Source organism: Pseudomonas sp. KH_046_2 (assembly GCF_057838985.1).
Genome location: NZ_CM174480.1, coordinates 5,113,072 through 5,170,742 on the forward strand (window position 1 = coordinate 5,113,072; position 57,671 = coordinate 5,170,742).

At 60.7% G+C, this 57,671-nt stretch carries 46 protein-coding genes and 1 pseudogene (2 of these 47 only partly in view); 27 read left to right on the forward strand and 20 right to left on the reverse strand.

Annotated elements, in window-relative coordinates; all coding sequences use genetic code 11:
• Positions 1-979, forward strand: the 3' portion of a protein-coding gene (locus tag AC3IX1_RS23185; protein ID WP_489385960.1) for a DUF1120 domain-containing protein. The gene continues 164 nt to the left of window position 1, outside the view; the window shows 979 of its 1,143 coding nt (coding positions 165-1,143); the start codon falls outside the window, past its left edge; the stop codon is at positions 977-979.
• Between the two features lie 13 nt (positions 980-992).
• Here AC3IX1_RS23185 and AC3IX1_RS23190 read toward each other — a convergent pair whose 3' ends face one another.
• From AC3IX1_RS23190 to AC3IX1_RS23215, 6 genes are all read right to left on the reverse strand, one after another.
• Positions 993-2,297: a CynX/NimT family MFS transporter gene (locus AC3IX1_RS23190; protein WP_489385961.1), complete on the reverse strand. Its 1,305-nt coding sequence runs from the start codon at positions 2,295-2,297 to the stop codon at positions 993-995.
• Entirely contained in the window at positions 2,287-2,946 is a 660-nt protein-coding gene (locus AC3IX1_RS23195; protein WP_489385962.1) for a FadR/GntR family transcriptional regulator, read from the reverse strand. The genes AC3IX1_RS23190 and AC3IX1_RS23195 overlap by 11 nt, the downstream gene beginning before the upstream one ends.
• Before the next feature lie 247 nt (positions 2,947-3,193).
• Complete coding sequence (locus tag AC3IX1_RS23200; protein WP_007989979.1) at positions 3,194-3,958, reverse strand: amino acid ABC transporter ATP-binding protein; 765 nt, start codon at positions 3,956-3,958, stop codon at positions 3,194-3,196.
• Between the two features lie 28 nt (positions 3,959-3,986).
• Positions 3,987-5,084, reverse strand: a complete 1,098-nt coding sequence (locus tag AC3IX1_RS23205) for an amino acid ABC transporter permease (protein ID WP_218494240.1) — start codon at positions 5,082-5,084, stop codon at positions 3,987-3,989.
• 10 nt (positions 5,085-5,094) lie between these two features.
• Complete coding sequence (locus AC3IX1_RS23210; protein ID WP_489385963.1) at positions 5,095-6,276, reverse strand: amino acid ABC transporter permease; 1,182 nt, start codon at positions 6,274-6,276, stop codon at positions 5,095-5,097.
• A gap of 65 nt (positions 6,277-6,341) precedes the next feature.
• On the reverse strand, positions 6,342-7,373 hold the full coding sequence (locus tag AC3IX1_RS23215; protein ID WP_008018591.1) for an amino acid ABC transporter substrate-binding protein: 1,032 nt from the start codon (positions 7,371-7,373) through the stop codon (positions 6,342-6,344).
• A 467-nt stretch (positions 7,374-7,840) separates the two neighbouring features.
• Here AC3IX1_RS23215 and AC3IX1_RS23220 point away from each other — a divergent pair, with 467 nt between their 5' ends.
• From AC3IX1_RS23220 to AC3IX1_RS23240, 5 genes are all read left to right on the forward strand, one after another.
• A complete protein-coding gene (locus tag AC3IX1_RS23220) occupies positions 7,841-8,497 on the forward strand; it encodes an alpha/beta hydrolase (RefSeq protein ID WP_489385964.1) in 657 nt (218 codons plus the stop codon).
• 106 nt (positions 8,498-8,603) lie between these two features.
• Positions 8,604-10,094, forward strand: coding sequence for an ATP-dependent RNA helicase RhlB (gene rhlB, locus AC3IX1_RS23225; RefSeq protein WP_489385965.1), 1,491 nt, complete (start codon positions 8,604-8,606; stop codon positions 10,092-10,094).
• Between the two features lie 123 nt (positions 10,095-10,217).
• Positions 10,218-11,162, forward strand: a complete 945-nt coding sequence (locus tag AC3IX1_RS23230; protein WP_489385966.1) for an ornithine cyclodeaminase family protein — start codon at positions 10,218-10,220, stop codon at positions 11,160-11,162.
• A gap of 146 nt (positions 11,163-11,308) precedes the next feature.
• Complete coding sequence (locus tag AC3IX1_RS23235) at positions 11,309-12,436, forward strand: NAD(P)/FAD-dependent oxidoreductase (protein ID WP_489385967.1); 1,128 nt, start codon at positions 11,309-11,311, stop codon at positions 12,434-12,436.
• Positions 12,437-12,526: 90 nt separating this feature from the next.
• Positions 12,527-13,168 (forward strand): helix-turn-helix transcriptional regulator, encoded by a 642-nt coding sequence (locus AC3IX1_RS23240; protein ID WP_489385968.1) that lies wholly within the window; start codon positions 12,527-12,529, stop codon positions 13,166-13,168.
• A gap of 112 nt (positions 13,169-13,280) precedes the next feature.
• On the opposite strand, the gene AC3IX1_RS23245 is transcribed toward AC3IX1_RS23240, so the two are convergent.
• The 6 genes from AC3IX1_RS23245 to AC3IX1_RS23270 form a co-directional block, all read right to left on the reverse strand.
• A complete protein-coding gene (locus AC3IX1_RS23245; RefSeq protein ID WP_489385969.1) occupies positions 13,281-14,057 on the reverse strand; it encodes an ABC transporter substrate-binding protein in 777 nt (258 codons plus the stop codon).
• Positions 14,058-14,344: 287 nt separating this feature from the next.
• Entirely contained in the window at positions 14,345-14,797 is a 453-nt protein-coding gene (gene moaE, locus AC3IX1_RS23250) for a molybdopterin synthase catalytic subunit MoaE (RefSeq protein WP_489385970.1), read from the reverse strand.
• A gap of 3 nt (positions 14,798-14,800) precedes the next feature.
• Positions 14,801-15,043, reverse strand: coding sequence for a molybdopterin converting factor subunit 1 (gene moaD / locus AC3IX1_RS23255; RefSeq protein WP_075945584.1), 243 nt, complete (start codon positions 15,041-15,043; stop codon positions 14,801-14,803).
• Complete coding sequence (gene moaC / locus AC3IX1_RS23260) at positions 15,040-15,513, reverse strand: cyclic pyranopterin monophosphate synthase MoaC (RefSeq protein ID WP_007972660.1); 474 nt, start codon at positions 15,511-15,513, stop codon at positions 15,040-15,042. Before moaC ends, moaD begins: the two co-directional genes overlap by 4 nt.
• Positions 15,514-15,746: 233 nt before the next feature.
• Positions 15,747-17,141, reverse strand: a complete 1,395-nt coding sequence (locus AC3IX1_RS23265; protein WP_223440979.1) for a PhoH family protein — start codon at positions 17,139-17,141, stop codon at positions 15,747-15,749.
• Between the two features lie 335 nt (positions 17,142-17,476).
• Entirely contained in the window at positions 17,477-18,601 is a 1,125-nt protein-coding gene (locus tag AC3IX1_RS23270) for a polysaccharide deacetylase family protein (protein WP_489385971.1), read from the reverse strand.
• 267 nt (positions 18,602-18,868) lie between these two features.
• Here AC3IX1_RS23270 and yaaA point away from each other — a divergent pair, with 267 nt between their 5' ends.
• The 15 genes from yaaA to AC3IX1_RS23345 all read left to right on the forward strand — a co-directional run bounded on the left by yaaA (position 18,869) and on the right by AC3IX1_RS23345 (position 38,683).
• Entirely contained in the window at positions 18,869-19,648 is a 780-nt protein-coding gene (gene yaaA / locus AC3IX1_RS23275) for a peroxide stress protein YaaA (protein WP_057713390.1), read from the forward strand.
• Positions 19,649-20,472: 824 nt separating this feature from the next.
• Entirely contained in the window at positions 20,473-21,789 is a 1,317-nt protein-coding gene (locus AC3IX1_RS23280; RefSeq protein ID WP_489385972.1) for a nucleotide sugar dehydrogenase, read from the forward strand.
• A gap of 95 nt (positions 21,790-21,884) precedes the next feature.
• Positions 21,885-23,366 carry a mannuronan synthase gene (gene alg8, locus AC3IX1_RS23285; RefSeq protein ID WP_489385973.1) on the forward strand — a complete coding sequence of 494 codons (1,482 nt, stop codon included), beginning with the start codon at positions 21,885-21,887 and terminating at the stop codon, positions 23,364-23,366.
• A 36-nt stretch (positions 23,367-23,402) separates the two neighbouring features.
• Positions 23,403-24,572, forward strand: a complete 1,170-nt coding sequence (locus AC3IX1_RS23290; protein ID WP_489385974.1) for a PilZ domain-containing protein — start codon at positions 23,403-23,405, stop codon at positions 24,570-24,572.
• A 15-nt stretch (positions 24,573-24,587) separates the two neighbouring features.
• Positions 24,588-26,090: an alginate biosynthesis TPR repeat lipoprotein AlgK gene (gene algK / locus AC3IX1_RS23295; protein WP_489385975.1), complete on the forward strand. Its 1,503-nt coding sequence runs from the start codon at positions 24,588-24,590 to the stop codon at positions 26,088-26,090.
• A complete protein-coding gene (locus AC3IX1_RS23300) occupies positions 26,087-27,571 on the forward strand; it encodes an alginate export family protein (protein ID WP_489385976.1) in 1,485 nt (494 codons plus the stop codon). The genes algK and AC3IX1_RS23300 overlap by 4 nt, the downstream gene beginning before the upstream one ends.
• 26 nt (positions 27,572-27,597) lie before the next feature.
• Complete coding sequence (algG, locus tag AC3IX1_RS23305; protein WP_489385977.1) at positions 27,598-29,175, forward strand: mannuronan 5-epimerase AlgG; 1,578 nt, start codon at positions 27,598-27,600, stop codon at positions 29,173-29,175.
• A 10-nt stretch (positions 29,176-29,185) separates the two neighbouring features.
• Positions 29,186-30,637, forward strand: a complete 1,452-nt coding sequence (locus tag AC3IX1_RS23310) for an alginate O-acetyltransferase (RefSeq protein WP_489385978.1) — start codon at positions 29,186-29,188, stop codon at positions 30,635-30,637.
• Between the two features lie 8 nt (positions 30,638-30,645).
• On the forward strand, positions 30,646-31,767 hold the full coding sequence (locus AC3IX1_RS23315; protein WP_489385979.1) for a mannuronate-specific alginate lyase: 1,122 nt from the start codon (positions 30,646-30,648) through the stop codon (positions 31,765-31,767).
• A gap of 213 nt (positions 31,768-31,980) precedes the next feature.
• Complete coding sequence (locus AC3IX1_RS23320; protein WP_489385980.1) at positions 31,981-33,546, forward strand: MBOAT family O-acyltransferase; 1,566 nt, start codon at positions 31,981-31,983, stop codon at positions 33,544-33,546.
• Positions 33,547-33,557: 11 nt separating this feature from the next.
• On the forward strand, positions 33,558-34,733 hold the full coding sequence (locus tag AC3IX1_RS23325; protein ID WP_489385981.1) for an alginate O-acetyltransferase: 1,176 nt from the start codon (positions 33,558-33,560) through the stop codon (positions 34,731-34,733).
• Positions 34,734-34,747: 14 nt separating this feature from the next.
• Positions 34,748-35,404 carry an alginate O-acetyltransferase AlgF gene (locus AC3IX1_RS23330; protein WP_489385982.1) on the forward strand — a complete coding sequence of 219 codons (657 nt, stop codon included), beginning with the start codon at positions 34,748-34,750 and terminating at the stop codon, positions 35,402-35,404.
• Between the two features lie 214 nt (positions 35,405-35,618).
• Positions 35,619-37,070 (forward strand): mannose-1-phosphate guanylyltransferase/mannose-6-phosphate isomerase, encoded by a 1,452-nt coding sequence (locus tag AC3IX1_RS23335; protein WP_223447775.1) that lies wholly within the window; start codon positions 35,619-35,621, stop codon positions 37,068-37,070.
• Between the two features lie 290 nt (positions 37,071-37,360).
• Entirely contained in the window at positions 37,361-37,825 is a 465-nt protein-coding gene (locus AC3IX1_RS23340) for a multidrug transporter (protein ID WP_489385983.1), read from the forward strand.
• 33 nt (positions 37,826-37,858) lie between these two features.
• On the forward strand, positions 37,859-38,683 hold the full coding sequence (locus AC3IX1_RS23345; protein WP_489385984.1) for an SDR family oxidoreductase: 825 nt from the start codon (positions 37,859-37,861) through the stop codon (positions 38,681-38,683).
• A gap of 129 nt (positions 38,684-38,812) precedes the next feature.
• Here AC3IX1_RS23345 and AC3IX1_RS23350 read toward each other — a convergent pair.
• From AC3IX1_RS23350 to AC3IX1_RS23365, 4 genes and pseudogenes are all read right to left on the reverse strand, one after another.
• Positions 38,813-39,675, reverse strand: a pseudogene (locus AC3IX1_RS23350) (efflux RND transporter periplasmic adaptor subunit).
• Positions 39,676-39,714: 39 nt separating this feature from the next.
• Positions 39,715-39,915, reverse strand: a complete 201-nt coding sequence (locus AC3IX1_RS23355) for a DUF1656 domain-containing protein (RefSeq protein WP_007896379.1) — start codon at positions 39,913-39,915, stop codon at positions 39,715-39,717.
• A complete protein-coding gene (locus tag AC3IX1_RS23360; RefSeq protein WP_489385985.1) occupies positions 39,905-42,097 on the reverse strand; it encodes an FUSC family protein in 2,193 nt (730 codons plus the stop codon). Before AC3IX1_RS23360 ends, AC3IX1_RS23355 begins: the two co-directional genes overlap by 11 nt.
• Before the next feature lie 197 nt (positions 42,098-42,294).
• The gene (locus AC3IX1_RS23365) at positions 42,295-43,809 is read right to left on the reverse strand and encodes an efflux transporter outer membrane subunit (RefSeq protein WP_489385986.1); all 1,515 of its coding nucleotides are present in this window, start codon (positions 43,807-43,809) and stop codon (positions 42,295-42,297) included.
• A gap of 191 nt (positions 43,810-44,000) precedes the next feature.
• Here AC3IX1_RS23365 and AC3IX1_RS23370 point away from each other — a divergent pair, with 191 nt between their 5' ends.
• From AC3IX1_RS23370 to AC3IX1_RS23395, 6 genes are all read left to right on the forward strand, one after another.
• Positions 44,001-44,969 (forward strand): LysR family transcriptional regulator, encoded by a 969-nt coding sequence (locus AC3IX1_RS23370; protein WP_008050110.1) that lies wholly within the window; start codon positions 44,001-44,003, stop codon positions 44,967-44,969.
• Between the two features lie 652 nt (positions 44,970-45,621).
• Positions 45,622-46,782: an efflux RND transporter periplasmic adaptor subunit gene (locus AC3IX1_RS23375; RefSeq protein ID WP_489385987.1), complete on the forward strand. Its 1,161-nt coding sequence runs from the start codon at positions 45,622-45,624 to the stop codon at positions 46,780-46,782.
• A complete protein-coding gene (locus tag AC3IX1_RS23380; RefSeq protein WP_489385988.1) occupies positions 46,779-49,880 on the forward strand; it encodes a multidrug efflux RND transporter permease subunit in 3,102 nt (1,033 codons plus the stop codon). Before AC3IX1_RS23375 ends, AC3IX1_RS23380 begins: the two co-directional genes overlap by 4 nt.
• An 8-nt stretch (positions 49,881-49,888) precedes the next feature.
• Entirely contained in the window at positions 49,889-50,566 is a 678-nt protein-coding gene (locus AC3IX1_RS23385; RefSeq protein WP_489385989.1) for a heavy metal response regulator transcription factor, read from the forward strand.
• A complete protein-coding gene (locus tag AC3IX1_RS23390) occupies positions 50,556-51,920 on the forward strand; it encodes a heavy metal sensor histidine kinase (protein WP_489385990.1) in 1,365 nt (454 codons plus the stop codon). Before AC3IX1_RS23385 ends, AC3IX1_RS23390 begins: the two co-directional genes overlap by 11 nt.
• Positions 51,921-52,198: 278 nt before the next feature.
• On the forward strand, positions 52,199-53,701 hold the full coding sequence (locus tag AC3IX1_RS23395; RefSeq protein ID WP_489385991.1) for a diguanylate cyclase: 1,503 nt from the start codon (positions 52,199-52,201) through the stop codon (positions 53,699-53,701).
• Positions 53,702-53,874: 173 nt separating this feature from the next.
• On the opposite strand, the gene lpxC is transcribed toward AC3IX1_RS23395, so the two are convergent.
• The 4 genes from lpxC to AC3IX1_RS23415 form a co-directional block, all read right to left on the reverse strand.
• A complete protein-coding gene (gene lpxC, locus AC3IX1_RS23400; protein ID WP_007916984.1) occupies positions 53,875-54,786 on the reverse strand; it encodes a UDP-3-O-acyl-N-acetylglucosamine deacetylase in 912 nt (303 codons plus the stop codon).
• A 112-nt stretch (positions 54,787-54,898) separates the two neighbouring features.
• Complete coding sequence (gene ftsZ, locus AC3IX1_RS23405; RefSeq protein ID WP_489385992.1) at positions 54,899-56,092, reverse strand: cell division protein FtsZ; 1,194 nt, start codon at positions 56,090-56,092, stop codon at positions 54,899-54,901.
• 73 nt (positions 56,093-56,165) lie between these two features.
• Positions 56,166-57,425 carry a cell division protein FtsA gene (ftsA, locus tag AC3IX1_RS23410; protein ID WP_007989901.1) on the reverse strand — a complete coding sequence of 420 codons (1,260 nt, stop codon included), beginning with the start codon at positions 57,423-57,425 and terminating at the stop codon, positions 56,166-56,168.
• Positions 57,426-57,440: 15 nt separating this feature from the next.
• On the reverse strand, positions 57,441-57,671 hold the 3' end of the coding sequence (locus AC3IX1_RS23415) for a cell division protein FtsQ/DivIB (RefSeq protein ID WP_489385993.1). Its footprint extends 639 nt past the window's final position; 231 of the gene's 870 nt are visible here — the last part of the coding sequence; its start codon lies beyond the right edge, outside the window; its stop codon occupies positions 57,441-57,443.

Here is a 57,671-nt window from a genome sequence, read left to right on the forward strand (position 1 = left end):
GCGAACCCTGGGTGAGCGTCGCGTGAGCTTGAACCTGAACTGCCCGCAACCCACCGACATGGGTGTGTTCTTTCGCGCCATGGCCGCGACCGAAGAGCGTTTTCGGTTGACCGACCACGGCAGCTACACCTTGCACATCAGTGATGCCGTACTTGATGGACAATCGGTGGACCTGGGTTTGATTTCCGCCGTCGGCCAGGCACCGCAGGCCACAGCCTCAGGCCTGCCTTGGCGACCTGGGCAGGCCATCGTTCCAGTGCGCAGTGGTGCCGCCGTGCGAGGGAAAAACCTGTCAGCTCAACTTCAACTGACAGCCTGGACACAGGCGCAGATGTCGCAGCTTCGCGACGCCGCTGTCTGGGAAACCTCCGGGCTGTTCGAGCCGGTCGCCGCGGGGCGCTCCGCAGAGATAACCCTGCGTGCGAGTTTTGCGCCCGCCGCGTGTCACGTGGAGCTGTCCAATGGCGGTCGGGTGGATTTCGGTCGGATGTCGCAAAACGATCTTGACCGCGACAACAGCACTCGCCTGCCACCCAAGAGCTTGACCCTACAGATTGGCTGCGATGCCCCGACACCCTTTGCCCTGCTCATGCACGACAACCGCGCAGGCTCGGCCACCGTCAACAGCGAGATTTACTACGGCCTCGGCCTGGACAACAGCAGCAATAAAATCGGTCTGTATTCGCTGAGCGTCGACCCCACCGACGCCAGCGCCGACAGCATCCCCCGCCTGTACCGAACCGATTCCACCACCGGCGGCGTGGCCTGGAGCCGCGCCAGTTCGAACCCGATACCGATGGGGCAGAGAAGCTTCCTGGGGTTTACCCATAACGCAGGCAGCCTCTCAGGCCCGGTGCCGATCCAGAAGCTCACCACCAGGGTAACGGTCGAGGCCGTCATCGCCCCCACCTCGACCCTGGACCTCACCGACAAGGTGATCCTCGATGGTTCGGCGACGCTGGAAGTCCTGTATTTGTAGCGTTTGACCGCGTTTAAATTTTCTCGCTGACTACCTGCACGTACAGCGCTCGACCGGCACCGAGCCCAGCGATGATCGCACTGAGGCCAATGACGCCGAAGATCCAGCCCACGGCCGTCCAGCCGCCGGTCCAGTCATGCACGATACCGACCGCGAACGGCCCCATGGACGCCAGGGTGTAACCGAAGCCCTGGGCCATGCTCGACAGGTTCGCTGCAACGTGGGAGTCCCGCGAGCGCAGTACGATCAGCGTTAATGCCAGGCTGAACGTGGCGCCCTGCCCCAGCCCCAGCACAATCGCCCAGCCCCACAGACCTTCAATCGGGGCATAAAGGCAGCCGAACAGTCCGCCGAGGGTCAGGGCCATCACGATCACAATCGCCAGGCGCTGATCCTTGCCGCGTGTCGCCAGCCATGGCGCGGCGAGGGAGCTGACCAGTTGAACGATCACCGAACCCGACAGCACCAGTCCGGCCTGGGTCGGGGTCAGGCCGCGGCCGATCAGGATCGACGGCAACCAGCCGAACACGATATAGGCCAGGGACGATTGCAGGCCCATGTACAGGGTCACTTGCCAGGCCAGCGGATCACGCAGCAGGCCGCGAACCCGGTAGGCCACGTTGTGCGCGCCGTATTTCTGGCCGACTTGCGGCAACCAGAACAGCGCGGCCGCCAATGCCGGAATGACCCAGAAACCGAGGCCCAGCGCCCAGTTCTTGTCGAAGTGTTCACTCAACGGTACGGTCGCACCCGCCGCCATCGCCGCCCCCAGGCACAGGGCCATGGTGTAGACACCGGTCATGGTCCCGGCCTGTTTCGGGAAATCGCGCTTGACGATGCCCGGCAGCAACACGCCGATCACGCCGATGCTGGCACCGGCCAGCACACTGCCGGCAAACAGGCCGATCTCACCGAACGAACTGCGCAGGATGATCCCGCCTGCCAGGGTCAGAAGAATGCCCAGCACCACCCGCTCCGCACCAAATCGCCGCGCCAGCACGGGTGCCAACGGCGCAAACAGGCCCAGGCAAAGCACCGGTAACGTGGTCAGTAATCCCGCCGCGGACGCCGACAAGCCAAGGGACTTCGAGACCTCGCTGAGCATCGGCGCCATGCTCGACAGCGCCGGGCGCAGGTTCAGCGCCACCAGAATCAGGCCCAGCAACAACAACCACGGCCTGAGCAGAACCGGGTGGGCGTGCTGGACCTGTTCGTCATCGGCCTCGGCATCGATCAGCAGTTCTTCCAGCTCGGCCGAACGTTTGAGGGCTGTGGATAACTCACTGCGGTGCATGGACTTCTCGGTTTCAAGGTTCATTGATCAACTGCCTCGACAGGGCTTTGGCCCGTTCCGGGTCGCGTTGCTCGACGGCATCGAGCAACTCGATGTGCAGATCGAACACTTCCTGACGGCGCGGGACGATGCTCAGGGTCTGGCGCAATTGCGCACCGACGATGCTGGAGAAATAGCGATACAACTCGCTGAGGGTCGGGTTGTGCGCGGCGTCCACCAGACGGCGGTGGAACACCAGATCGCAGGCGATGTAGGTGTCGAGATCGCCGTGATAGTGGCTGCCGCTGACACCCAGGGCCTCGCGCAATGCCACCAGGTCCTCATCGGTACGGCGCACTGCCGCCAGGCCAATGGCCTCGACTTCGAGGATGTGCCGGGTTTCCCTGGCCTGCTCAGGGGAGCAACGGGACAGCGCCTTCAAGGTATCGAGCGGATCGACCACCGCCCGCAGGTAACTGCCGTCGCCCTGACGGATTTCGATCAACCCGGAAAACGCCAACACCCGCATGGCTTCGCGCACGGTATTACGGCTGATGCCCAGCTCGGCGGACAGCTCAGGCTCGGTGGGCAAACGCTGGCCCACGACCCAGGTGCCCTGGTTGATGCGCAGGCGCAACTGATCCAGGGCCTGATCGACCAGGGATCGTTTCACCAATGGAGAAATTTCTGACATGGAATTCGCCCTCTCATCCAATCATAGGATGAATTTTCTGACATGTTAGTCAGCTTCATCAGAGAGAGCAAGACGATCCCTGTAGGAGCGAGCCTGCTCGCGATGGTCGTGAACGATGACGCGTTCTATCTGGACACTGCGTTGCTGTCACATTCATCGCGAGCAGGCTCGCTCCTACAGGGTCCCAAATTCCAGGCAAAAATAAACCCGGAACTCGGTCCGGGTTTATTTCAGTGCCTGGGGTCGATCAATGCAGGATCTGGCTCAGGAACAGCTTGGTCCGTTCATTCTGCGGCTTGTCGAAGAAGTCGTTCGGCGCGGCCTGTTCGACGATTTCACCCTTGTCCATGAAGATCACGCGGTTGGCCACGGTGCGGGCGAAGCCCATTTCGTGGGTCACGCAGAGCATGGTCATGCCGTCTTCGGCCAGGCCGATCATGGTGTCCAGTACCTCTTTCACCATCTCCGGGTCGAGTGCCGAAGTCGGTTCGTCGAACAGCATGATTTTCGGTTTCATGCACAGCGCGCGGGCGATCGCCACACGCTGTTGCTGACCGCCGGACAACTGCCCCGGGTACTTGTGCGCCTGCTCCGGAATGCGTACGCGTTCCAGGTAGTGCATGGCGATTTCCTCGGCCTTGCGCTTGGGCATCTTGCGCACCCACATCGGCGCCAGGGTGCAGTTCTGCAAGATGGTCAGGTGCGGGAACAGGTTGAAGTGCTGGAACACCATGCCGACTTCACGGCGGATCGCTTCGATCTGCTTGAGGTCGTTGGTCAGTTCCACGCCATCGACCACGATGCGGCCCTGCTGGTGCTCTTCCAGGCGGTTGAGGCAGCGGATGGTGGTGGACTTGCCGGAACCCGACGGGCCGCACAGGACGATACGCTCGCCTTGCTTGACGTTGAGATTGATGTCCTTGAGTACGTGAAACTGACCGTACCACTTGTTCACGCCCTGCATCTGAATAATGCCTTCAGGGCTCACAGGCTGTTTGATTGCTTCGCTCATCACAAAACTTCCTAAATTAGGTAGCGACTTAGCGCTTGTGGCCAGTGTCGAGCTTGCGTTCCAGATGCATGGAATAGCGCGACATACCAAAACAGAAAATCCAGAACACCAGGGCGGCGAACACATAGCCTTCGGTGGCCATGCCTAGCCATTTCGGGTCGGCGGCGGCTTGCTTGACGCTGTTGAGCAGGTCGAACAGGCCGATGATGATCACCAGGCTGGTGTCCTTGAACAGCGCAATGAAGGTGTTGACGATGCCGGGGATCACCAGCTTCAGGGCTTGCGGCAGAATCACCAGGCCCATGCTGCGCCAGTAACCCAGGCCCATCGCCGCCGCTGCTTCGTACTGACCTTTGGGAATCGCTTGCAGACCGCCACGCACCACTTCAGCCACGTAGGCCGACTGGAACAGGATCACGCCGATCAGCGCCCGCAGCAGCTTGTCGAAGTTCATGCCTTCAGGCAGGAACAACGGCAGCATCACCGAGGACATGAACAGCACCGTGATCAACGGCACGCCGCGCCAGAATTCGATGAAGGTCACGCAGACCACACGAATCGCCGGCATGTTCGAACGACGGCCCAGCGCCAGGACGATCCCCAGCGGCAACGCACCGGCGATGCCGACGGTGGCGATCACCAGGGTCAGCATCAGGCCGCCCCACTGGCTGGTCGCCACGGCGTCCAGACCCAATACGCCGCCATGCAGCAGGCACCAGGCAATGATCGGGTACAGCACCAGGAAGCTCAGCCCGTACACCGCCTTATGGTGAAAGCGCGAGATGAACAACGGCGCCACGCCGACAATTGCCAGCCACACCGTCAGGTCCACGCGCCAGCGCAGTACCGGCGGGTAGTAGCCGTACATGAATTGGCCGAAGCGTTGCTGGATGAACACCCAGCAGGCGCCTTCCTTGGTGCAGTCGGCCTGGCTGGTGCCGACCCAGTTGGCGTCAAGGATGGCCCACTGCAGGATCGGCGGTACCACCAGGTAGATGAGATAGAACGCAAACAGGGTCAGCAGGGTGTTGAGCCAGCTGGAGAACATGTTCGCGCGCATCCACGCCACCGCACCGATGCTGCGGCTCGGTGGAGGCATGTCAGGTTTGAAAGTATGAGTACTCATGCGCTTTTCCTTACCGCTCGATCAGCGCAATGCGCTTGTTGTACCAGTTCATCAGCAGGGAAATGCTGATACTGATCGCCAGGTACACGCTCATGGTGATGGCAATCACCTCGATCGCCTGGCCGGTCTGGTTGAGCACGGTCCCGGCAAACAGCGAGACCATTTCCGGATAACCGATACCGGCCGCCAGCGAGGAGTTCTTCGCCAGGTTCAGGTATTGGCTGGTCAGCGGTGGAATGATCACGCGCAGGGCTTGCGGGATGATCACCTTGCGCAGGGTCGGACCGTTGCGCAGGCCGAGGGAATGCGCCGCTTCGGTCTGGCCATGGCTGACCGACTTGATGCCCGAACGCACGATCTCGGCGATGAACGCCGCGGTGTACACCGTCAGGGCCAGGGTCAGCGCCAGCAGTTCCGGGATCAACACCCAGCCACCGACGAAGTTGAAGCCTTGCAGCTTCGGCATTTCCCAGTGCACCGGTGCGCCGAAAATCAGCGCGCACAGCGCAGGGATTACCAGGAAAATTGCCAGGCCAACCCAGAACTTGTGGAACGGCACACCGGTGGCTTCGAAGCGCTTGGTCGCCCAGCGGCTCATCAGCACGATGGCGACGATGGCGACTACAACGCCGATCACAAACGGCCAGAAACCGTCCGCCATCAACGCCGCCGGCATGTTCAGGCCACGGCTGCTGACGAAGAAGGTGTCGCCGAAGTTATGACTGTTGCGCGGCCCCGGCATGGTCAGGAACACCGCGAAGTACCAGAACAGGATCTGCAGCAGCGGCGGAATGTTGCGGAAGACTTCCACATACACCGTCGCCACCTTGGCGATGATCCAGTTCTTCGACAGCCGCGCCACACCGACGATGAAACCCAGGATCGTCGCCAGGATCACGCCGATGAAGGTCACCAGCAAGGTGTTGAGCAGGCCGATGACAAACACCCGGGCGTATGTGTCTGCCTCGGTGTAGTCGATCAGGTGTTGAGCGATGCCGAAACCGGCACTGCGCTCCAGAAAGTCGAAACCGGAGGTAATGCCCCGGTGTTGCAGGTTGGTCTGGGTGTTATCGAACAGATACCAGCCCAGCGAGACCACCGCGATAATCGTGATGATCTGGAATACCCAAGCACGCACGCGTGGATCGCTGAGGCTGAGCCTCTGCTTTGGTGCGCCGATTGAATTTTGCATGAAGTGCCCCGGAAATAATGGAACAGAACATCACCCGGTGGTTGGCCCACCGGGTGATAGAACCATCAGCGCACTGGTGGTGCGTATTGAATGCCGCCAGCGTTCCACAGAGCGTTCAGCCCGCGGTCGATTTCCAGCGGAGTGCTCTTGCCGAGGTTTTTCTCGAACACTTCGCCGTAGTTGCCGACTTGCTTGATGATCTGCACGACCCAGTCTTTCTTCACTTTCAGGTCTTTGCCGTATTCACCGTCGGTACCCAGCAGACGGGCAACGTCAGGGTTCTTGGTGCCCTTGGCTTCGGCTTCGACGTTCTTCGAAGTGATGCCGGCTTCTTCAGCGTTGAGCATGGCGTAGCCAGTCCAGCGCACGATGGCCAGCCACTCGTCGTCGCCATTACGCACGACCGGGCCCAGAGGTTCCTTGGAAATGGTTTCCGGCAGAACCACGTAGTCTTTCGGCGAAGCCAGCTTACTGCGCTGGGCGAACAGCTGGGATTTGTCCGAGGTCAGTACGTCGCAACGACCGGATTCCAGCGACTTGGCGCTTTCGTCGGAGGTGTCGAAGGTGATCGGGGTGTATTTCAGGCCGTTGCCGCGGAAGTAGTCGGAAACGTTCAGTTCGGTGGTGGTACCGGCCTGGATGCAGATGGTTGCACCGTCCAGTTCCTTGGCGCTCTTGACGCCCAGCTTGTTGTTTACCAGGAAGCCGATGCCGTCGTAGTAGGTAATGAAGCCCGGGAATTTCAGGCCCATGCCCGCGTCACGGGAGCTGGTCATGGTGGTGTTGCGCGACAGAATGTCGATTTCGCCGGATTGCAGCGCGGTGAAGCGCTCCTTGGCGTTCAACTGGCTGAACTTGACCTTGGTCGCGTCGCCGAAGACAGCAGCCGCCACTGCACGGCAGTAGTCAGCATCGATACCGACGATCTTGCCGGTGGAATCCGGAACCGAGAAGCCTGGCAGGCCATCGCTGACGCCACACTGCACGAAACCTTTCTTCATCACTGCATCCAGGGTTGCGCCCGCCTGGGCAAACCCGCTGACACCGAGTACCGCGGCTGCAGTCACGATAGCCAGGGTGGATTTCAACATCTTCATTCAAACCTCCAGTTTTGCTCTTGTTGTGTCGGAGCGTGAGTCCTGTCGCACCCTTTTGAGGCGTAGTCGACCCGTGTTGGCTTGTTTTGGGGTCAACCGACGTAAGACGTTAGCTATGAGTCTAGTAGGAGAAAATCCACGTCATGGAAAACTCACTCTCACCAGTCGGCCGAACGGGCTGTAGCCCTTTCACGTTCGCGAAGCCCCGTAGCGGCCTTTGGCGAACATCCATCACCGGATTCATTGCTATCCCACAGTCGGCAGTACACTGATAGTGTTACCGCCGGGCGCGAGATGTGTTGCACCGTTTCTCCATAGCAAAGCCCGTACCACACCGCTCGCCGAAGCGGTTCAGCTGCAGGTCAATAGCAAAACTTGTAACCTTGCGACATCTTCGTAACAGATCAACTAGACGCGCACTCAGCCCTCGCACTCAATGAGAGCGCACGCACATTTTTGGAGCAGCCATGACCAATCCCTTGATTCTTCAACCCGTCAAGACCGCAGATGCCTGCGTTATCTGGCTGCACGGCCTGGGTGCCGATCGCTACGACTTTCTGCCAGTGGCCGAAGCCCTGCAGGAAACCCTGTTGAGCACCCGCTTTGTTTTGCCCCAGGCACCGAGCCGCGCCGTGACCATCAACGGCGGTTACGAGATGCCGAGCTGGTACGACATATTGGCCATGAGCCCGGCGCGCGCGATCAATCGCGAGCAACTGGAAGAGTCGACCAACTGGATCATCGAACTGATCGAAACGCAGAAGGCCAGCGGAATAGACGCCTCGCGGATCTTCCTGGCAGGTTTTTCCCAGGGCGGTGCCGTGGTTTTCCACACCGCGTTTCTGAAATGGCAGGGACCGCTGGGTGGCGTAGTTGCCCTTTCTACTTATGCACCGAGCTTCAGCGACGAACTGCAACTGTCCGCCAGCCAGCAGCGCATTCCGGTGCTGTCGATGCACGGCCAGTACGACGATGTAGTGCAAAACTCGATGGGGCGCAGCGCCTACGAGCATTTGAAGCTGCGTGGTGTCACCGTGACATGGCAGGAGTACCCAATGGGTCACGAAGTGTTACCCGAAGAAATTCGCGACATCGGCGTCTGGCTCGCCGAGCGCTTGCGTTAAGCAATCCTGTTTACCTGTTTAAAAACGCCCTTTGATCCATCCCACTACGCCGCGCCCGATTCTTGCATTACACTGCCCGGCGTACATTCCTTAATCAATTGATGAGATGACCGTGCTCAAAGCACTCAAGAAAATGTTCGGTAAAAGCGAGACTGAGCAACTCGCGCCAGTTCCCAGCCCTGCGTCTCACGCTCCCGGCCACCGCACCGACGGTAATCAGTCTGAACGAGCCGCCACCACCGCGGCACCCAAGCATGAGCCGAAGACCGCAATAGCTGCCCAGCCTGCGGCGATAACAGCCCCGGAGCAGCCGCTCAGCGAAACGCCGAAACCCGCCAGACCGCGCCGCGAACCCAAGCCCAAGGCACCGGTCATCCCATGGAAACTCGAAGACTTCGTCGTCGAGCCCCAGGAAGGCAAGACCCGCTTCCACGATTTCAAACTCGCCCCGGAACTGATGCACGCCATCCAGGACCTGGGCTTCCCGTATTGCACGCCGATCCAGGCACAGGTGCTGGGCTTCACCCTCGCGGGCAAAGACGCCATCGGCCGCGCCCAGACCGGTACCGGCAAGACCGCTGCGTTTCTGGTCTCGATCATCACCCAGTTGCTGCAGACCCCGCCGCCGAAAGAGCGCTACATGGGTGAGCCACGGGCACTGATCATCGCGCCGACCCGCGAACTGGTGGTGCAGATCGCCAAGGACGCCGCCGACCTGACCAAGTACACCGGCCTCAACGTCATGACGTTCGTCGGCGGCATGGACTTCGACAAGCAGCTCAAACACCTCGAAGCCCGTCACTGCGACATCCTCGTGGCCACACCGGGCCGCCTGCTGGACTTCAACCAGCGCGGCGACGTGCACCTGGACATGGTCGAAGTGATGGTGCTGGACGAAGCCGACCGCATGCTCGACATGGGTTTCATCCCGCAAGTGCGCCAGATCATTCGCCAGACGCCGCCGAAGTCCGAGCGTCAGACGCTGCTGTTCTCCGCGACCTTCACCGAAGACGTGATGAACCTGGCCAAGCAATGGACCACCGACCCGTCGATCGTCGAGATCGAGTCGCAGAACGTGGCCAACGAAAACGTCGAGCAGCACATCTACGCGGTGGCCGCTGCCGACAAGTACAAACTGCTCTACAACCTGGTCAACGACAACGGTTGGGAGCGGGTGATCGTATTCGCCAACCGCAAGGATGAAGTGCGACGCATCGAAGAGCGCCTGGTGCGCGACGGCATCAATGCCGCGCAACTGTCCGGCGACGTGCCGCAGCACAAGCGCATCAAGACCCTCGAAGGCTTCCGCGAAGGCAAGATCCGCGTGCTGGTCGCCACCGATGTGGCCGGTCGCGGCATCCACATCGACGGCATCAGCCACGTGATCAACTTCACCCTGCCGGAAGTGCCGGACGACTACGTGCACCGCATCGGTCGTACCGGTCGCGCTGGCGCCGACGGTGTGTCCATCAGCTTTGCCGGTGAAGACGACTCCTACCAGCTACCGTCCATCGAGGAAAAGCTGGGGCGCAAGATCAGCTGTGAAACGCCACCGACGCATCTGTTGCGGGCCGTTGAACGCAAGCGTCCTCATTAAGCGACGCTGAAAAGACAGGCGCAGCCGGAAACGGACTGCGCTTTTTTTTCGCCCGGATATTGCTGTAGATATCTAAAAGTCCATAATAGACAAATTAGTTTACTTCAAACTCCGGAGCCGACCATGTCCAGTACGCCCCAAGTGATCACCCAAGCCCAGGCTCGCGAGCTACTGGCGCAGGTCGATGTGCCACAGATCCTGCGCAAACTGTTCCGCGACCTGGCCGCCGGGCAAGCCGTACAACCGGCGCAGCAACTGGTGGAGTTTCCACAGGGCGCCGGCGATTTCATCAACTATCTGGGCGTGCTGGCCGAAGACGGTGTGTACGGGATCAAGACGTCGCCATACATCGTCCGTGAACAAGGGCCGCTGGTGACGGCGTGGACGCTTTTGATGTCGATGCAGACCGGCCAGCCGCTGCTGCTGTGCGATGCAGGCGAACTGACCACGGCACGCACCGCTGCGACCACCGCCGTAGCAGTCGACGCCCTCGCGCCGCTCACAGCCAATCGTCTGGCCATCATCGGCAGCGGCAAAGTGGCCCAGGCGCACCTGCATTACGTGAAAGGCCTGCGCGACTGGCAGAGCATCAGCCTGTACTCGCCGAGCTTGAGCGAAGACGCCGAAACCGTGCGCCTGCTGAAAAACATCGAGCCTCGCCTGAACATCGTCGACAGTCGAGAAACCGCCGTTCAGGACGCCGACGTGATCATGCTCTGCACCTCGTCCGCCGGTCCGGTGATCGATCCATCGAGCTTGCGCAAACCGGCGCTGATCACCTCCATCAGCACCAATGCGCCCCGTGCCCATGAAGTGCCGCCGCAGAGCCTCAACGACATGCAGGTGTTCTGCGACTATCGTCTGACCACCCCGGGCTCGGCCGGTGAAATGCTGATCGCCGCCGAACGGCACGGCTGGGACAAGGGCGCGATTGTCGGCGACCTGCCCGACCTGCTCAGCGGAAAAGTCCTGCGCCCTGATTACGATCGCCATGTGTTTTTCCGCTCCATCGGCCTGGGCCTGGAAGACATTGCGCTGGCCAATGCGATCTACCGGCTGAATCACTAACACCGCGAAACCTGTGGGAGCGGGCTTGCTCGCGAATAGGGTCCGACATTCACCTGCGATGTCGACTGTCACACCGCTTTCGCGAGCAAGCCCGCTCCCACAGGGGATCATTACAATTCCGGCATTGTGCTTCACAGGAGACGTTCATGAGCCAGGCAGACTTCATCATCATCGGCGGCGGGATTGCCGGTGCTTCCACGGGTTTCTGGCTGTCGCAGCACGGGCGCGTGATCGTGCTCGAACGCGAATCCCATCCGGCCTATCACTCCACCGGCCGTTCGGCGGCGCTGTACACCGCGGCCTACGGCACCCCGCAAGTTCGGGCGTTGACCCTGGCCAGTCGGAACTTTTTCGACAACCCGCCCAGCGGTTTCTGCGAACACCCGCTGCTGACCCCGCGGGGCGAAATGACCGTAGATTTCACCGGTGACCCGGACGAACTGAACAGGCAATACCAGAGCGCAAAAACCATGGTGCCGGAGATGCAATTGCTCGACGCCGACGCGGCCTGCGCGTTGGTGCCGGTCCTGCGCCGGGAAAAGATCCACGGCGCCATCTACGACCCGACCGCCAGCGACATCGACACCGACGCCCTGCACCAGGGCTATTTGCGCGGTATCCGCCGCAACCAGGGTGAAGTGCATACCGACAGCGAAGTCGTCAGCCTGAGCCGCGACGGCCAAGGTACATGGCACGTCCAGACCGGCAACCAGACGTTCAGCGCGCCGATCATCATCAACGCCGCCGGCGCCTGGGCCGACAAAATCGGCGAACTGGCTGGCGCCAAGCCGCTGGGCCTGCAACCCAAGCGCCGTGCCGCGTTCATCTTCGCCGGCCCCGAAGGCGTGGACATCCATCATTGGCCGATGCTGGTCAGTCTCGACGAATCCTTCTACATGAAGCCCGACGCCGGGATGTTCCTCGGCTCGCCGGCCAACGCTGACCCGGTCGAACCCCACGACGTACAGCCCGAAGAGCTGGACATCGCCATGGGCATCTACCAGATCGAAGAAGCCACGACCCTGACCATCCGCCGCCCGACACGCACTTGGGCCGGCCTGCGCAGCTTCGTCAGCGATGGCGACCTGCTTTCCGGGTTCGATCCACAGGTACCGGGCCTGTTCTGGGTCGCGGCGCAAGGCGGTTACGGCATCCAGACCTCGCCGGCCATGGGCCAGGCCAGCGCGGCACTGGTGCGCGGCGCCGCGTTGCCCGAGTCGCTCAGCCATTTCGGCCTGAATGCCGAAATGCTCTCCCCTGCCCGCCTCGGCTGATCCTGATCCTCAGGTGACGTGCCCACACGATTACGGCACACTTTCAGCGCCCCTTTGATGGGGCGCTGACGCTGCCTGGAGTTCCACTGAATGAACGCCCCCGAAAAAGACTCGGCCCCGAACACTGCGTCGCTGGATAACTTCCGGGCGATCGCCGATGCCATCGCCACACTGTTCTTTCCCCACGCCGAAGTGGTGCTGCACGACCTGCGCACGCAAAAGGTCGACTACATCGCCAACAACCTGTCCAAACGGGAAATCGGCGACGACTCGGCGCTGGAAGACATGCTCAGCGACGATGTCAGCGAACGAAACATCGGGCCGTACGAAAAGCTCAACTGGGACGGTCAGAAGATTCGCAGCCTCAGCACGGTGCTACGGGACAGCGAAGATCATCCGCTGGCGATGTTGTGCATCAACCTGAATATTTCGTTGTTCGAAAATGCCAAGGCGGCTTTGGACCTGTTCCTGTCACCGACAAAGCTGATCCCGCAACCGGATGCACTGTTCCGTGATGACTGGCAGGAAAGGATCAACACCTTCCTCCACGCCTGGCTGCGCGAGCGCCAGTTGAGCCTGAATCTGCTGACTCGCGACCACAAGCGTGAACTGGTGCTGGCGTTGCACGCCGAAGGCGCGTTCAAGGGCAAAAGCGCCTCGAACTACGTGGCCAATGTGCTGAACATGGGCCGGGCGACGGTGTACAAGCATTTGAAGGAATTGAAGGGCTGAGCCCTGAGATTTGAGTTGTTTGATCCGACGCCATCGCGAGCAGGCTCGCTCCTACAATGGATCGGTGTACACCGTACCCTGTAGGAGCGAGCCTGCTCGCGATGGCGGACTATCAGTCGCCGTAAATGTCGGACTTGAAATACTTGTCCGAAATCTTCTGGTACTCACCACTGGCACGAATGCCATCAATGGCCGTGTTCAGCTCGCTGACCAACTCGATGTTGCCCTTGCGCACGGCAATCCCGGCACCCTCGCCCACATATTTCGGATCTTTCAGTTCCGGCCCGGCAAAGGCGTAACCCTTGCCACGGGGCATCGACAGGAAATCATTGAGTGGAATGGTGTCGGCAAAAATCGCGTCGAGGCGGCCAGCTGCCAGGTCCATGTAGATTTCTTCGTTGTTGCTGTAGCGCTTGACGTTGATGCCCTTGGGCTCGAACACCTCGGTGGCGTAACGGTCGGTGGTGGTGGCGCGCTGCACGCCGACGGTCTTGCCCTTGAGGCTGGCGTACTGGTCATCCACCACCGCACCATCCTTCATCACCAGGCGCGACGAGGTGAAATAGTACTTATGGGTGAAATCCACCGACTTCTTGCGGTCTTCATTGATGGTCATGGATGACAGCGCCATGTCGATTTTCTTCACTTTCAGGGAAGGAATCAGACCGTCGAACTCGCCCTCGACCCACACACACTTGGCCTTCATCTGCGCGCACAGGGCATTGCCGATGTCATAGTCGAAACCGACGATTTCGCCTTTTTCGGTTTTCGAGGCGAACGGTGGATACGCCGCTTCGATGCCGATGCGCAAGGTTTTCTCGGCGGCGAACACAGAGCTGCACGCCAACAGGCTCAGGGCCAGACCGGTGATGAGGGGGAACTTCTTCATGTTCGTTTTCTCGCGGTTGTTGTTGGTTTGGCAAGACAGAAGAAAAAGCTGAAACGGGTGAAAACCTTTTTTGTACTTATAATTCCATACTGGACTTTTATGTATAAATCGTCAATGAGGCAAATGCAGCCCGTGCCGGCCGATGGTCGGGTGGTGAGTCATCAAGATTTTTGTTGGTGCAGATGACGCCATCGCGAGCAGGCTCGCTCCTACAGTGGTTCTGCGAACACAGATCTACTGTAGGAGCGAGCCTGCTCGCGATGGCTTAATCAGAGACGCCGCAGAAATTACTGCTTCCAGCGATCCGCCGCCGCATGATCACTGTCACGCCCCTCGACCCAACGCGGCCCGTCACTGGTGATTTCTTTCTTCCAGAACGGTGCACGGGTTTTCAGGTAGTCCATGACAAAGGCGCAGGCGTCGAATGCCGCCTGACGATGGGCGCTGGCCGCGCCGACGAAGACAATCGGCTCGCCCGGTTCCAGGGCGCCGATGCGGTGCAGCACTTCCAGCTTGAGCAGCGGCCAGCGCTGCCCGGCCTCGATGGCGATCTTGCCGAGGGCCTTTTCGGTCATGCCGGGATAGTGTTCGAGGAACATCCCGGCGACATCGAGGCCGTCATTGAAGTCGCGCACGTAGCCGACAAAACTCACCACTGCCCCCACGCCAACATTGGCATCGTGCATGGCATTGACTTCGGCACCCGGGTCGAACGCGGTGGACTGCACGCGGATCGCCATGGCTCAGCCTCCGGTCACAGTCGGAAAGAACGCCACTTCATCGCCCTCGCTGACCGGCTCGTCGAGCTGGCACAGGTCTTCATTGCGGGCGCACATCAGGTTTTGCTCGCTCAACACCTCGGCACCGTCACGTTGGGCCAACAGCGCGCGGACGTCGTCGACGGTGGCGAAGTTGCCTTCTACTTTCACCGAGTCCAGACCCAATGCTTCACGATAACGGGCGAAAAACTTCACGGTAACGTTCATGGCTGCTCCGCCTGGAAATGACCGCTCTTGCCGCCGACCTTCTCCAGCAGACGCACGCTCTCGATGGTCATGCCGCGGTCCACGGCCTTGCACATGTCGTAGATCGTCAGCGCGGCAACGCTGGCAGCGGTCAGGGCCTCCATCTCGACGCCGGTCTGCCCGGACAGCTTGCAGCGCGCCACGATGCGCACCGAATCGTCGCCTTCGGCACTGAGCTCGACCTTGACGCCGGTCAGCATCAGCGGATGGCACAAGGGAATCAGATCGCTGGTTTTCTTCGCCGCCTGGATGCCGGCAATGCGCGCCACGGCAAACACATCACCCTTGGGGTGGCCGCCGCTGACGATCATCTGCAGGGTTTCGGGCAGCATGCGCACCAGCGCTTGGGCGGTCGCCTCACGGAACGTCACGGCTTTTTCAGTGACGTCGACCATATTGGCGCGACCTTGGGAATCGAGATGAGTCAGCACGGGATTACTCCTGATCAGGAGCGTCGATTGTAAACCTGCGGGTCAGATTTCCGCACGCACGATTGTCCGATCACATCGATTCCTGTGGGAGCGTGGCTTGCCCGCGATGGTATCAACGCGGTGTAACCATTAAACCGCGGTGCCTGCATCGCGGGCAAGCCACGCTCCCACAGGATTTGTGTCGGACATAAAAAACCGGGCGGCTGCGAGGCCGCCCGGTTTCGATGAAGCGATTACAAATGCGTTTCGGCGTATTCGGCCAGGATCGAACGTGGCACCCCTTGCAGGGTGATGTGCACCCCGTTCGGGAAGTCCTTGAAGCGTTCAGTGAGGTAGGTCAGCCCGGAGCTGGTCGCGGACAGGTAAGGGGTATCGATCTGTGCCAGGTTGCCCAGGCACACCACTTTGGAACCGGCGCCGGCACGGGTGATGATGGTTTTCATCTGGTGCGGCGTGAGGTTCTGGCATTCGTCGATCAGGATCAGGCTCTGCTGGAAGCTGCGGCCCCGGATGTAGTTGAGGGATTTGAACTGCAACGGCACTTTGCTGAGGATGTAGTCGACGCTGCCATGGGTACTTTCGTCATCCATGTGCAAGGCTTCGAGGTTGTCGGTGATGGCGCCCAGCCACGGCTCCATTTTTTCTGCTTCGGTGCCGGGCAGGAAGCCGATTTCCTGGTCCAGGCCCTGCACGCTGCGGGTGGCGATGATGCGGCGATAACGTTTGCTGACCATGGTCTGCTCGATGGCAGCGGCCAGCGCCAGGATGGTTTTACCCGAACCCGCGGCACCCGACAGGTTGACCAGGTGGATGTCCGGATCGAGCAAGGCGTACAGCGCCAGGCTCTGATAGATATCACGCGGTTTGAGGCCCCAGGCTTCCTGGTGCAGCAGCGGTTCCTGGTGCAGGTCGAGGATCAGCAAGCGGTCTTCTTCGATCTCCTTGATCCAGCCGACAAAGCCCTGTTCATCAATGATGAATTCGTTGATGTGCACCGCCGGCAGGTTGTCGATCAATTGCACCTGATGCCAGGTGCGGCCGTGGTCCTGACGGGTTTCGACCTTGCTCACGCGGTCCCAGAAAGAGCCGGTCATGTTGTGGTAGCCGTTGGGCAGCAAGGACACGTCATCGACCAGTTGGTCGGTGCTGTAGTCCTCGGCCGCGATCCCGCAGGCGCGCGCCTTGAGGCGCATGTTGATGTCTTTGGTGACCAGCACCACGGGCTTCTTCGGGTCGCGCGCGTGCAGGTCGATCAGTTGATTGATGATTTTGTTGTCGTTCAGGTGCTCGGGCAGAATCAGGTTCGGCTCGGCATGCTTGCTCATCAGAATTGACAGCAAACCCTTGGGTCCGCTTTTGCCACGCTGGATCGGCACACCCTGCTCGACATCCTCAGGTGAGGCATCGCCCAGAGTCTTGTCGATCAGGCGGATGGCCTGGCGGCATTCGGCGGCTACGCTGTGATGCCCGCTCTTGAGCTTGTCGAGCTCTTCAAGCACGGTCATCGGGATCGCGACGTGGTGTTCTTCGAAGTTAAGCAGCGCGTTTGGATCGTGAATCAATACGTTGGTATCGAGTACATAAAGGATTGGCTGGTTGGAAGAAGAGCTACGTCCGTGATCATCCATACTCGGTCACCTTTGTGGGAGCCAGTCGACGCAATACCTTGACGGTTCTGCGCCTCGAAGTGACTGCCGAATCTCACCTGTCGAGACTCAAGTGACTGCAAACAAACGGGTCTTGGAAGACGCCACCTGTGTTGCAGGTTTCGGCGGTCTGTCTTCGTAATACTCCAAAACGTGTGACAGAAAAAAGTACTTTGACGCTTTTTTGAAGTTTATTTTTCAGAGTGACCAATAACACTTGGCGGACTGCCATCACCCGTTTACAGTCGGAAGTCCACCTGCAACGAATCCCTCTCAAAAACCACCAAAAACCCAATGTTTACGGGGTTTTGTCGTTTTCAGCGAAACGCATCCTGGCAGTCCTCCCAGCCGATCCCGACAGGTGCCGTTTGCGTGACCAGCCACGGCAACGCCGTTTTCACTGCATCCTGTTTCACATTGAAATTGATCACCCCGTGCCGCCACAGCAGCATCAGGGTCAGCACCCGTTGCGCACTCGGGTTGCCCTTGAGTTTGCCGGCGCCGTCCTGGGCGTCGATGTCCCACAACGCTACCTGCAACCCCTGAGTCTTGAAGAAGCCTTCGGCATCGGCACGGCGCTGACCGTCGGGCGGACGGAACAGGGGCACGTAGTTTTCCGGCAGTTTGCTTTTGACCAGTTCGGCGCTGCGGCGCACCGAGTCCTGCCAGTCCTGCCAGTGACTGTGGGAACGGAACTCCCAGCCTTGTACGCCAATGCACTGGCTCGAGTAAGTCGCTTGCAGGTTACTCACCGAATGCTCGGCCAAGCGGGCCTGGATGTCCTTGCCAAGGACGAAGAACGTCCCGCTCAGGTTCGACTTGCGCAGGTACTCGGTGACCCAGGCGGTGTTATCCGGCGCGGCGTTGGCGGCGCTGTCGAAGGTCAGCAGAAACAGCCGGTCATGCATCCCGTCGCCGCTGCGCTCATAGTCGCCAAAATGATCGACTTCGCTGCTGGTTTGCGGGAACAAGGCGGCCTTGCGCAGCTGCTCGTCCAGGTACTGGGTGTGGAACACACGGCTCGGTTCGGCCCACTTGATGTAGTAGCTGTCTGCGCCGACCTGGAACTTGGCGGCCTGTTCGCGCAGGGTGGGCAGGTCTTCGACCAGAAAACAGAAGGAGGCATCCTGGTCGCAACTCTGTTGGGCGAGGTTGTAGTTGGCCAGCAGCCGTTGCCACATGCGCTGGCGAACCCGGTTGACCGACTCCAGATTGATCGTGCGCAGGCCCAGGCGCTGGGCCAGGGCGGGTTCATCCAGCGACTCGCTGGCCAACAGCACACTGGAAAACATGAGGATCTCGGCCCTCGACGCCACGTCGAACAGCGTCGGGTTACCGAGTTTTTCCGGCCAGGTGCTGCGATCGAGCGTCGCCACATCGCCCGGGGCCGCGATGGCGCCGAAGCTCAGTAGCCAGATCGAGATGAGAAAAGCGATGCGCAATGGGATGTCTCCATAACAAAACCCGCGCGGCACTATAGCTGATCCAGACACACCTCCTGCAGCAACACAGCCCCCTTGTAGGAGCGAGCCTGCTCGCGATAGCAATATTTCAGGCACCGCCTTTGGTGAATGTCATACCGCAATCGCGAGCAGGCTCGCTCCTACAGGTTTGGTGCAAGGCCACCGGCCATCACCTATGGACGCCATAGCTGGAGTCAACACGAACAACCCCCTAGAATCGCCGCCACGATTAAAGGAGACGACTTCATGCTGATGGTGATTTCACCCGCCAAGACCCTCGACTATGAAACACCGCCGGCGACCCAGCGCTTCACCCAGCCGCAGTACCTCGACCACTCCCAGGAGTTGATCCTGCAATTGCGCGAGCTGACGCCCGCGCAAATCAGCGAATTGATGCACGTCTCCGACAAGATCGGCGGGCTCAACGCCGCGCGATTCGGTAGCTGGACCCCTGCGTTCACCCCGGAAAACGCCAAGCAGGCGCTGCTGGCGTTCAAGGGCGATGTGTACACCGGCATGAATGCGCAAACCCTCAGCGAAGCCGATTTCGATTACGCCCAAAAACACCTGCGCATGCTCTCGGGCCTCTATGGCCTGCTGCGCCCGCTGGACCTGATGCAACCCTATCGCCTGGAAATGGGCACCAAGCTGGCCAACGCCCGGGGCAAGGATCTGTATGCCTTCTGGGGCACACGCATCAGCGAATGGCTGAACGAAGCCCTGGTCGATCAAGGCGATGACGTGCTGCTCAACCTGGCGTCCAACGAGTATTTCTCGGCGGTCAAACGCAACGCCTTGAACGCGCGCATCATCAACACCGAATTCAAGGACCTGAAGAACGGCCAGTACAAGATCATCAGCTTCTACGCGAAAAAAGCCCGCGGCTTGATGAGCCGATTCGTCATCGAAGAGCGCATCAACGACCCGGCCACCCTCAAACAGTTCGACGTTCAAGGCTATCGCTACAGCGCCGAACAGTCCAAGCCGGACAATCTGGTGTTTCTGCGCGATCACGCACCAGAGTGATGCATCCGGTAGGCGCACGACCTCCACAAACCCTCGTGCGCCGACCCTTGACTCACTTCAGCCTTTCCCGCCTTTTCGCCATTTTTATGGCGCCAGAAAAATACCTACCGTTTTTCTAACTTTAGTTTCACTCGACTTCAGTCATTTTTTTGCGTAGTGGCACTGACTTTTTTAACAGTAGTGGCAAAAAAATATCCCCTCCGATGAGCCGCCTATATATAAAGGGCGAAACGGCAAGTGCTATCAATTTGAGAGCAGTGCCATCTTTCTCAATATTTCAAGAAATTTCAAATTTCGCGATGAGCGGACTGGAACTATGTCCAAACGCGCCGCTCATACCACCGGTAACGATTCTCGCCGAGCGTGTACGAGATAACTTACGCAGATAAGCGATTCATGTAGCGAAGTTGTAATACTAACTTGAGCTGACTAATCACTGATTTGGACAACAGCAAGCGGAGAGGAGATAACGCGGTATGACTATCCCCTACAAGGCCACGGCAGCGCCCCTATAAACGTGCTCACCCGAGCACCCAACCGCTTGATCCACGGGCTTTCGGCCTGAAATCAAGCGTGCAACACCTTTGCACCTGCATCTTCTGAAAAAGAGGATCGGCTGCATAACAGGGCAAATCACAACAACAAGGCCTAGTTGCGCACACCTTGAGTGCATTTATTTAGACACTCGTAACTTATATGCCAGCACGCGGCATCATTGTGCCTGTAAGGCGCACTTGCGAGTGCACTATCACCGCTGAACACCATTAACTCCGGCCATCTAATGGCTTGATGAATACAGGCTTGATAACAGAGAGGTAATTGCGATGCGCATCAGCATTTTTGGTTTGGGTTATGTCGGCGCAGTATGTGCCGGTTGCCTGTCTGCACGGGGCCATGACGTCGTTGGCGTCGATGTGGCCAAAGACAAGATCGACATGATCAATGCCGGCAAATCGCCGATCGTTGAACCGGGCCTGGGTGAGCTTCTGGCCCAGGGCATCCAGACAGGTCGTCTGCGTGGCACCACCAACTTCGCCGAGGCGATTCGCGACACCGACCTGTCGATGATCTGCGTGGGCACGCCGAGCAAGAAGAACGGCGACCTGGAGCTGAACTACATCGAGGCAGTATGCCGCGAAATCGGTTTTGTCCTGCGTGACAAGGCCACCCGCCACACCATCGTCGTACGCAGCACCGTGCTGCCGGGCACCGTGGCCAACGTGGTCATCCCGATTCTCGAAGACTGCTCCGGCAAGAAGGCCGGCGTTGATTTCGGCGTGGCCGTGAACCCTGAGTTCCTGCGCGAAAGCACCGCCATCGCCGACTACGACCAGCCGCCAATGACCGTCATCGGCGAATTCGACAAGGCGTCCGGCGACGTTCTGCAATCACTGTACGAAGAGCTCGACGCACCGATCATCCGCAAGGACATCGCCGTCGCCGAGATGATCAAGTACACCTGCAACGTGTGGCACGCCACCAAGGTCACCTTCGCCAACGAAATCGGCAACATCGCCAAGGCGGTCGGCGTCGACGGTCGCGAAGTGATGGACGTGGTCTGCCAGGACAAGACCCTCAACCTGTCCCAGTACTACATGCGCCCGGGCTTCGCCTTCGGCGGCTCGTGCCTGCCAAAAGACGTGCGCGCCCTGACCTACCGCGCCGGTTCCCTGGACGTGGAAGCGCCGTTGCTCAACTCGCTGATGCGCAGCAACGAATCCCAGGTGCAGAACGCTTTCGACATCGTTTCCAGCCACGACAAACGCAAAGTCGCCCTGCTGGGCCTGAGCTTCAAGGCCGGCACCGACGACCTGCGCGAAAGCCCGCTGGTAGACCTTGCGGAAATGCTGATCGGCAAGGGCTACGACCTGAGCATCTACGACAGCAACGTCGAGTACGCCCGCGTTCACGGTGCGAACAAGGACTACATCGAGTCGAAGATCCCTCACGTCTCCTCCTTGCTGAACTCCGATTTCGACGCGGTGATCAACAACTCCGACGTGATCATCCTCGGCAACCGTGACGAGAAATTCCGCGCCCTGGTGCAGGACGTTCCACACGGCAAGCAGGTGATCGACCTGGTCGGTTTCATGTCCAAGGCCACCAGCACCAATAGCCGGGCCGAAGGCATCTGCTGGTAAAGCAGCCGCAAGCTTCAAGCTCCAAGCCGCAAGTTCAAAGCTCCTCGCTTGGGGCTTGAAGCTTGGGGCTTGCAACTGACTTTAGGATTCCGATTATGCACAGGCTAAAACACGGCCTACTCCAGGCCGCCGGTTGGCTGTTCTACCTGAGTTTACTGATGGGCCTCGCCATGGCGTTGCCCGTGTCCACGTTCGACTCCGAGTCGAAGGACTTCATTTTCCTGATTGGCGCCGTGGGTATCTGGCGCTACTCGATGGGTGCCACCCACTTTGTGCGCGGCATGATTTTTCTGTACATCGTCTACCCGCACCTGCGGCGCAAAGTGCGCAAGCTGGGCAAAGCGGCTGACCCGTCCCACGTGTTCCTGATGGTCACCAGTTTCCGCATCGATGCCCTGACCACCGCGCAGGTCTACAGCTCGGTGATCCGCGAAGCCATCGACTGCGGCCTGCCGACCACCGTGGTCTGCTCCATCGTGGAAATGTCCGATGAGCTGCTGGTCAAAAGCCTGTGGAACCGGATGAACCCGCCGTCCCGGGTCAAGCTCGACTTCGTGCGCATTCCCGGCACCGGTAAACGCGATGGCCTGGCCTACGGCTTCCGCGCCATCTCCCGGCACCTGCCGGATGACCGCGCCGTGGTCGCCGTGATCGATGGCGACACCGTGCTCGGCGAAGGCACGGTGCGCAAGACCGTGCCGTGGTTCCAGCTGTTCGGCAACGTCGGCGGCCTGACCACCAACGAGTTCTGCGAAGTGCGCGGCGGCTACATCATGAGCGAATGGCACAAGCTGCGTTTCGCCCAGCGTCACATCAACATGTGCTCGATGGCCCTGTCCAAGCGCGTGTTGACCATGACCGGGCGCATGTCGGTGTTCCGTGCCACCGTGGTCACCAACCCGGAATTCATCGCCGACGTGGAAAGCGACTCGCTGCAACACTGGCGCCTGGGTCGTTTCAAGTTCCTCACCGGCGACGACAAGTCGAGCTGGTTCAGCCTGATGCGCCTGGGCTACGACACCTTCTACGTGCCCGACGCCGCGATCAACACCGTCGAGCATCCGCCGGAAAAGAGCTTCATCAAGGCCAGTCGCAAGCTGATGTTCCGCTGGTACGGCAACAACCTGCGGCAGAACTCCCGGGCCCTCGGCCTTGGGGTGAAACGCCTCGGTGCGTTCACCTCGGTGGTGCTGTTCGATCAGCGCGTGTCGATGTGGACCTCCCTGCTCGGCCTGACCGTGGCGTTGATCGCCAGCTTCAAGTACGGCACCGCGTTCATCCTGGTGTACCTGCTGTGGATCGGCATCACCCGGTTCATCCTGACCTTGTTGCTGTCGTGCTCCGGACACCGGATCGGCCCGGCCTACCCGGCGATTCTCTATTACAACCAGATCGTCGGCGCGCTGGTGAAGATCTACGTGTTCTTCCGCCTCGACCAACAGTCCTGGACCCGCCAACCCACTTCTCTGACCCGTGATCTCGCCAGCTTTCAACGTTGGTTCAACACCTGGTCGTCTCGGACCATGACCTTCTCTGCCGGCAGCATTTTTGTCGCCGTGCTGCTGTTGATGGTCTGACCGAACTCGCCTGAATTAACTAGGAAAACGCCCCCTATGAATACCGCCGTCAACGCCAACGTAGTGCACGAATCCGAAGCCCAGCGCCAACACGCCCGAGTGAAAATCCCGGCGAAGTTGCGTTTCTTCGGCCCTGACCGGACGCCGGTCGAAGCCCGGGTGATCGACCTGTCCGCCGGTGGCCTGGCGTTCAACGCCGGTCAGTTGCCGCTGAAGATGGGTGACGTGTACAAGGCCCGCCTGCAATTCGTCATCGACAACCTCGGCCTGGCCATGGACGTCGAGTTGCAGGTCCGCTCCTTCGACCGCGAGACCGGACGCGCCGGCTGCCAGTTCCAGAACCTGGAACCACGGGACATCTCGACTCTGCGCCACCTGATCACTTCGCACCTGGCGGGCGACATCGTCAGCGTGGGTGAAATGCTGGCGACCCTGCAGCGCGACAACTTCACCAAGGCACGCAAGACGAAGGACGGCGGCCACGGCATGTCCGCTTTCGGCCGCCTGAAAGCCGTGACCTTCAGCCTGGGGATCTTCGTTGTCGGCGTGGCTGCATTCGGCTTTGTCTTCAAATCGGTGTACGGCATGTACTTCGTCAGCCATGCCCAGGCCGGTCTGGTCAGCGTGCCGGGCGTGAACATCACCATGCCCCGCGACGGCACCGTGCAGAGCCTGGTGAAAGCCGACGGCGTGGCCGCCAAGGGCGCACCACTGGCGACCTTCAGCACCAGCATGCTCGACGTGCTCAAGGGCCATCTGGACGAAGACCAACTGCAACCGGCCAAGGTTGCAGAACTGTTCGGCAAGCAGATGACCGGCACCCTGACCTCGCCTTGCGACTGCACCGTGGCCCAGCAAATGGTCGCCAACGGTCAGTACGCCAGCAAGGGCGACGTGATCTTCCAACTGGTCCCGCGGGGCGGCGAAGCCAATGTTGAAGCGCGCTTCTCCTATCGCCAGTTCGGCGACGTGCGCCCGGGTACTTCGGTGCGCTTCCAGATCGCCGGCGAGGACAAGAGCCGCACCGGCAAGATCGTCAGCAGCACCAGCCTGAAAAGCGCCGATCTGTCTTCGGACATCCGCGTGCTGATCCAGCCGGACGAAACCCTGGACAGCTCCCTCGCCGGCCGCCCGGTGGAAGTGAACAGCGACCGTGGCCCGAACCTGAACTGGCTGATCGACAAAGCCATGGCTGTCGGTCTTTAAGTCGAGGACATGCCTGTGACTACTCCAACCCTCAACGCGCCGCCGACCCTGTGGGAGCGAGCTTGCTCGCGATGGGATCGACGCGGTTTGTCTGATGCACCGAGTCGCCTGCTTCGCGAGCAGGCTCGCTCCCACACTGGATTGATGGTGTGCTCGCTAGCATTGGCGGTGAGCCTGGCCGGTTGCGCCGGCCTGCCCGACCAGCGCCTGGCCAACGAAGCGCTCAAACGTGGCGATACCGCCACCGCAGCGCAGAATTACCGGCAACTGGCAGACCTGGGCTACAGCGAAGCGCAGGTCGGCCTGGCCGATATCCAGGTCGACAGCCGTGACCCGGCGCAGATGAAACAGGCCGAGGCGACTTACCGCGCCGCGGCCAGCGTTTCGCCCCGCGCCCAGGCACGCCTCGGTCGCCTGCTGGTGGCCAAACCCGGTTCCACCGAAGCGGAACAACACGAAGCCGAAACCCTGTTGAAAAAAGCCGCTACGGCAGGCGAAGGCAACACGCTGATCCCGTTGGCGATGCTGTACCTGCAATACCCGCACAGCTTCCCCAACGTGAATGCCCAGCAGCAGATCAGCCAATGGCGTGCCGAGAACAAACCGGAAGCGGGTCTGGCGCAGGTGCTGCTCTATCGCACCCAGGGGACCTATGACCAGCATCTGGATGACGTGGAAAAAATCTGCAAGGCCGCGCTCAACACCAGCGATATCTGCTACGTCGAACTGGCCACGGTCTATCAGAAACAGGCCAAGCCAGAGCAACAGGCGGAGCTGATCAAGCAGATGCAAGCGGCGCACGCCCAACGCACCGTTTCGGCGCAGCGCGTCGACAGCGTCGCCCGCGTCCTCGCCGATGCCTCCCTGGGCAAGACCGACGAGAAAACCGCGCAGTCGCTGCTCGAACCGATCGCACCGGGTTACCCGGCGTCGTGGGTCACCCTCGCGCAATTGCTCTACGACTTCCCGGAACTCGGCGACGTCGACCAGATGATGAAGTACCTGGACAACGGTCGCGCCGCCGACCAGCCCCGCGCCGATCTGTTGCTGGGCAAGCTCTACTTCGAAGGCAAACTGGTGCCGGCCGACGCCAAGGTCGCCGAAGCGCATTTTCAGAAAGCCGTCGGCCGTGAAGTCGCTGCCGATTACTACCTCGGCCAGATCTATCGCCGTGGCTACCTGGGCAAGGTCTATCCGCAGAAGGCCCTCGACCATCTGTTGACCGCTGCGCGAAACGGCCAGAACAGCGCCGACTTCGCCATTGCCCAACTGTTTTCCCAAGGCAAGGGCACCAAGCCTGATCCGCTGAACGCCTATGTCTTCAGCCAACTGGCCCTGGCCCAGAACACTCCGCAAGCCACCGAGCTTGCGCAAACAATCCAAACGCAATTGCCGCCCGACCGGTTGGCCGAAGCCCAACGCCTGTTGAAACAAGAACAGGCCGTGCGCGGTGCCCTGAGCCCGAACACGCCGGAACTGCATGCCCTGCAAGAAGAAGTTGGCGAGGAATCCCAATGAAGTTGAATCCATTCATGAAGGCCGGCATCGGCCTGACATTCGCGCTGATCTGGTCTTGCCCGACGCTTGCTGCGATGACTGAAGAAACCAAGAACTTCGGCCTGGACGTGAAAATCACCGGCCAGTCCGAAGACGACCGTGACCTCGGCACCGCCGACGGCGGCGACGTCAACGGCGTCGGCCTCGACCTGCGTCCGTGGGTCTACGGCGAAAGCGGCGCGTGGAGCGCCTACGCCATGGGTCAGGCGGTGACGTCCACCGACATCATCGAGACCGACACCCTGCAACAATCCGATGGCGCCGAGAACACCGACAACGGTGATCGCGAGACCAAGAAGAACTACCTGGCCATGCGTGAGTTCTGGGTCGGCTACAGCGGCTTCACGCCCTACCCCGGCGAGATCCTGAAGTTCGGTCGCCAGCGCCTGCGCAACGACGACGGCCAGTGGCGCGACACCAACATCGAAGCCCTGAACTGGACCTTCGACACCACCCTGCTGCGCGCCAACGTCGGTATCGCCGAACGCTTCAGTGAGTACCGCACCGACCTCAAGGAACTCGCGCCAGAGGACAAGGATCGCCTGCACGCTTACGCCGATGCGGCGTACCAGTGGACACCGGGCAACTGGGTCGGCATCCGCGGCCACCACACCCACGACGACGGCAAACTCGACTACCCACAACCGGGCGTGCCGAGCGATTCGCTGGACAAGAAACAGAACGGTGACATCAGCTGGCTCGGCCTGACCGCCGACAGCGACGCCTACAACTGGCGCAACACCAACACCATCAATTACTGGGGCAGCATCACCGGCATGAGCGGCGACCGCGACACGGTCAACCCGCTGAACGCCGATGGCACCGCTCCGGCACAAGCCAAGCGCAGCGGCGATGTCGATGGCTGGGCCACCGACCTGGGTGTTCGCCTGCGCCTCGATCCGCAATGGCAAGTCGGTGCGGCCTACGCCCGTGCCAGCGAAGACTATGAACAGAACGGTCTGGAAAGTAACCGCTCGAACTACACCGGTACCCGCTCGCGCGTGCACCGTTTCGGCGAGGCCTTCCGTGGCGAAATGAACAACATGCAGAGCGCCACCCTGTTCGGTTCGTGGATGCTCAACGACGAATACGACGCCAGCCTGATCTACCACAAATTCTGGCGCGTCGACGGCAACAAGCCGGTCGGCAGCAACGGCATCGACGCCGTGCAGAACAACACCGACGACGTGACCGGCGCGATCCTCTCCAGTACTTCCCTGCCGCTGAACGATGGCGAGAAAGACCTGGGTCAGGAGATGGACCTGGTGGTCACCAAGTACTTCAAGCAAGGCTTGTTGCCGGCGTCGATGAGTCAGGCGATCGATGAGCCGTCGGCCCTGGTGCGCTTGCGTGGCGGTGTGTTCAAGCCAGGCGATGCGTACGGCAAGGAAGTCGATTCGTACATGCACCGCGCGTTCATCGACGTGATCTGGCGCTTCTGATGCACATTGCGAAGGGAGTCTCCCAGATGAATCATCAAGCCATAAAGGGCTCGATCAGCCTGCTGGCCGGCGCGATGCTGCTGGCCAGTGCGACTGCCTTCGCCAATGTGGAGCCAGTTGCAAAGCCGGCGACCGTGGCCAAGGAACTGCAACAGGCCAAGACCTATACCGTCAGCAGCGCACCGACCGCGCCGCTGGAACTGGCCACGCCGAAACTGCCGGACGTTTCCGGCTACACAGCCGAAGCCATCGCGGCAAAAATCGTGCGCAGCAAACCGGGCAAGATCAGCGTGCGCCGGATGATGCAGGAAGACGCCCTGAAGGACTTCATCGGTGGCGACAACAAGATGGCCGAGTGGGTGGTGCGTCAGCACGGCATCCCCCAGGCGATTTTCGTCGACGATGGCTACATGAACCTCAAGGACCTGGCGAAGAAGCTGCCCAAGCAGTACTTCAGCGAAACCTCGCCGGGTGTGTTCCTCTCCCGGCTGCCGATCGTTGTCGGTCGTCACGGCATCCTGGAAATCGACAAGCAGACCCAGGAACTGCGCCTGTCCCAGGAGGCCGGTGCGTTCCTGGTCAACGACGGCCAGCTGTTCGTACGCGATACCAAAATCACTGGCTGGCGCGAGAAGGACAACGGCCCGGCGACGTTCAACTCGCCGAAGGAGTTCCGTCCGTTCCTGCTGTCCTGGGGTGGTACCGAGACCTACATCGCCAACAGCAAGATCGCCAGTTTCGGCTATGCCAACAGTAAGTCCTACGGCGTAAGTATTTCCCAGTACACGCCGAACATGGCCAAGGTACTCAAGCGCCCTGAGCCGACCGGCTGGATCGTCGGCTCCGAGTTCTCGGACATGTGGTACGGCTTCTACTGCTATGAAACCCGCGACTTCGTGGTCAAGGGCAACACCTACAAAGACAACATCGTCTACGGCATCGACCCGCACGACCGTTCCCACGGTCTGATCATTGCCGACAACACGGTGTACGGGACCAGGAAGAAGCACGGGATCATTATTTCCCGTGAGGTCAACGACAGCTTCATCTTCAACAACCGCAGCTACGACAACAAGTTGTCGGGCCTGGTGATCGACCGTAACAGCGTCAACAACCTGATCGCTCACAACGAGATCTACCAGAACCACACTGACGGCATCACCCTCTACGAGAGTGCCGACAACCTGCTGTGGGGCAACAAAGTCGTCAGCAACCGCCGCCACGGCATCCGCATTCGTAACAGCGTGAACATTCGCCTGTACGAAAACGTCGCCATGGCCAACGGCCTGACCGGTGTCTACGGGCACATCAAGGACCTGAGCAACACCGACCGTGACATCAAGCTCGACCCGTTCGACGCCCAGGTGTCGCTGATCGTGGTCGGCGGTGAGCTGGCGGCCAACGGCAGCGGGCCGCTGTCCATCGACTCGCCGTTGAGTGTCGAGTTGTATCGCGTGTCCATGCTCGCCCCGACCAAATCCAGCGGTATCAGCTTCACCGGCATTCTTGGCGAGCGCCAGGATGAAATTCTCGACCTGCTGGTGCGCCAGCAGAAAGCCGTGCTGATCGACCCCGTCGAACGCCAGACCGAAATGCGGGACTGAGGATAATCTTATGCACCCACACTTGATCAAATTACTCAGCCTGTCGGCCCTGACCGCCGGCATTCTCGCGGCCAGTGGCGGCGCGCGTGCCGATGAAGTTCAAGCACCAAAGTTCACTGCCGAACCGTGCTGCAGCCTGTGCCCGGCCGCCCACGACGCGAAGAACTACACCACCCGTTATCAGCAGAACTTCACCACGCTGGTACAGGCCCAGGGCGACTGGCTGTTCCGTACGCAAGAAGACTTGCGCACCGAATTCGACACCACGCCCGCTGGCTACAAACGCATGAAACAACTGCACGATGCGTTCAAGAGCAAAGGCGTGGAACTGGTCGTCGTGTACCAGCCGAGCCGTGGCCTGGTGAACCGCAACAAGCTCAACCCGGCGGAGAAGGCCAGCTTCGACTTCGACAAGGCGCTGAGGAACTACAAGTCCATGCTCGGTCGTTTCGCGCAGATGGGCTACGTCGTTCCGGACCTGTCGCCGCTGACCAACGAGTCGTTGCCCGACACCCTGCCCGCCCACGACTTCTACTTCCGTGGCGACCAGCACTGGACCCCGTACGGCGCCCAGCGCACGGCGAAAATCGTCGCCGAGAAGGTCAAGCAATTGCCTGAGTTCGCCGACATTCCCAAGCGCGAATTCGAGACCAAAAAGTCGGGTCGCATGGGCAAGACCGGCACCTTGCACAACATGGCCGGCCAACTCTGCGGCACCAGCTACGCGATCCAGTACATGGATCAATTCACCACAGAGCCGAAGGGCGAAGCGGGCGATGGCGACTTGTTCGGCGACTCCGGCAACCCGCAAATCACCCTCGTGGGTACCTCCCACAGCGGCAAGAACTACAACTTCGCCGGCTTCCTCGAAGAGGCCATCGGCGCCGACATTCTCAACGTGGCGTTCCCCGGCGGCGGCCTGGAAGGTTCGATGCTGCAGTACCTAGGCAGTGACGAGTTCCAGAAGAACCCGCCGAAGATTCTCATCTGGGAATTCTCGCCGCTGTACCGCCTCGACCAGGAAACCATCTACCGCCAGATGATGGCGCTGCTGGACAACGGTTGCGAAGGCAAGGATGCACAGATGTCCGGCAGCGCCACGCTCAAGCCGGGCAAAAACGAGTTGATGGTCAACAGCAAGAACATGGACCTGCGCAACGCTAGCCATCAGGTCGATATCCGCTTCGCCGACACTTCGGTGAAAACCCTGCAAGCCACCCTCTGGTACATGAACGGTCGCCACGAGGACATCAAGATCGACAAACCGGAAACTTCCGATACTGACGGGCGTTTCGCTTTCGAGTTGCGCACGGACGAAGACTGGGCCTCGCAGAACCTGCTGGCCGTTGAAGTCCAGGGCCCGGAGCAAGCGGGTGCCGCGCCACAGAAAGTCGAAGCGAAAATCTGCAAACGCAACGTATTCCCGGGCGCCGAACAGCGTACTGCTTCGGTCGGGCAATGAGGTCTGCTATGCGCTATCCGAAATTTTCAACACTGTTGGCACCGACGCTCTTGAGCCTGGCGATGTTCGCCGGGGCCACGCAAGCGGCTGCGCCACTGCGTCCACCCCAGGGCTATTTTGCGCCTGTGGATAAATTCAAGACGGGCGACAAGAGCGACGGCTGCGATGCAATGCCGACGCCGTACACCGGCTCGTTGCAATTTCGCAGCAAGTACGAAGGTTCGGACAAGGCCCGCGCGACCCTGAACGTGCAGTCGGAAAAAGCCTTCCACGAGAGCACCGCCGACATCACCAAGATCGAGCGCGGCACCAGCAAGCGCGTGATGCAGTTCATGCGTGACGGCAACCCTGCACAACTGGAATGCACACTGAACTGGCTGGCTACTTGGGCTCGGGCGGATGCATTGATGTCCAAGGACTTCAACCACACCGGCAAGTCGATGCGCAAATGGGCGCTGGGCAGCATGGCGTCGGCGTATATCCGCCTGAAGTTTTCCGACTCCCACCCGCTGGCCACCCATCAACAGCAAGCGCAGTTGATCGAAGCCTGGTTCAGCAAGATGGCCGACCAGGTGGTCAGCGATTGGGACAACCTGCCGCTCGACCAGACCAACAACCACTCGTACTGGGCGGCGTGGTCGGTGATGGCCACTTCCGTCGCCACCAACCGCCGCGACCTGTTCGACTGGGCGGTGAAGGAATACAAGGTCGGCGCCAACCAGGTCGACGCCGACGGCTACCTGCCCAATGAACTCAAGCGTCAGCAACGGGCCCTGGCCTACCACAACTACGCCCTGCCGCCGCTGGCGATGATCGCCAGTTTCGCCCAGGTCAACGGCGTGGACTTGCGTCAGGAAAACAATGGCGCACTCAAACGCCTGGGTGACCGGGTACTCGCCGGGGTGAAGGATCCGGATGAGTTCGAGGAAAAGAACGGCAAGGAACAGGACATGACTGACCTGAAGGAGGACATGAAATTCGCCTGGCTCGAACCGTTCTGCTCGCTCTACACCTGCTCGCCCGAGGTGCTGGCGAAGAAGCACAAGATGCAACCGTTCAAGAACTTCCGCCTCGGCGGTGACCTGACCAAGGTCTACGACCCGGCCAATGAAAAAGGCAAGGGTTCCTGAAGCCAAACACAGATCCCCTGTAGGAGCGAGCCTGCTCGCGAAGCGGTGTGTCAGTCGATATCAACGGTGAATGTCAGACCGTTATCGCGAGCAGGCTCACTCCTACAGGTTCAGTGTCGAGTTTGAGATTTGTGAGTTAGCCCCCCGGTTTTTCTTGGGGGGTTTGGGGGGGCCGTTGGCCCTTGATTGTTGGTTAAACATGGAGAGATCGGGATGGTATTTTCATCCAACGTGTTCCTGTTTCTGTTCTTGCCGATCTTCCTCGGCTTGTACTACCTGAGCGGGCAACGCTATCGCAATCTGCTGCTGCTGATTGCCAGTTACGTGTTCTACGCCTGGTGGCGTGTGGACTTCCTCGCACTGTTCGCCGGCGTCACGCTGTGGAACTACTGGATCGGCCTGAAAGTCGGCGCCGCCGGGGTCAGGACCAAACCGGCGCAGCGCTGGCTGCTGCTCGGCGTGGCCGTCGACCTGTGCATCCTCGGCTACTTCAAGTACGCCAACTTCGGCGTCGACAGCATCAACGCAATGATGACGTCGGTGGGCCTTGAGCCCTTCATCCTGACCCACGTGCTGCTGCCGATCGGGATCTCGTTCTACGTCTTCGAGTCCATCAGCTACATCATCGACGTCTACCGTGGCGACACCCCGGCGACCCGCAATCTGATCGACTTCGCGGCGTTCGTGGCGATCTTCCCGCACTTGATCGCCGGCCCTGTGTTGCGTTTCCGCGACCTGGCCGACCAGTTCAACAACCGCACCCACACCCTCGACAAGTTCTCCGAGGGTTGCACGCGGTTCATGCAGGGTTTCATCAAGAAAGTCTTCATCGCCGACACCCTGGCGGTGGTGGCCGACCACTGCTTCGCCCTGCAAAACCCGACCACGGGCGATGCCTGGCTCGGCGCGCTGGCGTACACCGCGCAGCTGTATTTCGACTTCTCCGGTTACAGCGACATGGCCATCGGCCTGGGCTTGATGATGGGTTTCCGCTTCATGGAAAACTTCAAGCAGCCGTACATCAGCCAGTCGATCACCGAGTTCTGGCGGCGCTGGCACATCAGCCTGTCGACCTGGCTACGTGACTATCTGTACATCACCCTCGGCGGTAACCGTAAGGGCACGCTGATGACCTATCGCAACCTGTTCCTGACCATGCTGCTCGGTGGTCTGTGGCACGGCGCGAACATCACCTACATCGTCTGGGGTGCGTGGCACGGCATGTGGCTGGCGATTGAAAAAGCCATCGGCCTGAACACCTCGCCACGCAGCATCAACCCGATCCGCTGGGCACTGACCTTCCTGCTGGTGGTGATGGGCTGGGTGATCTTCCGCGCGGAAAACCTGCACGTTGCCGGGCGCATGTACGGCGCGATGTTCAGCTTCGGCGACTGGTCGCTGTCGGAACTCAACCAGGCCAGCCTCACCGGCCTGCAAGTGGCGACCCTGATCGTGGCCTACGTGACCCTGGCGTTCTTCGGCCTGCGGGATTTCTACACCAATCAGCCTCCGGTCAAGACCAAGCCTGCCGTGAACGTCGACACCGACGGCCCGGCCGCTGCGACACCGGGAACGATCAAGGCCGTGCCTGGGGATAACCCGGCAAGCATCCACCAGCCTGGCTACACCGTCGGCGTCGAAGCCCAGGTGCAACCGGCCTACTGGACCGCTGACTGGTCGCGCTACGTGTTGCGTGCGCTGGTGCTGCTGCTGTTCATCGCCTCGATTCTCAAACTCTCGGCGCAAAGCTTCTCGCCGTTCCTTTACTTCCAGTTCTGAGGGATCTGACCATGACCCGCTCATTACGCATCTTCTACATCGCGCTGTTCCTGGTGACCCTGCTGGTGCTCGGTCTGTGGTCGGTGCGCAGCTTCTTCGGCTTCAGCACCAACGCCGATGCGACGGTGCTCAACGGTCGCTGGACCAAGGCCGTGGAAACCCACTACGACGACGAGTTCCCGATCAAGCGCCTGGGCACCAACCTCTGGGCCGCGCTGGATTTCAAACTGTTCAACGAAGGTCGTCCGGGCGTGGTGCTCGGTCGCGACCAGTGGTTGTACAGCGATGAAGAATTCCACCCGGTGGTCAACGAAGAGCTGAACCTGCAAGGCAACTACGCGCTGGTCGAAGGCGTGCGCCAGACCTTGAAGGAAAAAGGCGTGCAACTGGTGATGGCAGTGGTGCCGGCCAAGGCGCGCCTGTACCCGGAACACCTCGGTGAAGTGAAACCGGCGAGCATCCACGCCAACCTCTACAAGGACTTCCACCAGCGCCTGGCCGCCGACCGGATTCCGGCGCCTGACCTGCTCGGCCCGCTGCAACAGGCCAAGCAGAATGGCCAGCAAGTGTTCCTGCGCACCGACACCCACTGGACCCCGCAAGGCGCCGAGATCGCCGCCAACCGTCTGGCCAGGACCATTGCCGACAATTACCCGCTGAGCGGCGAGCCGCAGCGCTTCGTCACCGAACCTGCCGAAACCGTCACCCACAAGGGCGACCTGCGTCTGTTCCTGCCACTGGACCCGCTGTTCGAAAACCTGATGCCTAAACAGGAGCAATTGCAGAAGCGCAATACGGTCGCGGCCGAAGATCAGCCCGCCGGCGACGACGCGCTGTTCGCCAACACCGAAGTGCCGGTGGCCCTGATCGGCACCAGCTACAGCGCCAACCCCAGCTGGAACTTCGTCGGTGCGCTCAAGCAAGCGCTGAACAGCGACGTGGTCAATTACGCCGAAGACGGCCACGGCCCGATTCTGCCAATGCTCAGCTACCTCAAGAGCGATGCCTTCAAGAACAGCCCGCCACAGGTGCTGATCTGGGAGTTCCCTGAACGATATCTGCCTGTGAACAACGAAATCGGCGATGCCGACCCGCAGTGGGTCGCAGAGCTTAAACAAGCCGGCGCGCGCCAACAAAACGTAGCCATCAACAACAAATCCGAGACGCCCGACCGGGCGCAAAACTGAAAGAGAGGTACACCATGACTTTCACTACAACTCCTCGTCGTCTCGCTAAAAGCTTTGCCCTGGTTGCCGGCCTCAGCGTGCTGTCGGTACAGGCATTCGCCGCAGGCGACGCCGCCCTGTACGGCCCGACCGCGCCGAAAGGCTCGACCTTCGTGCGCATCTACAACGCGAGCAACTCCGAAGTCAGCGCCACCGTTGGCAGCACCAACCTGAGCGATGTCGCGCCACTGGCGAGCAGTGATTTCAGCTTCATGCCGGGCGGCGACTACAGCGCCAAGGTCGGCAGCCAGAGCCTGCCGGTGAAACTGGCCGGCGACCACTATTACACCCTGGTCAACAACGCCAGCGGCGCACCGCAACTGATCGAAGAGCCGCCGTTCAAGAACAAGCAGAAGTCCCTGGTACGCGTGCAAAACCTCAGCGACAAGGCGCTGACCCTGAAGACCGCCGATGGCAAGACCGACGTGGTCCCGAGCGTTGCGCCCAAGGGTCGTGGCGAGCGTGAAATCAACCCGGTGAAGGTCAGCCTGGCCTTGTACGACGGCACCACCAAAGTCGGCGACGTGAAACCGGTCGCCCTGGAACGCGGTGAAGCCGCGGTGCTGTACGTCACCGGCAGCGGCAGCAGCCTGTCGCCGGTCTGGGTAAAACGCCCGGTGTCGACGCGCTAACAAATTTTCCGGACTGACACATGTCCCCTGTAGGAGCGAGCTTGCTCGCGATGAATTCAAGGGCACCGCGTTTCTTCTGGTGCCCAACATCATCGTTAGCCTCCATCGCGAGCAAGCTCGCTCCTACAAAGGCCAGCCCGGACACGGAACAAAAACAAGAGTGAAACGACAGAACGCAGTAGCTCTAACCAATCGATATTCAAGGAGTAACAACATGATTCCGGTGATCTTGTCAGGTGGTAGCGGCTCACGTCTTTGGCCGCTTTCCCGCAAACAATTCCCTAAGCAGTTCCTGGCCCTGACCGGCGAACACACCCTGTTCCAGCAAACCCTGGAACGCCTGGTGTTCGAAGGCATGGACTCGCCAATCGTGGTCTGCAACAAGGACCACCGCTTCATCGTCAACGAGCAGTTGGCCGCCCGCAAGCTGGAGTCCCAGCGCATCCTGATGGAGCCGTTCGGTCGCAACACCGCGCCGGCCGTGGCCCTGACTGCGATGATGCTGGTCAGTGAAGGTCGCGACGAGCTGATGCTGGTGCTGCCGGCCGACCACGTGCTGGAAGACCAGAAAGCCCTGCAACGCGCCCTGGCCCTGGCCACTGTCGCCGCCGAAAACGGTGAAATGGTGCTGTTCGGCGTGCCGGCCACCAAGCCGGAAACCGGTTATGGCTACATCAAGTCGACCAACGACTCGCTGCTGCCTGAAGGCGTCAGCCGTGTCTCGCACTTCGTCGAAAAACCCGACGTGAAGCGCGCTACCGAGTTCGTCCAGTCCGGCGGTTACTTCTGGAACAGCGGCATGTTCCTGTTCCGCGCCAGCCGCTTCCTCGAAGAGCTGAAGAAGCACGATCCGGACATCTACGACACCTGCCTGCTGACCCTGGAACGCAGCCATCAGGATGCCGACACCATCACCTTCGACGAAGCCACCTTCGCCTGCTGCCCGGACAATTCCATCGACTACTCGGTGATGGAAAAAACCCAACGCGCCTGCGTCGTGCCGCTGACCGCGGGCTGGAGCGATGTCGGTTGCTGGTCGTCGCTGTGGGAAGTCAATGCAAAGGACGCCAACGGCAACGTCACCAAAGGCGACGTGGTGATCCAGGACAGCAAAAACTGCATGATCCACGGCAACGGCAAGCTGGTGTCGGTGATCGGCCTGGAAAACATCGTCGTGGTCGAAACCAAGGACGCCATGATGATCGCCCACAAGGACAAGGTCCAAGGCGTGAAGCAGATGGTCAACACCCTCAACGAACAGGGTCGCACTGAAACCCAGAACCACTGCGAGGTCTATCGTCCGTGGGGCTCCTACGACTCGGTGGACATGGGCGGCCGCTTCCAGGTCAAGCACATTTCGGTCAAACCGGGCGCCTGCCTGTCTCTGCAGATGCACCACCACCGCGCCGAGCACTGGATCGTGGTCAGCGGCACCGCCGAGGTGACCTGTGACGAAAACGTGTTCCTGCTGACCGAGAACCAGTCGACCTACATTCCGATCGCTTCGGTTCACCGTTTGCGCAACCCGGGGAAGATTCCGTTGGAGATCATCGAAGTTCAATCGGGCAGCTACCTGGGCGAAGACGATATCGAGCGGTTTGAAGATATCTACGGGCGCTCGACGCCGGTTGAGCGTGGCGTGGCGGTGAAAACCATCGCGCAGTAACGCTCAGTAAAACAAGAAGCCCTCGTCCAGCCTGCTGCGTTCCCTATCCGCAGCAGGTTGGGCGGGGGCTTTTTTTGCACTGGGTTTTTGCAGTGCCTCGACTGGCCTCTTCGCGGGCAAGCCCGCTCCCACAGTGGACTGAGTCGGGCACAAAATCTGTGATCAACCCAATACCCTGTGGGAGCGGGCTTGCCCGCGAAGGGGCCAGTCAGCACACCATCGAATCGCCCATCGCCAACCCCACCTGCGCTTAGGTAGGATGACCCTCTCTATTCCCGAGATTTCACGTCATGTTCATCGGCGTCCTGCTGGTCATCACTTGGGTGATCCTGTTACTGCGCTATCCGGCCAAGGCCTTGCCCGTATCCCTGGCGGCTGCCGCGGGGCTGGGCATTGTCGCGACCTGGGTCATCTGGATGGACCACCACGAGCTCAAGCAACTGCAACGCCTGGAGTTGCGCATCACTTACGCACCACAACAATGCCCCGCCGACCGCCCATTGCAATTGACCCTGAACAACGGCAATGACGTGCCGCTGACTGAGTTGCGCTGGCGGGTCACGGCTTATGCACCCGGCGATGCGGTGAACCTGGCCGACAATCAATACACCGCCCCGCGCTATCGTGGTCCCGGCGAGCTGCAGGCCGGTGGCAACTGGGAAGATTGCTTGCCGCTGCCGCCATTGCGCCCTGGCTACCGTCCGGAAACCCTGGAGTTTCGCGCCGAGCGATTGCAGGGTAGTTTTTCCGACTGATCCCTCCCCCCTTTTTTGCACAAGGAATGCGCCATGCCCGTTGCGTTGATTACCGGTTGCTCCAGCGGCATTGGCCGCGCCCTTGCCGATGCGTTCAAAGTTGCCGGCTACGAAGTCTGGGCCAGTGCGCGCAGGGCCGAAGATGTCGCTGCACTCACCGCCGCGGGTTTCACGGCCGTGCAACTGGATGTCAACGACGGCCCGGCACTCGAAGCCTTGAGCGAGCGAATCAACCAACAGACCGGCGGCCTCGATGTACTGATCAACAACGCCGGTTATGGCGCCATGGGACCGCTGCTCGATGGCGGCGTACCGGCCATGCAGCGCCAGTTCGAAACCAATGTGTTCGCTGTCGTTGGCGTCACTCGCGCGATGTTTCCCGTGCTGCGCCGGACCAAAGGTCTGGTCGTGAATATCGGTAGCGTTTCGGGTGTGTTGGTCACGCCATTCGCTGGCGCCTACTGCGCCTCGAAAGCCGCCGTGCATGCCTTGAGCGATGCCTTGCGCATGGAACTGGCGCCGTTCGGCGTACGGGTCATGGAAGTCCAGCCGGGGGCCATCGCTTCCAGTTTCGCCAAGAATGCCGGGCACGAAGCCGAGCAACTGATCAGTGAGCAATCGCCATGGTTCCCGCTGCGCGAAGGCATACGCGCACGGGCTAGGGCTTCCCAGGACAAGCCGACCCCGGCCAGTGAGTTCGCTGCCGGATTGCTCAAGGCTGTGCAGCAGGACAAGCCGCCAAGGCTGATTCGCTTGGGCAATGGCAGCCGCGCGTTGCCGCTGCTCGCCGGGTTGTTGCCCAAGGGTTTGCTCGAATCGGGGCTGATGAAGCGGTTCGGATTGCGTGGGCAGCTCTGAGACCGCGTCATCGTTCTTCGCGGGCAAGCCCGCTCCCACAGGGATCTTCGTTGTGAATGCTATCTATGTCATCCAGCAGAACCTTGTGGGAGCGGGCTTGCCCGCGATGGGGGCCATTCGGTCTACAAGTCATGCACCATCACCTTGCTTGACCACCACCGTACAAGTAATCCCAGCCGCCAACAGCACACCCTCCGGCACTTCATCGATGTGAATGCGCACCGGCACCCGCTGCGCCAGCCGCACCCAGTTGAAGGTCGGGTTAACGTCGGCAATCAACTCGCGGCTCTCCGGGTTGTCGCGATCGTAGATACCACGCGAGATGCTTTCCACGTGGCCCTTGAGCACTTCGCCGCTCATCAGTTGCATGTCGGCCTTATCACCCACGCGCACGTGGGGCAGCTTGGTTTCTTCGAAGAAGCCATAGACCCAGAACGAGTTCATGTCGACCACGGCCATTTTCGCCTCGCCGATGCGCGCGTAGTCGCCGCGATGCACGTGAGGTTGGTGACGTAGCCATCCACCGCCGCACGCACTTCAGTGCGCTTGAGGTTGAGTTCGGCGGCTTCCAGTTGCGCTTGGGCCTGCTGGTAATCGGCCAGGGCCGAGTCGGCGAGGTTACTGGCATCGTCACGGTTTTCCCGGGAAATCACCAGATTGTCCATATCGGCGCGACGATGGGCGTTGACCTTGCGCATCTCCCAGGTCGCCTTGCGCGATGCCACCAGACTTTGTGCCTGCTTGACCGCCAGACGGTAGTGCTCGGGGTCGATCTGCATCAGCAAATCGCCCTTCTTCACCAGTTGGTTGTCGCGCACCGGCACGTCCATCACTTCACCGGTGACGTCGGCGGCGACGTTGATGATGTCGGCGCGCACGCGGCCGTCACGGGTCCACGGCGTGTTCATGTAGTGCTCCCACAAGGAGCGGCCGATCCACAGCGCGAGGGCCAGCACCAGCAAGGTCGCGAGCAGGCTGAAAAACTTTTTCATCGGGGCATTCTTCAGAGATAGAGAGTCAGTGATAGAGAGTCAACGGTAGACAGTCAGCGCCAACGCGCCGAACAGACAGGTAAACAGGCTCAGGCGCAGCAACGCCGGATGCCAGAAAAAACGGTACAGGTCGAACCCGGACAGGAACCGGTCCAGCGCCCAGGCCAGCGCCGCTGCGATGAAAAACATCAGGGTCATGGTCGGCATGTACACGCCGTGGAAGGCGATTTCACGAGGCATGTTCAAGTCCTTGGGGCTGGCTGCTTGCGAAGGCGGCGAGCGGTGATTGCGGATCGAGCAGCGAGGTGCGGATGAAGTGCAGGTAGCTCTTCACCCGGCGCAACGCCGAGGTATCGAAGTGCGGGGCGAAGGGTTCGTCGGTGGACTGCACACGGCTGATCGCGTGATCGACGGCGACCAACGCGCGTTCCAGATTGCTGTTGTTCGGTTGCAGGAACAGCCGCACCAACGCACGCCCCATTACCCGGATCGCCTGGCGCCACGGCTGGGATTCGGCATAGGCCGGATGCACCGGCAGAATCGCCTGTTCCTTGCGCAACTCGATGATCGCGTGACCGACTTCCAGCACCACGAACATCCAGCGCAGCAAGTCCCGCTGCACTTGCGGTTGGCCCGCCGCGAAGCCGTAGGCCTGATGCACCAGATCGCGGGTGCGGCTTTCGAAACTCGACGCCAGCCCCTTGAGCTTGCCGCTGATGGCGTACACCACCTGACCGCGCAGATCCTGCTCCAGGCGACGCCACAGCCAGCGGCTGTTGGGCGGCAGAATGATCGCCCCGGCCGCTGCGCACACCAGCATGCCGAGCACCATGGCGATGTAGTCATTGATGAAGGTGTAGGGGTTGTAGACCGTGAGGTTGTCCGGCACCGAACCGGTACTGAAGAAGATCAGCAAGCCCAGGCCGACGCCGACGTATCGCGGCCGCGAGGTCAGGAACGAGCCGAGTACGATCACCGGTGCGAGCATCACGCACAGCAACGGAAATCCGTCGATCCAAGGGAAAATGAAAAACATCTCGACGAAGCCGATCAGCGCCCCGAGCAACGTCCCGCACGCCATCTGAAAGGCCATGCGCTTGGGGTTCGGGGTGGCGGCGGACAGGCCCACGGTCGCGGCCGCAATCAGGGTCATGGTCGCGCCGCTCGGCCAGGCGGTTGCCACCCAGTAGCTGCCCAAAACCACAAGGATGAACGCCGCGCGAATCCCCGATGCAGCCGTTGCCATCCAGTTGGTTTGCGGAGTGAACGGCTCGTCCCAGCGCTCCCGTTCGTGACTGTGATCGGCCAGGGAGGCGTGGGTCTGTGCATAACTGTGCAGGTCGTCGACGAAGCGATAGAGCAGTTCGTACGCCGTGTGGAAGTCCAGCAGCTCGTCGTCGCTCGGTTCGCTCTCCTGAAAGATCGCCCGCAGGCTGCGCACACGCGCCGGCAACCCTGCCTTGTAGGCGCTCAGCACCGTAACCAGACGCGCCGCATCGGCGCTGGTCAGGGCACGACCGCTGAAGCCGTCGAGCAATTCGGCAAGATCTTGCAAGCCCGGTTTTATCGCCGCCACGGCATGGTCCGTATTGTTGCTGCGCAAGCGTTCGAGCAACTGATGCAGGGCATTGAAGCGCGTGGTGATGCCCATGAACTCACTGTTCAGGCGGCTGAGTCGTCCATTGCGCCGACGCATGTGCGGGTCTTCGAACACGGTGACGCTGCGCAAGCCTTCCAGGCCCACGGCTTCGGCGATGAAACGCACGTTGCCGGCCTCGAACGCCTCGCGCCGACTGCGACCACGCAAGCCGTCGGTGACGAACAGGGCAAACACACCGAAGCGCTGATACAGGGCGTTGCGCATGGCGGCACTGGCGGTTTGCGGCAGGATGGCTGCACTGATCAGTGTCGAACAGAGAATGCCCAACGAGATTTCAAGTACCCGCCAGACCGCCGCCATGAACGCACTCTCCGGATGGGCCAGTGCGGGCAAGCCGACCATCGCCGCGGTATATCCGGCGAGTACGAAACCGTAGGCGCGGAAGTTGCGGCAGCGGGCGGCGCCGGCCGTGCAGATACCGACCCAGATCGCCAGCGAACCGAGGAACAGCTCAGTGTTCTGCGCAAACAGGGCGATCAGCGCGACCATCACCGCCGACCCGGCCAGAGTGCCGAGAAAACGATAGAAACTCTTGGCGAACACCTGGCCGCTTTGCGGCTGCATGACGATGAACACGGTGATCATCGCCGTACGCGGTTGCGGCAGTTCCAGGCGCATGGCCAGCCACAGCGTGAGGAACGCCGCGATCAGCACCTTGAAGATGTAGACCCAGGTCACGCCGTCGCTGCGTGCCCAGTCGAAGAAACCCCGACGCCATTCCAGGGAGTACAGCCAGCGCAAGGGTGCGGGCAAGGGAGTCATCAAATCCTGCTCAGTGATTGAGGGCTTGGAGAAAGGTTGAAGCTAGCGAGCACATTGTGGCGAGGGGGCTTGCCCCCGTTCGGCTGCGCAGCAGTCGCCAAACCGGTAAATGCGGTGTGCCTGAAAAATGCTTTGGCAGGATTTAGGGCCGCTTCGCGACCCAACGGGGGCAAGCCCCCTCGCCACAGAGTCCCCATTCACTTCAAAATCCCATTGGTGAGCAGTGCCGGGGTTTTCGGCGCCTGGGTCTGGCTATCTTTCGGCACATCGTTGCCCGCGCCCAAACCTCCGCCGAGTGCCGTCACCAATTGCGCATGGGCACTCAAGCGCGCCGCCTGAACCTGCTGCTGCACTTGCTGCTGTTTGAACAGCAGGGTCTGGGCATTGAGCACATTGAGGTAGTCGGTCAGCCCACGCTGGTAGGCAATCATCGCGATGTCGTAGGTCTTCTGCGCAGTGGCCACCGACTCGGCGGCGAAAGCCTGTTGCTTGTCCATGGACTCGCGGCGGATCAACTGGTCGGAAATGTTTTTCAGCGCGGTGACCAGGGTCTGGTTGTACTTGGCCACGGCGATGTCATAGCCGGCCGAGGCTTCACCCAACTCCGAGCGCAAGCGCCCGCCATCGAAGATCGGCAACGAAATCGCCGGACCCACGCTGTAGTTGAGTTTCTTGCCGGTCAAGAACTCCAGGGCTCCACCGCCGGTTGCCATGTAGCCGAGGCTGCCGACCAGATCGACGTTCGGATAAAAACCGGCATGGGCGACATCGATGCCCCGCGCCTGCGCCGCCACTTGCCAGCGGCTGGCGACCACGTCCGGGCGTTGGCCGAGCAATTGCGCCGGCAGCGACGACGGTAGTTTCAGCGGTGTCCCCAGCGACAGCGTTGGCCGCTGCAACTGCGCGCCCTCCCCCGGGCCCTTGCCAGCGAGGGCGGCGAGCTGGTTGCGGGTCAAGGCGATTTCTTCGTCGAGGGCGTCGATCTGGCGATGGGTTTCCGGCAGCGGCGTCTCCGCCTGGCTGACCTCGAAATGAGTGCCGATACCCCCGTCCAGGCGTTTTTGCGCCAGCTCAAAAATCTGCTGTTGCTGCTTCAAGGTCGCTTCGACGATGTCCCGCTGAGCGTAATGCAACGACAACTTGATGTAGACCCGTACGATGTTGTCCTGCAATTCGAGCTGGGCCTGGCGCGCTTCGGCGACGGTCATGTGCGCCATGTCCACGGCACGCTCGGTGGCATTGCTTTCGCGGCCCCAGAGGTCGAGGGCATAGCTGAAACCCAGCGCTGCGTTGTTGTCCCAGGTGGTGCTGTTGGCCAACTCGCCGGGGCCATAGAACTGGTCGGTAGGCCAGTTGTGACGCTTGAGGGTGGATTCGCCACTGATCTGCAGCGACTCGGCCGCTTCGGCCACGCCTGCCATGGACTTGGCCTGGCGTACCCGGGCGGCGGCCATGGCCAGGCTCGGGCTGCCTTGCAGAGCGAGGTCGATCCAGCGATTCAGTTGCGGGTCGCCATAGGCTTGCCACCATTGCGCGGTGGGCCAATGCGCATCTTGCGCGGCGCTCTGGATCGCTTCGTCGGTGGCCAGTGAATTGGCCTCCAGCGCCTTGCCCTGTGGGGCAATACCTCCGGTTCCGATGCAGCCGCTGATTGCCAGGGTTAAAGCCAAAACACTGAGCGGCTGAAGCGCTCTGCTGATGCGACGCGGCACTGCTGCGATTTCCTGAGGTGGGGTGTTCTTGAGGTGAGCGCAATTCTATGGGGCGGCCTGAATGGCGATAAGCTGGGATTCCTGTGAATCTTTGTTACCGTTAACGAGATAATCCGTAGGTAGATCTTTAGTCGCCTGTAAATAAACAGAAACTTCGTGTCACAATTTGTCATTCGACGAGAGAGCACCCCATGGACACCTTGCAAAACATGCGCGCCTTCAGTTACGTGGCCGAAGCCGGCAGCTTCACCGCCGCCGCCGTGCAACTGGACACCACCACGGCCAACGTCTCGCGCGCGGTCTCCAACCTGGAAGCCCACCTGCAAACCCGCCTGCTCAACCGAACGACCCGCCGCATCGCCCTGACCGAAGCCGGCAAGCGCTACCTGTTGCGCTGCGAACAGATCCTGGCCTACGTCGAAGAAGCCGAAGCCGAGGCCAGCGACGCCCACGCCCGCCCGGCCGGGCAACTGAAAGTGCACACCATGACCGGCATCGGCCAGCACTTCGTGATCGACGCCATCGCCCGCTACCGCAAGACCCACCCGGACGTGACCTTCGACCTGACCATGGCCAACCGCGTGCCGGACCTGCTCGACGAGGGTTACGACGTGTCCATCGTCCTCGCCAGCGAACTGCCGGATTCGGGTTTCGTCTCCCAGCGCCTGGGCATCACCTACAGCATCGTTTGCGCCTCGCCGGCCTACGTTAAAACCAACGGCTGCGCACAAAAACCCAGCGACCTGCTCAACCACGCCTGCCTGCGCCTGGTCAGCCCGGTGATTCCGCTGGAGAAATGGGCCTTCGACGGCCCTGATGGCCAGGAAATGGTCACCATCAACAGCTCACCCTTCCTGGTGAACTCCGCCGACGCGATGAAATCCGCGATCATCAGCGGCATGGGCGTTGGCGTCCTGCCGCTGTACGCCGCGATAGAAGGCCTGCGCAACGGCACACTGGTGCGCGTAATGCCCAACTACCGCTCGCAGGAACTGAACCTGTATGCGATCTACCCGTCGCGCCAGTACCTGGATGCGAAGATCAAGACCTGGGTCGAGTATTTGCGTGGATCGTTGCCGGAATTGCTGGCGGCGCATCAGGCGGAATTGGCGGCGTATGAATTGAGCGGGAGTCTGGGTGGGGTTCGCGTGGCGAATTAACGCGCATCCTATGGGAGCCAGCCTGCTCGCGAAAAACCTGAGAACGCCGAGGTGAATCAGGTCTCCCGCGTTATCGTTGTCGTCCATCGCGAGCAAGCTCGCTCCCACAGAAAAGCAAAAGCAAAAGCAAAAGCAAAAGCAAAAGCGGCGTACACCTTCGCTCTTCACCACTCATCAGGCCGAGCGTTAGCTCGCCTGCAGCTTTTGATCTTGATCCACCCGCCCCCTCGGGAGGCTGAGCGGAGGCGTTCATCCGGGGATTGGCGCGCAGCGCCGTTCGACGCAGTCGAACTCATTGCATGTAGGTCGAAGCGAAGCCGACCGGAGGGCAATGCCCCCGGATGAATGCCGGAGCGAAGGAACGCCGAGCCCCAGCGAGGTGCCGGACGTTCGGGGCGAGCGCTTTTTTTGCTTACTTTTTTTGAGGCGCTTGTTAAAAAAAGTGAGTCGCCGTCAGGGCGAAACCATAAGCCGCCGTTACCAAAGAAACGGATATGTACACGGCCAACCAACAACATGGTCGGCCCAGAGGCCGCCAAGCCCCAGCCAAACTGACAGCGCCGTCAGTTAGCAGTCACCCTCCTGACCACCAAACAGGTTTATAAAGGAAACTACCCTTCGACCAAAAACCCAGCCCCGGCGCCCCACTCGCATGCGAATCCAGAAAAAGCCCGCCCTGCTCGTCGCCCTTCTGATCGTCCTGGCAGCGCTGAGCCTGTGGTACGCCAACAAACCGGCCAAGGCCAAACTCGCCACCCCCACCGCCATCCCGGTGCGCGTAGTCGCCGTCGCCGAAAAAGACGTGCCGCGCTACGTCAGCGGCATCGGTTCGGTGCTGTCCCTGCACAGCGTCGTGGTCCGCCCGCAAATCGACGGCATTCTCACCAAAATCATGGTCAAGGAAGGCCAACTGGTGAAAAAAGACGACCTGCTGGCCACCATCGACGACCGCTCGATCCGTGCCAGCCTCGACCAGGCCCGGGCACAACTCGGCGAAAGCCAGGCGCAGCTGCAAGTGGCGCTGGTCAACCTTAAACGCTACAAACTGCTGAGCGTTGACGACGGCGTTTCCAAGCAGACCTACGACCAGCAACAGGCGCTGGTGAACCAACTCAAAGCCACCGCCCAAGGCAATCAGGCTTCAATCGACGCAGCTCAGGTACAACTTTCCTACACACAGATTCGTTCCCCAGTGACCGGTCGCGTCGGCATTCGCACCGTGGATGAAGGCAACTTCCTGCGCATGACCGACACCCAAGGCCTGTTCACGGTGACCCAGATCGACCCGATCGCTGTGGAATTCTCCCTGCCGCAGCAAATGCTGCCGACCCTGCAAGGCCTGATCAACGACCCACAGCACGCCCGGGTCAAGGCCTACATCGGGGCCGACACCGACGGCGAAACCGGCAACCTACTCGGCGAAGGTCACCTGACCCTGATCGACAACCAGATCAACGCCAACACCGGCACCATCCGCGCCAAAGCCGAATTCGACAACGACGCACAGAAACTCTGGCCGGGCCTTCTGGTGACAGTGAAAATTCAGACAGCACTGGATAAAGATGCACTGGTCGTACCGCCCAACGTCGTACAGCGCGGCCTCGATCAACATTACGTCTACCGGCTCAAGGGCGACAAAGTCGAAACCGTACCCGTGCAGATGGTCTATCAGGACAGCGGCCTGAACATCATCAAAGGCGTGCAGGCTGGCGATCAACTGGTCAGCGATGGCCAATCGCGTCTCAAGCCCGGTTCGGTGGTACAGGTGCTGACCGAGCCGCCGCAAGTGGTACAATCGGAGCCGACGCCATGAAGGGCCACGGCTCGATCTCGGCCTGGTGCATCGATCACCCGGTCGCCACCATTCTGCTGACATTTGCCTTGGTGCTGCTGGGCGCGATTGCCTTCCCGCGCCTGCCGATTGCACCGCTGCCGGAAGCGGAATTCCCGACCATCCAGGTCGCGGCACAATTGCCCGGTGCCAGCCCGGAAACCATGGCGTCCTCGGTGGCCACGCCCCTGGAAGTGCAATTCAGCGCGATACCCGGCGTGACCCAGATGACGTCGAGCAGTGCACTGGGCTCGACCAACCTGACCCTGCAATTCACCCTCGACAAGAGCATCGACACCGCGGCCCAGGAAGTCCAGGCAGCGATCAACACCGCTGCCGGCAAACTGCCCAAGGACATGCCGAACCTGCCGACCTGGCGCAAGGTCAACCCGGCCGACAGCCCGGTGCTGATCCTCAGCGTCAACTCCTCGCTGATGCCTGGCCCTGAGCTCAGCGACCTGACGGAAACCCTGTTGTCCCGTCAGCTCAGTCAGGTCGACGGTGTAGGCCAGGTCGTCATCACCGGTCAGCAGCGTCCGGCGATTCGCGTCCAGGTGTCCGCCGACAAACTCGCCGCCATCGGCCTGACCCTCGCGGACATTCGCCTGGCGATCCAGCAGACCAGCCTCAACCTGGCCAAAGGGGCGCTGTACGGCGAATCGAGCATTTCAACCCTGTCGACCAACGACCAGTTGTTCCACCCAGACGAATACAGCCAGTTGATCGTTTCCTACAAGGACGGTGCCCCGGTTCACCTCAAGGATGTCGCGAAAGTCGTCAACGGTTCGGAAGATGCCTACGTTCAGGCGTGGGCGGGTTCGCAACCGGGCGTGAACCTTGTGATTTTCCGCCAGCCAGGCGCCAACATCGTCGAGACAGTGGACCGCATCCAGGCCGCCTTGCCGGCACTGGAAGCGATGCTCCCCGCCTCGGTGCAGGTCAAGACGCTGATCGACCGCACCCAGACCATCCGTGCCTCGCTGCATGAAGTGGAAATCACCCTGCTGATTGCAATCATGTTGGTAGTGGCGGTGATGGCGCTGTTCCTGCGCCAACTGTCGGCCACGCTGATCGTGTCGGCAGTGCTCGGTGTGTCGCTGATCGCCAGCTTTGCGCTGATGTACGTCATGGGCTTCAGCCTGAACAACCTCACGCTGGTGGCGATCGTGGTTGCCGTGGGCTTTGTGGTGGACGATGCGATCGTGGTGGTGGAGAACATCCACCGACATCTCGAGGCCGGTGACGGCATGCGCGAGGCGGCGATCAAAGGGGCCGGAGAGATCGGATTTACCGTGGTGTCGATCAGTTTCTCGCTGGTGGCGGCGTTCATTCCGCTGCTGTTCATGGGCGGTGTGGTCGGCCGGCTGTTCAAGGAGTTCGCCCTGACCGCCACCTCCACCATCTTGATTTCGGTAGTGGTTTCACTGACGTTGGCACCGACCCTCGCTGCGCTGTTCATGCGCGCGCCAGCGCATCATGCCCACGACAAGCCGGGGTTCGGTGAGCGCCTGTTGGCGTGGTACGAAAAAGGCCTGCGCCATGCCCTCGCCCACCAGAAATTGATGATCGGCGTGTTCGCTTTGTCGCTGGGGCTGGCCGTCGCCGGTTACATCTTCATTCCTAAAGGTTTCTTCCCGATTCAGGACACTGGCTTCGTCCTCGGCACCACCGAAGCAGCTGCGGACATTTCCTACGGCGATATGGTGAAAAAACACCTGGCGATGGCCGAAATCGTTGCCGCCGACCCCGCTGTCGAAACCTTCTCGCACTCAGTCGGCGTCTCGGGCAGCAACCAGACCATTGCCAACGGCCGCTTCTGGATCACCCTGAAAAAACGCGGGGATCGCGACGTCTCGGCCAGCCAGTTCATTGACCGGATTCGCCCGCAACTGATGAAAGTCCCGGGCATCGTCCTGTACCTGCGTGCAGGGCAAGACATCAACCTCAGCTCAGGCCCGAGCCGTGCCCAGTACCAATACGTACTCAAGAGCAACGACGGCGGCACACTCAGCACCTGGACCCAGCGCCTGACGGAAAAACTGCGCGCCAACCCGGCGTTCCGCGACATTTCCAACGACCTGCAACTGGGCGGCAGCATTACCCACATCAGCATCGACCGCAGCGCCGCGGCACGTTTCGGCCTCACCGCCAGCGACGTCGACGAAGCACTGTACGATGCCTTCGGCCAGCGCCAGGTCAATGAATTCCAGACCCAGGTCAACCAGTACAACGTGATCCTGGAACTGGACACCAAACAGCGCGGCAAGGCCGAAAGCCTCAACTATTTCTACCTGCGCTCGCCACTGAGCGGGGAAATGGTGCCGTTGTCGGCCCTTGCCCGCTTCGATGCGCCGACCATCGGCCCGCTGTCCATCGCCCATGACGGGATGTTCCCCGCCGCCAACCTGTCGTTCAACCTCGCCCCCGGCGTGGCGTTGGGCGATGCAGTGATCATGCTCAACCAGGCCAAGGCCGACATCGGCATGCCGACCGCCATCAGCGGCAATTTCCAGGGCGCGGCCCAGGCGTTCCAGAGTTCGCTGGCCAGCCAGCCGTGGCTGATCCTGGCGGCGCTGTTAGCGGTGTACATCATTCTCGGCGTGCTCTACGAGAGCTTCGTGCACCCGCTGACGATCATTTCGACTTTGCCTTCGGCGGGCCTCGGCGCGGTGATCATGTTGTGGATCTGCGGCCAGGACTTTTCGATCATGGCGCTGATCGGGCTGGTGTTGCTGATCGGTATCGTGAAAAAGAACGGCATCCTGATGATCGACTTTGCCCTCGAAGCGCAGCGCAATGGCGGGCTGTCGCCTGAAGAAGCGATTTTCAAGGCCTGTATCACGCGGTTCCGGCCGATCATCATGACCACCCTCGCCGCCCTGCTCGGCGCCCTGCCGCTGATGCTCGGCTATGGCACCGGTGCCGAGTTGCGCCAGCCCCTGGGGATCGCGGTGGTCGGAGGTTTGCTGGTGAGCCAGGCGCTGACGCTGTTCACCACGCCGGTCATATATTTGTGGCTGGAGCGGTTATTTCATAGGCCCAAACCTTCGCCCGTACCGGCGCTGGCGACCACAGACTGAGGCGGGTCATGCGCGTTCTGATTATCGAAGACGAAGAAAAAACCGCGGACTATCTGCATTGCGGCCTGACGGAACAGGGTTTCACCGTGGATCTGGCCCGCGATGGTGTGGAAGGTCTGCACCTGGCGCTGGAGAGCGACTACGCGGTGATCGTCCTCGACGTGATGCTGCCGGGCCTCGACGGCTTCGGTGTGTTGCGCGCCTTGCGTGCGCGCAAGCAAACCCCGGTGATCATGCTCACCGCCCGCGAGCGTGTGGAAGATCGCATCAAGGGCCTGCGTGAAGGCGCCGATGACTATCTGGGCAAACCGTTTTCCTTCCTGGAACTGGTGGCACGACTGCAAGCGCTGACCCGCCGTAGCGGCGGCCATGAACCCGTGCAGGTGAGCATCGCCGACCTGTGGATAGATTTGATCAGCCGCAAGGCCACCCGCGCCGGCACACGCCTGGACCTGACCGCCAAGGAGTTCTCGCTGCTCAGCGTGCTGGCCCGGCGCCAGGGTGAAATCCTCTCGAAAACCGCCATTGCCGAAATGGTCTGGGACATCAATTTCGACAGCGACGCCAACGTCGTCGAAGTCGCGATCAAACGCCTGCGGGCCAAGCTTGACGGGCCGTTCGAAGAGAAACTGCTGCACACCATTCGTGGCATGGGTTATGTGCTGGAGAGCCGTGGTGTCCAGTAATTCCATCGCCCTGCGTCTGAGCGGGATGTTCACGCTGGTGGCGCTGCTGGTCTTTCTGTTGATCGGTTGGGCGCTGTACCAGCAGGTCGACAAAGGTCTGGGCCTGTTGCCCGAAGCCGAACTGGATGCGCGCTACAGCGTGCTCGAATCCACGGTCGGCCGTTATGGCACGCCCGAGCACTGGGTGAAGATCAACAACAAGCTCAATCTGCTGAGCGAAGAAGACAAGCGCATCAGTTTCTGGATCATCAGCGGCGATCCACACTACGAATACGGCAACCTGACCCCGCAGGTCCGCGCCTTTGCCCAAGGGCCGCTGGGCACGCGCGACATGCATCTGCCGGATCACCTGTATCCGCTGAAAGTGCTGGTCAGCGAATTCCCGGCCAAGGACCAGCGCCCAGCGCTGCGTTTCATGATCGCCATCGACACCGAAACGTTTTTCCATACCCAACATCACCTGCTGGTCGCGCTGATCAGCCTGGCGATTGTCGGTGTGCTGCTGGCCTCGGCACTGGGCTATTGGGTGGCGCGGATCGGGCTCAAGCCGCTGATCAAACTGTCCCAGGAAGCCCAGCGCCTGGCCCCGCCGTTGCGCTCGGGACGCTTGCGATTGTCACCGTTGCCGCCGGAACTCGATCAATTCGTCAGCTCGTTCAACTCGACCCTGGAACGGGTCGAGCAGGCCTACTCGCGTCTTGAGTCATTCAACGCCGATGTCGCCCACGAACTGCGCTCGCCACTGACCAACCTGATCGGCCAGACCCAGGTTGCGTTGACCCGCGGACGCTCCGCGGAGCATTACTTCGAAGTGCTGCAATCGAACCTCGAAGAGCTCGAGCGACTGCGCTCGATCATCAACGACATGCTGTTCCTCGCCAGCGCCGATCAGGGCAGCAAGGCGACCAAACTCACCTCGACCTCGCTGGCCGATGAGGTGGCAACGACCCTGGAATATCTGGACTTCATTCTCGAAGACGCTCAGGTCCAGGTCCAGGTCAGTGGTGACGCGCAAGTGCGGATCGAGATCGCCCATCTGCGCCGGGCGTTGATCAACTTGTTGAATAACGCGGTGCAGCACACCGCGCCCGGGCAGGTGATTCAAGTACGGATCGAAGCCCAGGAGCATCAAGTCAGCATCGGCGTCGCCAACCCCGGTTCGCCGATTGCCAGCGAACATCTGCCGCGCCTGTTCGAACGCTTCTACCGGGTCGATGCGTCGCGCAGCAACAGCGGCCACAATCACGGTCTGGGGCTGGCCATCGTCAAGGCGATTGCGCTGATGCATGGCGGGGATGTGTTTGTGCGCAGTGATCATGGGATGAATACGTTCGGCATCCATCTTCCCGTCTGATCCTCTACTTTCCTGAACCACTTCCCCCCTGTGGCGAGCGAGCTTGCTCGCGCTGGGCTGCGAAGCGGCCCTAAAAACCAGTGTTCGCGTTCTTTCAGGCAGTCCAAATTCCTCGGACCTGCGACTGCTGCGAAGCCGAACGGGAGCAAGCTCCCTCGCCACAAAAGCGCATTTCATCAACTGTTGCCGTAACCGCGCTCGAGCAACAGGAAGGATTCACTCGGCTGCTACGTTTATGCAACTACGCTTAGAGCGTCCCTTTAGCAGACGTCAGCCCTATGACCGCAAGCCGCACCGCACATTTTCAAGGCCCGACCGGGCGACCCGAGATCATGGTGATCTTCGGCAGCACCCTGACAGTCATCTCGATCCTGTGCATCGTCACTTTCCTGCTGATCCGCGAACACGCCAACGCCCAGCAGACCGCCACACGCAGCGCGACCACCATCGCGCAGCTGATTGATGCCGATGTCCTGCGCACAGTCGAGCTCTATGACTTGACCTTGCAAGGCCTGATCGCTGCCGCCCAACGGGACGACCTTAAACAGGTTGCACCGCAGATCCGTCATCTGGTGTTGTTCGACCGCTCCACCACCGCACGCTACAAGGGTGACATCCTGCTGCTGGACAAGCACGGCGACGTGCTGGCCGACTCCTCATTGATCGAACCGAAACCGGGCAACTTCGCTGACCGCGATTATTTCCTGGCCCATGCCTTCAATCGCGACACCGGTATGTTTATCAGCCGGCCGTTCAAGCCACGCTGCGACTGCGATGACCGCGACGAATGGCGCATCAGTTTCAGTCGGCGCATTTCATCGCCCACGGGGGAGTTCCTGGGGGTCGCGGTGGCCTCGATGCGCATGAGCTATTTCGATCAGCTGTTCAGCAGCCTCGACATCGGCAACGGCAGTACGCTGGGCATCATCAATGACGACGGGATTCTTCTGGCGCAAAAACCGTACCGGGAACAAAACGCCATCGGCAAAAGCATCTCCAGCCGTCCCAACGTCGTACGCATGCTGCACGAGCGCAGTGGCACCTTTGAAAGCGTGTCGAGTGTCGATCATCAACCGCGCCTGTACACCTTTACCCGAGTCGGCAATCTGCCGCTGACCGTCATCGTGGCCCTTTCCATCGATGAAGTGTTCGCCACCTGGAACCGCACGGCCTATGTGATCAGCGGTGCAACAGGGGTTTTGTGCATCGGCCTGTTGTGGCTGACCTGGCTGCTCTGCCGCGAGCTGCGACGGCGCCAATATGCCGAACAGGAATTGGCGCAACTGGCGGCCACCGATGCCTTGACCGGTGTGGCCAACCGTCGATCCCTTGATCAGACCCTGCGCCATGAATGGTTTCGCGCGCAGCGTAGCGGCAAGCCGTTGTCGTTGCTGATGATCGATGCCGATCACTTCAAGGCCTTCAATGACCGGCACGGGCATCAGGCCGGCGACGAAGCCTTGCGGGCTTTGGCCGAGGTCATCCGCGCCAATGTCCATCGCCCGACGGATCTGGTGGCTCGCTATGGCGGTGAAGAGTTTTCGGTGGTCCTGGCCGAAACTGGCAGTGAAGGCGCGAAGCAGATCGCCGAGCACATCCGCGAGGCGGTGCAGAAACTGCAACTGGTGGACGCCGGTGAGCCGCCGATGAGCGTAAGTATCGGTATTGCCACCTGGACTGCAGCCAGCGATATCAACCTGGAGCAATTGCTGTTCAGCGCGGACAAGGCGCTGTATCAGGCCAAGGAAGGGGGGCGTAACCGGGTGGTGTGCGCCGGCTGATTTTTTTGTTGGGTGGACGGACGTCATCGCGAGCAGGCTCGCTCCTACAAGGGAATGCAATCCACTGTAGGAGCGAGCCTGCTCGCGATGAGGCCAGCCCGGGCACTACAAACTTCGGACATAAAAAAAGGCCACCCGAAGGCAGCCTTTAAAAAACTAGAGAGGTTTTTTGCTTACACCGCCGCAACCGGGCGCATGTAAGAGATTGGTGCGGTGCTGGCGTCTTCGAACGTCACGACTTCCCAGGCATCTGTCTGCTCAATCAACTTGCGCAGCAGCTGGTTGTTCAGTGCGTGGCCGGACTTGAAGCCCTTGAACTCACCAATCAGGCTATTGCCCAGCAGATAGAGGTCGCCAATTGCATCGAGGATCTTGTGCTTCACGAATTCGTCTTCATAGCGAAGGCCGTCTTCGTTCAGTACGCCATCGGCGTCGACCACGATTGCGTTTTCAACGCTGCCGCCGAGTGCGAGGTTGTGCTTGCGCAGGTACTCGATGTCACTCATGAAACCGAAAGTACGGGCGCGGCTGACTTCTTTTACGAACGAAGTGCTGGAAAAATCCACGCTTGCACTTTGGGTGCGGTCCCGGAAAACCGGGTGATCGAAATCGATCTCGAAGCTCACCTTGAACCCTTCGAAAGGGACGAAAGTGGCGCGCTTGTCGCCGTCTTCCACTGTCACTTCACGCAGGATGCGGATGAATTTCTTGGCGGCGTCCTGTTCTTCCAGGCCTGCCGATTGAATCAGGAATACGAAGGGTCCAGCGCTGCCATCCATGATCGGGACTTCGGACGCGGAGAGCTCGACGTAGGCGTTATCGATGCCCAGGCCAGCCATGGCCGAGAGCAAGTGCTCTACCGTGTCCACTTTGACGTCGCCATTGATCAGCGTGGTCGACATAGTGGTTTCACCGACGTTTTCCGCGCGGGCAGGGATCTGCACCACAGGGTCGAGGTCAGCGCGACAAAACACAATGCCAGTGTCGACAGGCGCAGGCTTGAGGGTCAGGTAGACCTTCTCCCCGGAGTGCAGGCCTACACCTGTGGCACGGATAATATTTTTCAGTGTGCGTTGTTTAATCATGGCTTGGGCCGCTTCAGCGCAAATTGCGAACTGGTATCAACAAAGGCTGGCGATGATAGCAGACCGAGCCTTTGCTGAACACCAATCACCTTCATAGCCCTGATACATTCCATCAATCGGCCTGACGACGCAGGAAAGCCGGGATGTCCAGGTAGTCCAGGTCATCTTGCGGATTCATCTTCGCGGCAGTCGCAGCACCGGCCTGGGCCTGGTTGCGCATGACGGTCGGACGGTCCAGGTCACGGTAGTTCACCGCTGGAGCTTCCTGACGAACAGGGGACTGTTGTTGTGGCTGTGCAGACATCGAAGTATGGACGGTGTTGTCGATGACCTTCACAGGCTTCTCGATTTTAGCGCCCAGGCCGGTGGCAACGACAGTCACGTGCAGCTCGTCGCGCATGTCCGGATCGATAACGGTACCGACCTTGACCATCGCGTGCTCGGAAGCGAAGGCTTCGATGATGCTACCCACGTCGGAGTACTCACCCAGGGACAGGTCAGGACCGGCAGTGATGTTCACCAGGATGCCGCGTGCGCCTTGCAGGTTCACGTCTTCGAGCAGCGGATTGCGGATGGCCGCTTCGGTCGCTTCACGTGCACGGTTCGGACCGCTGGCGCAGCCAGTGCCCATCATCGCCATGCCCATTTCGCTCATCACGGTACGCACGTCGGCGAAGTCGACGTTGATCATGCCCGGACGCTTGATGATGTCGGAGATACCGCGAACGGCACCGGCCAGTACATCGTCAGCCTTGGCGAAAGCCGACAGCAGGCTGGCGTCTTTACCGAGGATGGTCAGCAGCTTCTCGTTGGGAATGGTGATCAACGAGTCGACGCTTTCAGACAGCAGACGGATGCCTTCGTCGGCGATCTGCATGCGCTTACGACCTTCGAACGGGAACGGACGAGTCACGACCGCAACGGTCAAGATGCCCATTTCCTTGGCCACTTCGGCAATGATCGGCGCAGCACCGGTACCGGTACCTCCGCCCATGCCAGTGGTGATGAACACCATGTTGGTGCCCTGCAGGACTTCGGCAATGCGCTCACGGTCTTCGAGAGCGGCCTGACGACCTACTTCAGGGTTGGCGCCAGCGCCCAGGCCCTTGGTCACACCGGTACCCAGTTGCAGGATGGTCCGCGCGCCGATGGATTTCAGCGCCTGGGCATCAGTGTTGGCGCAGATGAACTCAACGCCTTCAATGTTGCTCTTGACCATGTGGTTGACAGCGTTGCCGCCGCCACCGCCGACACCGATAACTTTGATTACCGGGCTTGCGGGGATGTTGTCTACGAGTTCGAACATTTTCCCTCTCCTTTCAATTCTCTAGTTTTTTCGCCTACTGCGTGCTTCGGTATAACGGTATTGCGGTAAATCTTCAGAAATTGCCCTGGACCCACTTCTTCAGGCGGTCCAGCAGCGGAGCCTGTGGCTCTTCGTTGCTGTAGCTGTCGCGGCTGCCGATGCCCGAGAACGAGATGCCGTCGGACTGTTTCTGCAGGCCGTACATCAACAGGCCGACGCCAGTGGAATAGATCGGGTTGCGCACTACGTCATCCAGACCTTTCACGCCATGAGGCACGCCCAGGCGCACCGGCATGTGGAAAATTTCCTCAGCCAGTTCGGTAGCGCCTTCCATCTTCGACGTACCACCGGTCAGCACGATGCCGGCCGGGATCAGGTCTTCGTAGCCGCTGCGGCGCAGTTCGGCCTGGATCAGCGTGAACAGTTCGTCGTAGCGCGGCTCGACCACTTCGGCCAGGGCCTGGCGGGACAGTTCGCGCGGCGGACGGTCGCCGACGCTTGGCACCTTGATGGTTTCACCGGCACCGGCCAGTTTGGCCAGGGCGCAGGCGTAGCGGATCTTGATTTCTTCGGCGTACTGGGTCGGAGTGCGCAACGCCATGGCGATGTCGTTGGTCACCTGGTCACCGGCAATCGGGATCACCGCGGTGTGACGGATCGCGCCTTCGGTGAAGATCGCGATGTCAGTGGTACCGCCACCGATGTCCACCAGGCACACGCCCAGTTCTTTCTCGTCATCGGTCAGTACCGAGTACGCGGAAGCCAGTTGCTCGAGAATGATGTCGTCGATTTCCAGACCGCAGCGGCGCACGCATTTTTCAATGTTCTGTGCAGCGTTGACGGCGCAGGTGACCACGTGGACCTTGGCTTCCAGACGCACGCCGGACATGCCCAGCGGTTCGCGGACGCCTTCCTGGTTATCGATCACGTAATCCTGCGGCAGGGTGTGCAGCACGCGCTGGTCAGCCGGGATCGCCACTGCCTGGGCGGCGTCGAGCACACGCTCGAGGTCCGCCGAGCTGACTTCGCGATCACGAATCGCCACGATGCCGTGGGAGTTCAGGCTGCGGATGTGATTGCCGGCCACACCGACGAACGCCGAGTGAATGCGGCAACCAGCCATCAGCTGCGCTTCTTCGATGGCGCGCTGGATCGATTGCACGGTGGATTCGATGTTCACCACCACGCCTTTTTTCAGGCCACGGGACGGATGGGTACCGATCCCGACGATTTCCAGCGTGCCGTCGTCCGCGACCTCGCCCACCAGCGCCACCACCTTGGAGGTGCCGATATCGAGACCGACGATCATTTTGCCGCTTTGCACGTTTGCCATGGGTCCTGCCTCTTCTTAATTCTTCGCGACAGCGGGTTGGGCTGCCGTGGGCGCTACAGGTTCCCGCCAGCCAACAGCGAGGCCGTTGGCGTAGCGCAGATCGATGCGCGCAATGTTCGTAATCTGTTCTTTGAGCGTCTTGTCATAGATGGCGATGAAACGGCGCATCTTTTCCACCTGGTTGCCGCGTCCCAGCAGCAGTTCGATCCCGGGACCCGCGCTGCCGGGGCCGGTGGTCAGGAACCA

Bases quoted from the DNA above. Each gene is read 5' to 3' on its own strand.
- AC3IX1_RS23190 (WP_489385961.1), bottom strand. From the start codon at position 2,297: ATGAACCTTGAAACCGAGAAGTCCATGCACCGCAGTGAGTTATCCACA.
- AC3IX1_RS23195 (WP_489385962.1), bottom strand. From the start codon at position 2,946: ATGTCAGAAATTTCTCCATTGGTGAAACGATCCCTGGTCGATCAGGCC.
- AC3IX1_RS23200 (WP_007989979.1), bottom strand. From the start codon at position 3,958: ATGAGCGAAGCAATCAAACAGCCTGTGAGCCCTGAAGGCATTATTCAG.
- AC3IX1_RS23205 (WP_218494240.1), bottom strand. From the start codon at position 5,084: ATGAGTACTCATACTTTCAAACCTGACATGCCTCCACCGAGCCGCAGC.
- AC3IX1_RS23210 (WP_489385963.1), bottom strand. From the start codon at position 6,276: ATGCAAAATTCAATCGGCGCACCAAAGCAGAGGCTCAGCCTCAGCGAT.
- AC3IX1_RS23215 (WP_008018591.1), bottom strand. From the start codon at position 7,373: ATGAAGATGTTGAAATCCACCCTGGCTATCGTGACTGCAGCCGCGGTA.
- AC3IX1_RS23220 (WP_489385964.1), top strand. From the start codon at position 7,841: ATGACCAATCCCTTGATTCTTCAACCCGTCAAGACCGCAGATGCCTGC.
- rhlB (WP_489385965.1), top strand. From the start codon at position 8,604: ATGACCGTGCTCAAAGCACTCAAGAAAATGTTCGGTAAAAGCGAGACT.
- AC3IX1_RS23230 (WP_489385966.1), top strand. From the start codon at position 10,218: ATGTCCAGTACGCCCCAAGTGATCACCCAAGCCCAGGCTCGCGAGCTA.
- AC3IX1_RS23235 (WP_489385967.1), top strand. From the start codon at position 11,309: ATGAGCCAGGCAGACTTCATCATCATCGGCGGCGGGATTGCCGGTGCT.
- AC3IX1_RS23240 (WP_489385968.1), top strand. From the start codon at position 12,527: ATGAACGCCCCCGAAAAAGACTCGGCCCCGAACACTGCGTCGCTGGAT.
- AC3IX1_RS23245 (WP_489385969.1), bottom strand. From the start codon at position 14,057: ATGAAGAAGTTCCCCCTCATCACCGGTCTGGCCCTGAGCCTGTTGGCG.
- moaE (WP_489385970.1), bottom strand. From the start codon at position 14,797: ATGGCGATCCGCGTGCAGTCCACCGCGTTCGACCCGGGTGCCGAAGTC.
- moaD (WP_075945584.1), bottom strand. From the start codon at position 15,043: ATGAACGTTACCGTGAAGTTTTTCGCCCGTTATCGTGAAGCATTGGGT.
- AC3IX1_RS23265 (WP_223440979.1), bottom strand. From the start codon at position 17,141: ATGGATGATCACGGACGTAGCTCTTCTTCCAACCAGCCAATCCTTTAT.
- yaaA (WP_057713390.1), top strand. From the start codon at position 18,869: ATGCTGATGGTGATTTCACCCGCCAAGACCCTCGACTATGAAACACCG.
- AC3IX1_RS23280 (WP_489385972.1), top strand. From the start codon at position 20,473: ATGCGCATCAGCATTTTTGGTTTGGGTTATGTCGGCGCAGTATGTGCC.
- alg8 (WP_489385973.1), top strand. From the start codon at position 21,885: ATGCACAGGCTAAAACACGGCCTACTCCAGGCCGCCGGTTGGCTGTTC.
- AC3IX1_RS23290 (WP_489385974.1), top strand. From the start codon at position 23,403: ATGAATACCGCCGTCAACGCCAACGTAGTGCACGAATCCGAAGCCCAG.
- AC3IX1_RS23300 (WP_489385976.1), top strand. From the start codon at position 26,087: ATGAAGTTGAATCCATTCATGAAGGCCGGCATCGGCCTGACATTCGCG.
- algG (WP_489385977.1), top strand. From the start codon at position 27,598: ATGAATCATCAAGCCATAAAGGGCTCGATCAGCCTGCTGGCCGGCGCG.
- AC3IX1_RS23310 (WP_489385978.1), top strand. From the start codon at position 29,186: ATGCACCCACACTTGATCAAATTACTCAGCCTGTCGGCCCTGACCGCC.
- AC3IX1_RS23315 (WP_489385979.1), top strand. From the start codon at position 30,646: ATGCGCTATCCGAAATTTTCAACACTGTTGGCACCGACGCTCTTGAGC.
- AC3IX1_RS23320 (WP_489385980.1), top strand. From the start codon at position 31,981: ATGGTATTTTCATCCAACGTGTTCCTGTTTCTGTTCTTGCCGATCTTC.
- AC3IX1_RS23325 (WP_489385981.1), top strand. From the start codon at position 33,558: ATGACCCGCTCATTACGCATCTTCTACATCGCGCTGTTCCTGGTGACC.
- AC3IX1_RS23330 (WP_489385982.1), top strand. From the start codon at position 34,748: ATGACTTTCACTACAACTCCTCGTCGTCTCGCTAAAAGCTTTGCCCTG.
- AC3IX1_RS23335 (WP_223447775.1), top strand. From the start codon at position 35,619: ATGATTCCGGTGATCTTGTCAGGTGGTAGCGGCTCACGTCTTTGGCCG.
- AC3IX1_RS23340 (WP_489385983.1), top strand. From the start codon at position 37,361: ATGTTCATCGGCGTCCTGCTGGTCATCACTTGGGTGATCCTGTTACTG.
- AC3IX1_RS23345 (WP_489385984.1), top strand. From the start codon at position 37,859: ATGCCCGTTGCGTTGATTACCGGTTGCTCCAGCGGCATTGGCCGCGCC.
- AC3IX1_RS23355 (WP_007896379.1), bottom strand. From the start codon at position 39,915: ATGCCTCGTGAAATCGCCTTCCACGGCGTGTACATGCCGACCATGACC.
- AC3IX1_RS23360 (WP_489385985.1), bottom strand. From the start codon at position 42,097: ATGACTCCCTTGCCCGCACCCTTGCGCTGGCTGTACTCCCTGGAATGG.
- AC3IX1_RS23370 (WP_008050110.1), top strand. From the start codon at position 44,001: ATGGACACCTTGCAAAACATGCGCGCCTTCAGTTACGTGGCCGAAGCC.
- AC3IX1_RS23375 (WP_489385987.1), top strand. From the start codon at position 45,622: ATGCGAATCCAGAAAAAGCCCGCCCTGCTCGTCGCCCTTCTGATCGTC.
- AC3IX1_RS23380 (WP_489385988.1), top strand. From the start codon at position 46,779: ATGAAGGGCCACGGCTCGATCTCGGCCTGGTGCATCGATCACCCGGTC.
- AC3IX1_RS23385 (WP_489385989.1), top strand. From the start codon at position 49,889: ATGCGCGTTCTGATTATCGAAGACGAAGAAAAAACCGCGGACTATCTG.
- AC3IX1_RS23395 (WP_489385991.1), top strand. From the start codon at position 52,199: ATGACCGCAAGCCGCACCGCACATTTTCAAGGCCCGACCGGGCGACCC.
- lpxC (WP_007916984.1), bottom strand. From the start codon at position 54,786: ATGATTAAACAACGCACACTGAAAAATATTATCCGTGCCACAGGTGTA.
- ftsZ (WP_489385992.1), bottom strand. From the start codon at position 56,092: ATGTTCGAACTCGTAGACAACATCCCCGCAAGCCCGGTAATCAAAGTT.
- ftsA (WP_007989901.1), bottom strand. From the start codon at position 57,425: ATGGCAAACGTGCAAAGCGGCAAAATGATCGTCGGTCTCGATATCGGC.